General features: G+C 44.2%; 61 protein-coding genes and 2 tRNA genes (1 of these 63 running past the window's edge). 7 read left to right on the top strand and 56 right to left on the bottom strand.

The genetic code is table 11. The features are described from left to right. The 11 genes from dmeF to CYQ88_RS04055 form a co-directional block, all read right to left on the bottom strand. A protein-coding gene (dmeF, locus tag CYQ88_RS04105) for a CDF family Co(II)/Ni(II) efflux transporter DmeF (protein WP_101840078.1) crosses the window boundary here: on the bottom strand, positions 1 to 320 show its 5' portion. The gene continues 592 nt to the left of window position 1, outside the view; only the first 320 of its 912 coding nucleotides appear in the window; the start codon lies at positions 318 to 320; the stop codon falls past the left edge of the window. Next, a complete protein-coding gene (locus tag CYQ88_RS04100; RefSeq protein WP_101840077.1) occupies positions 317 to 664 on the bottom strand; it encodes a hypothetical protein in 348 nt (115 codons plus the stop codon). Before CYQ88_RS04100 ends, dmeF begins: the two co-directional genes overlap by 4 nt. Before the next feature lie 9 nt (positions 665 to 673). Then, positions 674 to 3,751, bottom strand: a complete 3,078-nt coding sequence (locus CYQ88_RS04095; protein WP_101840076.1) for an efflux RND transporter permease subunit — start codon at positions 3,749 to 3,751, stop codon at positions 674 to 676. Beyond that, positions 3,752 to 4,756 carry an efflux RND transporter periplasmic adaptor subunit gene (locus CYQ88_RS04090; RefSeq protein ID WP_158236005.1) on the bottom strand — a complete coding sequence of 335 codons (1,005 nt, stop codon included), beginning with the start codon at positions 4,754 to 4,756 and terminating at the stop codon, positions 3,752 to 3,754. Between the two features lie 204 nt (positions 4,757 to 4,960). Further along, positions 4,961 to 6,223 (bottom strand): dicarboxylate/amino acid:cation symporter, encoded by a 1,263-nt coding sequence (locus tag CYQ88_RS04085; protein WP_101840074.1) that lies wholly within the window; start codon positions 6,221 to 6,223, stop codon positions 4,961 to 4,963. Positions 6,224 to 6,620: 397 nt separating this feature from the next. Next, positions 6,621 to 6,905 (bottom strand): hypothetical protein, encoded by a 285-nt coding sequence (locus CYQ88_RS04080; protein ID WP_143483757.1) that lies wholly within the window; start codon positions 6,903 to 6,905, stop codon positions 6,621 to 6,623. A gap of 186 nt (positions 6,906 to 7,091) precedes the next feature. Next, positions 7,092 to 7,511 carry a carboxypeptidase regulatory-like domain-containing protein gene (locus CYQ88_RS04075; protein ID WP_143483756.1) on the bottom strand — a complete coding sequence of 140 codons (420 nt, stop codon included), beginning with the start codon at positions 7,509 to 7,511 and terminating at the stop codon, positions 7,092 to 7,094. Between the two features lie 126 nt (positions 7,512 to 7,637). After that, positions 7,638 to 7,820, bottom strand: a complete 183-nt coding sequence (locus tag CYQ88_RS04070) for a hypothetical protein (protein WP_101840071.1) — start codon at positions 7,818 to 7,820, stop codon at positions 7,638 to 7,640. Between the two features lie 231 nt (positions 7,821 to 8,051). Continuing rightward, complete coding sequence (locus CYQ88_RS04065; protein ID WP_101840070.1) at positions 8,052 to 8,351, bottom strand: rhodanese-like domain-containing protein; 300 nt, start codon at positions 8,349 to 8,351, stop codon at positions 8,052 to 8,054. Positions 8,352 to 8,399: 48 nt separating this feature from the next. Beyond that, entirely contained in the window at positions 8,400 to 8,885 is a 486-nt protein-coding gene (locus CYQ88_RS04060) for a phosphatidylglycerophosphatase A (RefSeq protein WP_101840069.1), read from the bottom strand. After that, on the bottom strand, positions 8,882 to 10,093 hold the full coding sequence (locus CYQ88_RS04055; protein WP_101840068.1) for an argininosuccinate synthase: 1,212 nt from the start codon (positions 10,091 to 10,093) through the stop codon (positions 8,882 to 8,884). Before CYQ88_RS04055 ends, CYQ88_RS04060 begins: the two co-directional genes overlap by 4 nt. A gap of 221 nt (positions 10,094 to 10,314) precedes the next feature. Between CYQ88_RS04055 and asd the strand changes: the two genes are divergently transcribed. Together asd and CYQ88_RS04045 are read left to right on the top strand one after the other, a co-directional pair. Beyond that, positions 10,315 to 11,196: an archaetidylserine decarboxylase gene (gene asd / locus CYQ88_RS04050; RefSeq protein ID WP_101840067.1), complete on the top strand. Its 882-nt coding sequence runs from the start codon at positions 10,315 to 10,317 to the stop codon at positions 11,194 to 11,196. 13 nt (positions 11,197 to 11,209) lie between these two features. Then, positions 11,210 to 11,548, top strand: coding sequence for a P-II family nitrogen regulator (locus CYQ88_RS04045; protein WP_101840066.1), 339 nt, complete (start codon positions 11,210 to 11,212; stop codon positions 11,546 to 11,548). A gap of 75 nt (positions 11,549 to 11,623) precedes the next feature. Here CYQ88_RS04045 and CYQ88_RS04040 read toward each other — a convergent pair whose 3' ends face one another. The 5 genes from CYQ88_RS04040 to CYQ88_RS04020 are packed head-to-tail and all read right to left on the bottom strand — an operon-like array spanning position 11,624 to position 15,916. Further along, complete coding sequence (locus CYQ88_RS04040) at positions 11,624 to 12,400, bottom strand: hypothetical protein (RefSeq protein WP_101840065.1); 777 nt, start codon at positions 12,398 to 12,400, stop codon at positions 11,624 to 11,626. Positions 12,401 to 12,420: 20 nt separating this feature from the next. Beyond that, positions 12,421 to 13,869, bottom strand: a complete 1,449-nt coding sequence (gene ntrC, locus CYQ88_RS04035) for a nitrogen regulation protein NR(I) (RefSeq protein WP_101840064.1) — start codon at positions 13,867 to 13,869, stop codon at positions 12,421 to 12,423. A 14-nt stretch (positions 13,870 to 13,883) separates the two neighbouring features. Then, positions 13,884 to 14,969 (bottom strand): nitrogen regulation protein NR(II), encoded by a 1,086-nt coding sequence (gene glnL, locus CYQ88_RS04030; RefSeq protein WP_101840063.1) that lies wholly within the window; start codon positions 14,967 to 14,969, stop codon positions 13,884 to 13,886. Positions 14,970 to 14,978: 9 nt separating this feature from the next. Continuing rightward, positions 14,979 to 15,644, bottom strand: coding sequence for a metal-dependent transcriptional regulator (locus CYQ88_RS04025; protein ID WP_101840062.1), 666 nt, complete (start codon positions 15,642 to 15,644; stop codon positions 14,979 to 14,981). Between the two features lie 11 nt (positions 15,645 to 15,655). After that, complete coding sequence (locus CYQ88_RS04020) at positions 15,656 to 15,916, bottom strand: hypothetical protein (protein ID WP_101840061.1); 261 nt, start codon at positions 15,914 to 15,916, stop codon at positions 15,656 to 15,658. A 154-nt stretch (positions 15,917 to 16,070) separates the two neighbouring features. Here CYQ88_RS04020 and CYQ88_RS04015 point away from each other — a divergent pair, with 154 nt between their 5' ends. After that, positions 16,071 to 16,841 carry a hypothetical protein gene (locus CYQ88_RS04015; RefSeq protein WP_101840060.1) on the top strand — a complete coding sequence of 257 codons (771 nt, stop codon included), beginning with the start codon at positions 16,071 to 16,073 and terminating at the stop codon, positions 16,839 to 16,841. 25 nt (positions 16,842 to 16,866) lie between these two features. On the opposite strand, the gene CYQ88_RS04010 is transcribed toward CYQ88_RS04015, so the two are convergent. The 16 genes from CYQ88_RS04010 to CYQ88_RS03935 form a co-directional block, all read right to left on the bottom strand. After that, positions 16,867 to 16,941, bottom strand: a tRNA-Arg gene (locus CYQ88_RS04010). A 114-nt stretch (positions 16,942 to 17,055) separates the two neighbouring features. Further along, entirely contained in the window at positions 17,056 to 17,898 is an 843-nt protein-coding gene (locus CYQ88_RS04005; protein ID WP_101840059.1) for an MYG1 family protein, read from the bottom strand. Between the two features lie 228 nt (positions 17,899 to 18,126). Next, positions 18,127 to 18,202 (bottom strand) — tRNA-Lys (locus tag CYQ88_RS04000). 77 nt (positions 18,203 to 18,279) lie between these two features. Continuing rightward, positions 18,280 to 18,975, bottom strand: coding sequence for a 7-cyano-7-deazaguanine synthase QueC (gene queC / locus CYQ88_RS03995; RefSeq protein ID WP_101840058.1), 696 nt, complete (start codon positions 18,973 to 18,975; stop codon positions 18,280 to 18,282). Then, positions 18,972 to 19,817 carry a tol-pal system protein YbgF gene (ybgF, locus tag CYQ88_RS03990; RefSeq protein ID WP_101840057.1) on the bottom strand — a complete coding sequence of 282 codons (846 nt, stop codon included), beginning with the start codon at positions 19,815 to 19,817 and terminating at the stop codon, positions 18,972 to 18,974. The genes queC and ybgF overlap by 4 nt, the downstream gene beginning before the upstream one ends. A gap of 15 nt (positions 19,818 to 19,832) precedes the next feature. Next, on the bottom strand, positions 19,833 to 20,447 hold the full coding sequence (locus CYQ88_RS03985; RefSeq protein ID WP_158236004.1) for an OmpA family protein: 615 nt from the start codon (positions 20,445 to 20,447) through the stop codon (positions 19,833 to 19,835). Positions 20,448 to 20,487: 40 nt separating this feature from the next. Then, positions 20,488 to 21,792, bottom strand: a complete 1,305-nt coding sequence (gene tolB, locus CYQ88_RS03980; RefSeq protein WP_101840055.1) for a Tol-Pal system beta propeller repeat protein TolB — start codon at positions 21,790 to 21,792, stop codon at positions 20,488 to 20,490. Positions 21,793 to 21,815: 23 nt separating this feature from the next. Beyond that, on the bottom strand, positions 21,816 to 22,838 hold the full coding sequence (gene tolA / locus CYQ88_RS03975; protein ID WP_101840054.1) for a cell envelope integrity protein TolA: 1,023 nt from the start codon (positions 22,836 to 22,838) through the stop codon (positions 21,816 to 21,818). A gap of 1 nt (position 22,839) precedes the next feature. Beyond that, positions 22,840 to 23,292 (bottom strand): ExbD/TolR family protein, encoded by a 453-nt coding sequence (locus tag CYQ88_RS03970; protein WP_101840053.1) that lies wholly within the window; start codon positions 23,290 to 23,292, stop codon positions 22,840 to 22,842. A 12-nt stretch (positions 23,293 to 23,304) separates the two neighbouring features. Then, the gene (gene tolQ, locus CYQ88_RS03965) at positions 23,305 to 23,994 is read right to left on the bottom strand and encodes a protein TolQ (protein WP_101840052.1); all 690 of its coding nucleotides are present in this window, start codon (positions 23,992 to 23,994) and stop codon (positions 23,305 to 23,307) included. Positions 23,995 to 24,007: 13 nt separating this feature from the next. Next, the gene (ruvB, locus tag CYQ88_RS03960) at positions 24,008 to 25,015 is read right to left on the bottom strand and encodes a Holliday junction branch migration DNA helicase RuvB (protein ID WP_101840051.1); all 1,008 of its coding nucleotides are present in this window, start codon (positions 25,013 to 25,015) and stop codon (positions 24,008 to 24,010) included. 136 nt (positions 25,016 to 25,151) lie between these two features. Beyond that, positions 25,152 to 25,763, bottom strand: coding sequence for a Holliday junction branch migration protein RuvA (gene ruvA, locus CYQ88_RS03955; protein WP_101840050.1), 612 nt, complete (start codon positions 25,761 to 25,763; stop codon positions 25,152 to 25,154). A gap of 9 nt (positions 25,764 to 25,772) precedes the next feature. After that, complete coding sequence (ruvC, locus tag CYQ88_RS03950; RefSeq protein ID WP_101840049.1) at positions 25,773 to 26,291, bottom strand: crossover junction endodeoxyribonuclease RuvC; 519 nt, start codon at positions 26,289 to 26,291, stop codon at positions 25,773 to 25,775. 77 nt (positions 26,292 to 26,368) lie between these two features. After that, positions 26,369 to 27,442, bottom strand: a complete 1,074-nt coding sequence (gene nadA / locus CYQ88_RS03945) for a quinolinate synthase NadA (RefSeq protein ID WP_101840048.1) — start codon at positions 27,440 to 27,442, stop codon at positions 26,369 to 26,371. A gap of 31 nt (positions 27,443 to 27,473) precedes the next feature. Next, positions 27,474 to 29,249 (bottom strand): aspartate--tRNA ligase, encoded by a 1,776-nt coding sequence (gene aspS / locus CYQ88_RS03940; protein WP_199170158.1) that lies wholly within the window; start codon positions 29,247 to 29,249, stop codon positions 27,474 to 27,476. Positions 29,250 to 29,294: 45 nt separating this feature from the next. Further along, positions 29,295 to 29,984, bottom strand: a complete 690-nt coding sequence (locus tag CYQ88_RS03935) for a DUF502 domain-containing protein (RefSeq protein WP_101840046.1) — start codon at positions 29,982 to 29,984, stop codon at positions 29,295 to 29,297. Positions 29,985 to 30,152: 168 nt separating this feature from the next. On the opposite strand from CYQ88_RS03935, the gene CYQ88_RS03930 reads away from it, so the two are divergent. Continuing rightward, entirely contained in the window at positions 30,153 to 31,013 is an 861-nt protein-coding gene (locus CYQ88_RS03930) for an SDR family NAD(P)-dependent oxidoreductase (protein ID WP_233188806.1), read from the top strand. A gap of 13 nt (positions 31,014 to 31,026) precedes the next feature. On the opposite strand, the gene CYQ88_RS03925 is transcribed toward CYQ88_RS03930, so the two are convergent. From CYQ88_RS03925 to carA, 9 genes are all read right to left on the bottom strand, one after another. Continuing rightward, entirely contained in the window at positions 31,027 to 31,356 is a 330-nt protein-coding gene (locus CYQ88_RS03925; RefSeq protein WP_101840045.1) for a co-chaperone YbbN, read from the bottom strand. Positions 31,357 to 31,373: 17 nt separating this feature from the next. After that, the gene (locus tag CYQ88_RS03920) at positions 31,374 to 32,273 is read right to left on the bottom strand and encodes an ROK family protein (protein WP_101840044.1); all 900 of its coding nucleotides are present in this window, start codon (positions 32,271 to 32,273) and stop codon (positions 31,374 to 31,376) included. Further along, positions 32,270 to 32,926 (bottom strand): bifunctional 2-polyprenyl-6-hydroxyphenol methylase/3-demethylubiquinol 3-O-methyltransferase UbiG, encoded by a 657-nt coding sequence (locus CYQ88_RS03915; RefSeq protein ID WP_101840043.1) that lies wholly within the window; start codon positions 32,924 to 32,926, stop codon positions 32,270 to 32,272. Before CYQ88_RS03915 ends, CYQ88_RS03920 begins: the two co-directional genes overlap by 4 nt. Continuing rightward, complete coding sequence (locus tag CYQ88_RS03910) at positions 32,923 to 33,738, bottom strand: ferritin-like domain-containing protein (RefSeq protein ID WP_233188805.1); 816 nt, start codon at positions 33,736 to 33,738, stop codon at positions 32,923 to 32,925. The genes CYQ88_RS03915 and CYQ88_RS03910 overlap by 4 nt, the downstream gene beginning before the upstream one ends. Positions 33,739 to 33,824: 86 nt before the next feature. Beyond that, positions 33,825 to 34,187, bottom strand: a complete 363-nt coding sequence (locus CYQ88_RS03905) for a hypothetical protein (protein ID WP_101840042.1) — start codon at positions 34,185 to 34,187, stop codon at positions 33,825 to 33,827. Between the two features lie 125 nt (positions 34,188 to 34,312). Continuing rightward, complete coding sequence (locus tag CYQ88_RS03900) at positions 34,313 to 34,762, bottom strand: DUF4149 domain-containing protein (RefSeq protein ID WP_101840041.1); 450 nt, start codon at positions 34,760 to 34,762, stop codon at positions 34,313 to 34,315. Beyond that, entirely contained in the window at positions 34,762 to 35,238 is a 477-nt protein-coding gene (gene greA / locus CYQ88_RS03895) for a transcription elongation factor GreA (RefSeq protein WP_101840040.1), read from the bottom strand. Before greA ends, CYQ88_RS03900 begins: the two co-directional genes overlap by 1 nt. 99 nt (positions 35,239 to 35,337) lie before the next feature. Beyond that, positions 35,338 to 38,550, bottom strand: a complete 3,213-nt coding sequence (carB, locus tag CYQ88_RS03890; protein WP_101840039.1) for a carbamoyl-phosphate synthase large subunit — start codon at positions 38,548 to 38,550, stop codon at positions 35,338 to 35,340. Between the two features lie 17 nt (positions 38,551 to 38,567). Then, positions 38,568 to 39,704 (bottom strand): glutamine-hydrolyzing carbamoyl-phosphate synthase small subunit, encoded by a 1,137-nt coding sequence (gene carA / locus CYQ88_RS03885; RefSeq protein ID WP_101840038.1) that lies wholly within the window; start codon positions 39,702 to 39,704, stop codon positions 38,568 to 38,570. A gap of 300 nt (positions 39,705 to 40,004) precedes the next feature. On the opposite strand from carA, the gene CYQ88_RS03880 reads away from it, so the two are divergent. After that, entirely contained in the window at positions 40,005 to 40,229 is a 225-nt protein-coding gene (locus CYQ88_RS03880; protein ID WP_101840037.1) for a DUF2798 domain-containing protein, read from the top strand. Positions 40,230 to 40,276: 47 nt separating this feature from the next. On the opposite strand, the gene arfB is transcribed toward CYQ88_RS03880, so the two are convergent. The 7 genes from arfB to hrcA all read right to left on the bottom strand — a co-directional run bounded on the left by arfB (position 40,277) and on the right by hrcA (position 46,964). Then, the gene (gene arfB, locus CYQ88_RS03875) at positions 40,277 to 40,696 is read right to left on the bottom strand and encodes an alternative ribosome rescue aminoacyl-tRNA hydrolase ArfB (RefSeq protein WP_101840036.1); all 420 of its coding nucleotides are present in this window, start codon (positions 40,694 to 40,696) and stop codon (positions 40,277 to 40,279) included. A gap of 9 nt (positions 40,697 to 40,705) precedes the next feature. Then, positions 40,706 to 40,855 carry a DUF2986 domain-containing protein gene (locus tag CYQ88_RS03870; protein WP_101840175.1) on the bottom strand — a complete coding sequence of 50 codons (150 nt, stop codon included), beginning with the start codon at positions 40,853 to 40,855 and terminating at the stop codon, positions 40,706 to 40,708. Between the two features lie 87 nt (positions 40,856 to 40,942). Next, entirely contained in the window at positions 40,943 to 41,743 is an 801-nt protein-coding gene (dapB, locus tag CYQ88_RS03865) for a 4-hydroxy-tetrahydrodipicolinate reductase (protein ID WP_101840035.1), read from the bottom strand. Positions 41,744 to 41,771: 28 nt separating this feature from the next. Then, positions 41,772 to 42,923 carry a molecular chaperone DnaJ gene (gene dnaJ / locus CYQ88_RS03860; RefSeq protein WP_101840034.1) on the bottom strand — a complete coding sequence of 384 codons (1,152 nt, stop codon included), beginning with the start codon at positions 42,921 to 42,923 and terminating at the stop codon, positions 41,772 to 41,774. Between the two features lie 225 nt (positions 42,924 to 43,148). Beyond that, the gene (gene dnaK, locus CYQ88_RS03855) at positions 43,149 to 45,074 is read right to left on the bottom strand and encodes a molecular chaperone DnaK (protein ID WP_101840174.1); all 1,926 of its coding nucleotides are present in this window, start codon (positions 45,072 to 45,074) and stop codon (positions 43,149 to 43,151) included. 129 nt (positions 45,075 to 45,203) lie between these two features. Then, positions 45,204 to 45,785 carry a nucleotide exchange factor GrpE gene (gene grpE / locus CYQ88_RS03850; protein ID WP_101840033.1) on the bottom strand — a complete coding sequence of 194 codons (582 nt, stop codon included), beginning with the start codon at positions 45,783 to 45,785 and terminating at the stop codon, positions 45,204 to 45,206. A 150-nt stretch (positions 45,786 to 45,935) separates the two neighbouring features. After that, on the bottom strand, positions 45,936 to 46,964 hold the full coding sequence (gene hrcA / locus CYQ88_RS03845) for a heat-inducible transcriptional repressor HrcA (protein ID WP_101840032.1): 1,029 nt from the start codon (positions 46,962 to 46,964) through the stop codon (positions 45,936 to 45,938). A gap of 174 nt (positions 46,965 to 47,138) precedes the next feature. On the opposite strand from hrcA, the gene CYQ88_RS03840 reads away from it, so the two are divergent. After that, positions 47,139 to 48,014, top strand: coding sequence for an NAD(+) kinase (locus CYQ88_RS03840; protein ID WP_101840031.1), 876 nt, complete (start codon positions 47,139 to 47,141; stop codon positions 48,012 to 48,014). A 78-nt stretch (positions 48,015 to 48,092) separates the two neighbouring features. Beyond that, positions 48,093 to 49,754: a DNA repair protein RecN gene (gene recN / locus CYQ88_RS03835; RefSeq protein ID WP_101840030.1), complete on the top strand. Its 1,662-nt coding sequence runs from the start codon at positions 48,093 to 48,095 to the stop codon at positions 49,752 to 49,754. 44 nt (positions 49,755 to 49,798) lie between these two features. Here the strand turns inward: recN and CYQ88_RS03830 are convergent, their stop codons facing one another. The 8 genes from CYQ88_RS03830 to CYQ88_RS03795 form a co-directional block, all read right to left on the bottom strand. Next, positions 49,799 to 50,806 (bottom strand): phospholipase A, encoded by a 1,008-nt coding sequence (locus CYQ88_RS03830; protein ID WP_158236003.1) that lies wholly within the window; start codon positions 50,804 to 50,806, stop codon positions 49,799 to 49,801. A 217-nt stretch (positions 50,807 to 51,023) separates the two neighbouring features. Next, positions 51,024 to 52,832 (bottom strand): ABC transporter ATP-binding protein, encoded by a 1,809-nt coding sequence (locus tag CYQ88_RS03825; protein WP_101840028.1) that lies wholly within the window; start codon positions 52,830 to 52,832, stop codon positions 51,024 to 51,026. Continuing rightward, positions 52,829 to 53,602, bottom strand: a complete 774-nt coding sequence (locus CYQ88_RS03820; protein WP_101840027.1) for a TatD family hydrolase — start codon at positions 53,600 to 53,602, stop codon at positions 52,829 to 52,831. The genes CYQ88_RS03825 and CYQ88_RS03820 overlap by 4 nt, the downstream gene beginning before the upstream one ends. Positions 53,603 to 53,612: 10 nt before the next feature. Next, positions 53,613 to 54,602, bottom strand: coding sequence for a DNA polymerase III subunit delta' (holB, locus tag CYQ88_RS03815; protein WP_233188803.1), 990 nt, complete (start codon positions 54,600 to 54,602; stop codon positions 53,613 to 53,615). Then, entirely contained in the window at positions 54,599 to 55,270 is a 672-nt protein-coding gene (tmk, locus tag CYQ88_RS03810) for a dTMP kinase (RefSeq protein ID WP_101840026.1), read from the bottom strand. Before tmk ends, holB begins: the two co-directional genes overlap by 4 nt. Before the next feature lie 30 nt (positions 55,271 to 55,300). Then, positions 55,301 to 56,308 carry an endolytic transglycosylase MltG gene (mltG, locus tag CYQ88_RS03805; protein WP_101840025.1) on the bottom strand — a complete coding sequence of 336 codons (1,008 nt, stop codon included), beginning with the start codon at positions 56,306 to 56,308 and terminating at the stop codon, positions 55,301 to 55,303. 8 nt (positions 56,309 to 56,316) lie between these two features. Continuing rightward, a complete protein-coding gene (pabC, locus tag CYQ88_RS03800) occupies positions 56,317 to 57,129 on the bottom strand; it encodes an aminodeoxychorismate lyase (protein ID WP_101840024.1) in 813 nt (270 codons plus the stop codon). Next, positions 57,126 to 57,671: chorismate-binding protein (locus CYQ88_RS03795; protein WP_199170157.1), on the bottom strand; the 546-nt coding region annotated here is incomplete at its 5' end. The genes CYQ88_RS03795 and pabC, both read right to left, overlap by 4 nt.

Genomic DNA, 57,671 nt, shown 5'->3' with positions numbered 1-57,671 from the left:
ACGACCCCCAAAAAAATGGCGCTGCTATAAGCTGCCAACACCGAGACTTTGCCGGTACTAAAACTGAACCGTGGGTCCGATTGACGAGCATAAGCATAGCGCCACGCAAACAACGTCACGCCAAACGCAACCAAATGGGTGCTCATATGCCAACCATCGGCCAGTAACGCCATTGACCCATAAACGGTGCCCGCAATAATTTCGGCTAACATCGTGACGACCGTCAACGCCAATACAATCCATACCTGTCGTTCATTTTGCTTAGAGTGGCGCACAAAATGATGGTTATGCTGGAAGTTTTTTAACCGTTCTTCATTCATGAATCGACCCTTAGGAATAAAAAGGTTAATTGCCCAACTTCGGAAACCGTGAAATGGATTTTCTCATTCGCGATGCCAGATTCTGTCTGGCCTGCACAGCTCCAATTCATTTGCCAAGGCACCTGATAACTCAGCCGGAAACGATTATCACGAATATGTTCAACCGCCTCTAAGGACATGTCGCCCGCATAACTCGCAAAATGGCTAATATGAGACAAATCCGGTACCAAAGCCTGTTCCATCCGTGACAGATTTTTAACCAATAGTTGATATAAGCAGGCTTCCGCTTCATTAGAGGATAACTGACTAAACGCGCTCATATCCTCAAGCTTAATCATTTCCATTTTTAAACCTCATCTGCGTCGAACCATTAATCGGTACAATAACGGAATGGTAAATAGGGTCAGCACGGTAGACACACTGATCCCCCAAACAATGGCAGTTGCCACAGGGCCAAACATCAGTGAATCGCCACCAATACCAAGCGCTAACCCCATTAATCCGGCCATCGTTGTAAAAGCAGTAATTAAAATGGGCAACAGTCGACGACGCGCTGCATACACCACTGCATGTAATAATCCCATTCCTCGCCGCAAACGATCATTCGCTGCAGCAATTAATACAATCGCGGAATTCACTGCAATCCCTGATAAAGCAACCACCCCATAAAGAGTATAAAGGCTCAACGGATTGCCCGATATCCATAATCCATAGGCCACTCCCGTAAACGCCATTGGAATGGTAAATAAGATGATAAACGGCTGTAAATAACTGTTGAACTGGGTCGCTAAAATCAAGTACATCAAGCCAATCCCCAACACAAACAACATCCCCATAGCACCCAGAGATTCTTGTATTTCATCCAATTCTCCAGAAAAATCCAAAGAAATGGTTGGATATTCTGCTGAAACCTTTTCCCATTCGGAAATTAGTCGATCATTTGCTTGTACCGTATCAATAACGGTTTTATCCAAGTCGGCCTCTAGCGTAATGGATCGGCTGAAATTATAATGCTTCAAACTCACATAGCCCGGTTGAGTCCGAACCTTCACCAATTCACCCAATGCAATGGGTTGACCAGACGGCGTTGCAATCGGCGTATTTAACCAGGCCTGGATGTTTTGCGTTTGCTGAGAAACGGCTCTAACGCGTAATACTATCAGTTCACCCTGTTTATTGAGTTGAGCCACGATTTCGCCATCCGCTAATAATCTCAAACTTCTGACGACCGTGGATGGCCGCAAGCCAACACGATGAATAGCAGGCAAATTCAATTCGGTAATCAATTGTTGAGAACCCAGTGATGCATCTGAGGTAATGTCTTTAACCCCTTCAATAGAGGCTAGAATCGACTGTAACCGCTCAATCGCCTCACGAATCCGTGCATAGTCTTCTCCTCGAACCTTGACACTAATCGGCTTTGAGCTTGGCGGCCCCCCCGATAACTTTAACAAACTGATCTTGGCCTCATCCGGTGCCTTCGCCGTCAGTTCTGATCTCAGCCCATCAATAATGGTATTCACATCGCGTTGAGAGGCTTCGGGATCATCTAAACTGACAAAAATCTGACCATAGACTTCGCCAATCAACGGCTCCGTTTCAGTGAACATTTGTCCTGAATAAGCGACAGTTGCACGGACTTCCTCCGGTTTCAGCCAAGCCAGTGCCTGTTGCTCCACTTTTTGAGTTGTTTCTAATGTTTCTTCTAACGGCGTTCCAGCGGGCATTTCCACATTGACATAAAAGACCCGTAATGTATCAGAGGCAAAAAAGTTGGTGGTAATTCGCCCCGACTGAATCAAGACCAATACCGAGATAAAGCTACTCACTAATAAAACCACCGTCCAAATAGGATGACGGAAGCTTTTCACCAAAATACGTCCGTATAAGTTTTGAATTCGCTTAATCCACCTTTCTCGACGGCCCTCTAAACGAGTATGAGCCGTCATTTTAATATGCATTAAGTGGGTCTGAGAAGGTAACATCCAAAAGGCCTGAATCAAGGCAATTGTCAGCGCAATTGTCACCACCATCGGCACCACTCGCATAAAGTCGCCCAAAATCCCCGGTAACAACATCAAAGGTAAAAAGGCGGCTAAGGTGGTCAAAATGGCAGCAAAGATTGGCCAACCGACTTCTTTCATGGCTTCAATCGCCGCATCTAATGACGTAGCGCCCTGATGCATCCGAAACACCATTGCTTCTACCATCACCACCGCGACATCAACCAACATCCCTAAAGCGATGACCACGCCCAACAAAACCGTTAGATTCAATGTTTCACCTAAGGTATAAAGCACGACGAAAACGCCCGCCAACGAAATCGGAATCGCAGTTGAAACCAGCACACCAATACGCCACCCTAAAAAGAGCCAACTAACTAATAACACCAAAATTAGCCCTTGAATGGCATTATTCTCCATCAACCCAATGGCATTTCGAGTTGGCAAAGTCTGGTCATCCGCTAACACCACCTGAACTCCATTCGATTGATAGCGGCCATTAGCATCTTCAATAAAGGTTTTTAAGCGTTCAACCAGAGCCAAGGTATTAGCCGAATCTTTTTTCATCACCGCAAACATCACCGCCGGCTGACGGTTATAACTGACTTCTTGGGTTGCATCCGCCTTATTAAAACGGACTTGAGCTAATTGCGATAGCGGAACTTCACCCAGCGCCTGATTTCCCCCGCCAACAGGGACTTTTAATTGCGCTAACACTTCAGGATTAATGCTTTGTCCTAAATGTCTTACCAGCCACTGCTGACCGCCCACTTGTAACTTACCAGCAGCCACATTTTGCCACTGAGCCGAAACCGCATCGGCTAACTGATCCGGGGTAATTTGATGCGCAGCTAACGCATTCATATCCATTTGCACTTGCAGCTCAGGGTCTTCCAAACCAACCGCATCAACTCGGTCAACCCCTTTTATACGTTCAATTTCTCGCTTCAACACATAACTATGACTTCGCAATACTTCATCATCAGAATAGCCTTGAACTACGATGGTTGCCGAAGGAAAGGCATTGGCACTGGTAATTTCAATAATGGTTGAATCTTCTGCGTCCGTCGGTAATTCATCTTTCTTATTTTGAATTTCGCGCCTTAAATCACTGACTCGCTTATCAAACAGTTGTGAATCAATATCTCGAAAACGCACCAAAATATTCGACAAACCGACTCGAGAAGTGCTGGAAATAAAATTCACATCGCGTAATTTTCGCAAGGCATCTTCGAGTGGCTGAGTGACGCGAGTTTCCACATCTTCGGCACTCGCTCCTGGTAGGGCGGTAATCACCACAATCCAGTTAAAATTTATACTCGGGTCTTGTTGCCTTGGCATCATCTGATAGGCCGAAATACCCAAGACCAGTACCAGTATCATCACCAAATTGGATAAGACCGTATTTTTTAACAGTGCCCGCATCATTTAACGCAGTGCCTCCCCTGTTTGAATACGATGCTGCCCCTCAGTCACCACAGCCAACGTCTTAGACCAATCTTCTGGAATTTTAGCCGGCCGCCCAGCTTGAGCTTCGGGTAAGATTTTGAACACTGCATTGCCAGCTTCGGCTACAAATACACCCAGTTTTCCAGAGCGCATCACCACAAACTCTGCCGGTAAATGACCTTTTTGCATCGTTACGACTAAAGTCCCTGCTAGCCCAATCGGAGCAGATTTAGGGGCTTGAAACCATACCGTCGCCATCCGTTGATTAGGTGACAGCACCTGACTCTGTCGTAACCATGCCACCTGCTGCTCGGCCTTACCTTTGACTTGCCAAGAGCCCATTTGCTGAGCCATCTCATTCGCTAGAGTTAACGGCAACTGTACCTCAATTTCCGCTAAATCACTTCTAACCAATTTCATAACCGGAATGCCAACCGATAACCACTGACCTCGACCCGCCATTAAGTCTGTCACGACACCGACAAACGGTGCTCGAACTTCGCAGCGTCTTACTGCTCTCTCAGCTTGTCGCTGTTGAACCCGTAATCCATTCAAATGGGCTTGAATGCTTTGTACTTGGGTGAGTGATTCATCGATCTGACTGGTCGCGGTATATTGCTGCTTTTCCAAGTTTTGAAAACGCTGTAATTGCAATTGAGCTAATTTCAATTGTGCTTTCGATTCAGCTTGCAAGGAAGCATTTAGCGCCAAGGCATCTTCGGTATCACCACAGTCTAACTTTGCCAAAAGTTGCCCCTGCTCAACCGATTCTCCGGGACGCACCTTAACCGACTGCAAACGTGCATTCAGCTCGCTACTTAGGGTTGTTTCGGTATGTGCGACCACCTCGGCGGGAAAAGAATAGGTTGGGTAAATTAATAAATCAGAAAGCGGTTTTGTCGAAACCGCCTGCGCGGAGCTACAAAAAATAGCGCCAAAAACCAGCGCCATTCTCTGCAAAAAAATTGAGTGCATTTGTTTCATATTCATTCCCTCAGAAATGACTTTATAATTTAATTGATTTTAACTCGTATATTTCATAAATATGTGCTGAAATTGCTCAATAACCTTTTTACACAAGGGAATTTTCGAAGACGCCCCGTATCCACGATTACGTGCGACTGAGAAAATAGCATTTGTGGCATCAAGGGGCAAGCCAGGCCTGTGCAAATTTATAAAATATTCGAATTAAAAGTGTTTCGATACCAAGACCTGATCTTCGCCTTCCGAACGAGCAATGATCACGGCGCCGACCGAATCACTAAAGATATTGACCATCGTGCGCATCATATCCAATAAACGATCCACCACCAATAGCAACCCAATGGCTTCTGCGGGTAAGCCTACTGCCACCAAAATAATACTAATCGCCACCAAACTCGCAGATGGGATCCCTGCCACACCAATCGAGGTCGTTAATGCGATCACCACAATAAGTAGCTGTGTTGAAAAATCTAGAGGCACCCCAAACAGTTGCGCGATAAAAACCGCTGCAACACACTCATAAAGTGCCGTGCCATCCATATTGACTGTCGCACCCAGCGGCAAGACAAAACTGGACACCCGATTCGAAACCCCAGCGCGCTTTTCCAGTGCATTAAGGGTAATGGGCAAAGTCGAAGAAGAGGAACTGGTTGAAAAGGCCGTTAGTAATGCCGGTGCCATTGCCTGAAAATGCAACCAAGGATTGCGGACTTTTCCAACAAACCTTAGAAGTAAAGGCATCACCACCAACATATGAGTGGCCAATGCCAGCACCACCGTCATAAAAAACCATGCCAGATTGCCAAATTGATCCAAGCCTGTCTTCGCCACTGAAGCAGCAACCAGCCCAAACACTCCTAGCGGCGCAAACTTCATCACCCAAGCGGTAATTAGCATCATCACATCGAATATACCTTGCCAAAAGTGGTTTAGGGTCTCTTTTGCAGGCCCTTCAATGCGTGTCATAAAAAAACCAAACAACAAGCTAAAGAAAATCAACCCCAGCATTTGACCCTGAGCTGCCGCATCCACAACATTAACGGGGATCATTCTTAAAAAGATATCAACCACATCGCCAGCCGATTTTCCTGCCACGGCAGACATCACCGCTTCATTCGACTCTAAGACAGGGGCAGCTTCGCCAGACACACCAGGTTCGATCACATTCACCAACACCAAACCAATCATAATGGCTATAAAACTGGTGAACACATAATATCCAACCGTTTTTGCCCCTAAACGGCCAAAGCCTCCCTGACTACCGACATTGGCGACCCCCGTAATAATGGCAGATACCACCAAAGGCACCACAATCATTTTCAGTGCGTTTAAGAAAAGGGTCCCCACAAAAGTATAAATGGCTAACCAACTGACACCCAACAATTGCGTCTCTGCTCCTGTCCATACACCCATGACAACGGCAAACAACAGCGCAATCAATATCTGCCAATGTAATGCTAGTTTCATCTTACTTTTACTCCTAAACGCTCGGCACGTTTGATTCGTTGGATATAAATTTCAGGCAAAAACGCCCAGGCCTGGCGACTTTTTTAACAGACTGGCCAAACAAAAATATAAAGGAATGATTATACAAAATATGAACAGAAAGGCACGGCCGAGCCGCCGAAAAAACCAAAAACAACCAGGCCTGGGAAAATCTAGCCTATCCACTTCAAAGTATCTGAATCCACAATAGGACATTACAATGTTAGCTTGACTCTAGCCCCAGTTCTTTAGCAGTTGGGTTCGGAATAGGTATTGCGACTGCTATTGTTGAAAGAAATACCGTTAATGATGTACCAATCATTAAGACATAGAGAAAGTATTTGAATTTAGCTACACTCTAACCCCAGTTACTTGCCAATTATTCACAGTCAAAGAAGCCTAAAGTGATGATGGATAATGCTACGTCAAATAAACCGCATGAACCATATCTTTCCTTTTGTGCTTCTTGACTATAGTACTCCACCATGCGGTCATTACCATTTTCTCTAGAGAGCTTTGCAAATTCTTCATACATTTCAGCTTTACGTAAGTGGTGCATATCACTGCTACCACTTTTAATTTGTTTATGATTTGTACAGGACGCAGTGGTAAATATTGCCATGAATAACAATGCAGTTATATACTTTATTCGCTTATTTCTCATAATCACTAACCATTTTATTAACGAGACTTCGCGTTGGGATTGCACCCAACCAGATCGATAGCAAGAACTATAATTGCCCATTTTACCAATATCACTACACACTCCTAGATTTACATTCGACACATAACAGGCGGAGCGTAAGCTGTCTAGCCCACATCGTGGACGAGGCTGACAGGATTTGTTTATTCATTTAGAAAGATACACCTCTACATCAGTCGTAATCACTCCGCAATAACCCTCTACAACCTCTACATCTGTAGCTACATAATCTTGATAACCGACCTTACTAACGATTACCGTGTAGCTTCCTTTCCCAACCATTCCCTCTAAAGCCCCAAAATTTATGCAATTTCCTTCAAAGCCATCATATAAGTTAACTTCAGTAACAGTTTCCGTAAAGCTTCCATTACCTATTACGACTGTTGCACCGCACGAAATGGGAGAATCTGTTTCTTGATCGAAGACATAAACAGCAATACCTGGATACACAGAAGTCGTGCAATCAAGACCGCCCGGTTCAGTATCATTTTTACCGCCACACCCTAATATATTTAGGGCAACAAAAAAAACTAAAAAATAATTTAATTTCATATATTTCTCTTTCATTATGAGGCCCCACGCAATGAATATAACGAGGTGCGGATAAACGGCATGTGAAAATTTATTTTCATAAAGCCTGCCCGCTTCATTCGCTTGTTAGTCCAGCGCTTGCGCAGGACTCAAGTGGAAAACTTAATAGCGCCCCATACCACCAAAGATACCGCCTAAGATTAAATTAACGACTGTAAATATAATGGCCAGAATAATGAAGGCGGGAATGGATGCGATAGCGGCTTTGACCATAAAAATCACCATTGACCAAAATGGCATTTTTATATCAACAATGTTGACTTCGTTTATGTTGTTATTTTCCACTGGGTTCTCCAAAAATAAATTGCACGTAGTGATAATAGATGCGAAAAAGCCTTTAGAAATCATACAACAACCAAACTGGAATTACTAGATTAAATACGTAATAACTGAGTTCGAAGTAAAAGATACTTATTCTTTTATTTGCTGTTTTTTTGCTGATTGGACATAGGAAAATGCCTAGGCATGGTATAAAAAAAGCACCCTAAGGTGCTTTTACAAACTATGAGAATAGCTTTATGCGACATCCGGACATTGATACCAAGCTTGGTAGGGTCCCATATTGTAAACAGAACCAAACCCAAATGACTGCAAAAGCTGCATCGCCATTTGCGATCTCTGGCCTGAACGGCAGAAAACGATAACCGGTAAATTTTTGTCCAATTTAGTTTCAGCGGTAATATGAATTTCATGCAAGGGTAAATTGACCGCACCGGGCAATTGACTCATTGCAAACTCTTCTGGCGTCCGCACATCGACCAATTGTGCATTCTGTTCTTTAATTAATTGCTTTACTTCTTCACACTGTGTAAACATCAATACCACACTCTTCATTTCTAAATTGAGAAAATATATCGAAAGAGACTACAAAAAGCCAGTTTGCAAACCCCAAATAATTATTATGGCATAACAAGCTGCCATTATGTCATCGAGCATAATGCCAAAACCATTGGCAACTCGTTGGTCTGCCCAACGAATCGGCCAAGGTTTTAAAATATCAAAAACTCGAAAAAAAACAAATGCCAATACCCAATAAAGCCAAGACTGTTCCGGCAGACAAATTAATACCAGCCAAATGCCAACAAATTCATCCCAAACAATCCCGCCATGATCATGAACGCCAATGGCATCGGCTGAGCGGCCACAAATCATTGATCCCATTAAGGTACCTGCGATCAACAAAGCCAACGCCGCCATTGGCAACCAAATTAACAATGGCACAAATAACACCAATCCTAAAAGCGTTCCAGCCGTACCAGGTGCTTTAGGCGACAGTCCCGAGCCAAAACCGAACCCCAGCATCAGGACTGGCGAATTCAAGAGGTCTCGAAAACTTGGCGTTGGTGTCATTTCAAACGTTTCTTAGCCGCGGTTCTCAGACGTAAGGCATTCAATTTAATAAAGCCTTCGGCATCTTTATGATCGTAAGCACCGCCATCTTCTTCAAACGTGGCAATGGCTTCGTCAAATAGGCTGTTTTCTGAAGTACGACCGACAACCACCACATTACCCTTATAGAGTTTCAAACGAACATTTCCAGAAACATAAGCTTGAGACTGATCAATCAAAGCTTGCAACATCTCACGCTCAGGGCTAAACCAAAAACCGTTATAAATCATTTCAGCATACTTCGGCATCAATTCATCTTTTAAGTGCGCGGCATTGCGATCCAATGTCAGGGATTCTATTGCTCGATGGGCTTTTAGCATAATGGTACCCGCTGGGGTTTCATAACAACCGCGTGCTTTCATACCCACAAAACGGTTTTCAACTAAATCATCACGGCCAATACCATTTTCGCCCCCCACCTTGTTTAGATATTCCATCACAGTTGCCGGAGACATGGCTTCACCATTAATTGAGACAATATCACCTTTGTCGTAACCAATATCCAAGTAGGTCGGTTGATCAGGCGCATTTTCAGGTGAAACGGTCCAAAGCCACATATCTTCTTCAGGTTCATTAGCCGGATCTTCAATAATGCCCCCTTCATAAGAAATATGTAACAGGTTTGCATCCATTGAATAAGGTGATTTTTTACCCTTTTTCTTTTCAATCGCAATATTGTGTTTTTCAGCATACGCCATCAGCTTTTCACGTGACAACAAATCCCACTCACGCCAAGGTGCAATGACTTTGACATCAGGCATTAATGCATACGCATTCAATTCAAAGCGAACCTGGTCATTTCCTTTACCGGTCGCGCCATGTGAAATCGCATCTGCACCCACTTCTTGGGCAATTTCAACTAAGCGCTTTGAAATCAATGGTCGCGCAATAGAAGTCCCCAAACGATACTCCCCTTCATAAATCGCATTAGCACGCATCATCGGGAATACAAAATCGCGAGCGAATTCTTCACGCAAATCTTCAATGAAAATTTCTTTAATACCCATGGCTTGCGCTTTAGCACGCGCGGGTTCAACTTCTTCACCCTGACCAATATCGGCAGTAAAGGTCACCACTTCACACTGGTACTCATCCTGCAACCATTTCGCAATAATCGAGGTATCTAACCCACCAGAATATGCCAACACGACTTTATTAATATCCGACATTCTTTTCTCCTAATCGACTGATCTGTCATGTTTTTTCGACAAATCCTAATTTCAAATTGGGTTGTAAGGGCGAATTTTAATCCACTCTCAATAATTGCGTGGCATTATACCTTAAACCTAAGCGTTTTTTTGAAATGAACATCGCCTCAATAACAGAATCCTTTTATAATACGCCCAATCAAAATGCTTGAGCGAATCAAGCTTATACTTAAGGAAACCCCATGCGTTTTTTTGACAGCTTAAAAGTAATTCCACAATACCTCATTCCAAAGCATTTGCTTTCTCAAGGCATGCATTGGTTAATGCAAGTAGAAGTTCCATGGATCAAAAACACGATTATCAAAGTCTTAACCAAACTCTATAAAATTGATATCAGTGAAGCCGAAAATGAAGATATTGAGACCTATCCACACTTTAATGCTTTTTTTACGCGAGCACTTAAAGCCGACGTCAGACCGATTGATGATAATCCGCAAAATTGGTGTAGTCCGGTGGATGGCGTCGTAAGCCAGTCCCACCCGATCCAAGGTAATCAACTTATTCAGGCCAAGTGCCACGACTATACACTTGAAGCGCTTTTGGGTGGCGACATTGGATATGCACAAAACTTTATCAATGGTGATGCGGCCGTCATCTATTTATCGCCAAAGGATTATCATCGCATCCACATGCCAACCGATGCCCAACTTCTCTCTATGACTTATGTGCCAGGTGACCTTTTTGCCGTTAACCCAGCGACGGTGCGTTCAATTCCCGGGCTTTTTGCTCGCAATGAACGGCTAATCATTCGCTTTACAAACGACCACGGTGATTTTTGTTTAATCATGGTGGGAGCCATTTTTGTCGGTAGTATGGAAACCGTATGGGAAGGCAAAATCACCCCGGAATACGGCCCAACGATTCGCCACTGGGATTATCAAACAGACCAACTACATTTCCAAAAAGGCCAAGAAATCGGCCGATTTAATATGGGTTCAACGGTGGTACTGGTTACTCCCGCAGAAAAAATATCCAGCTTAGGACAAATCACTCAAAATACCTCTATCAAAATGGGCGAAATGCTGGCACAATATAGCGACAATTTAACTGAAAATGAACTCTAAAGGACACTTTCCTATGAAGATGGTCACTTCCATTATTAAACCTTTTAAACTAGACGATGTTCGTGAAGCACTCCACGACATTGGCGTACACGGGATGACAGTGATTGATGTTAAAGGCTATGGTCGTCAAAAAGGTCATACAGAAATGTACCGTGGTGCGGAGTATGTAGTGGATTTTTTGCCAAAGTTAAAAATTGAAATTGCAGTGAGCGAAGACAAGGTTGATCAAGTCATTGAAGCCATTGTTCAAACAGCTCAAACTGGCAAAATCGGTGATGGTAAGATCTTTGTTACCCCAATTGAACAGACGGTGCGTATTCGTACGGGTGAAACTGGGCCGGAAGCACTTTAAAACACACCTCACGCCTAAAAATGACCAGGCCTGGTTATTTTTAGGTAAATTTTACAAGCAAATCAAAGGTGCTATTCAAGACCAAATAGACGCACCAACACGATTGATTTGTCGCGTTTTATGAACTGATTCGCCTAACGGAATCACCTCCCAATCCCAAGCCAAACCCGCCTCTGGCAAAGCAACATCCCAAGCTGGATCAAATTGATCAATCAAACGACCTTCTGCGTCATACTCTGTTATCTGACGATCTGCGATTAAGCACTTCACTCCCGAATAGTCGTTCAACTGCTTCAAGTGCGCTTTAATAATCGCTTTGCCCATCTGGTCAGCCGCTTGATCATCCAAGTTAAAACGATCCATTAACCAACGCACGGGAATTAACGGCAATTGGGTGGCCAAATTCAACGACACCACCATATCCACATCTGCTAACGAATCCGGTTGCCAGACATTTTCATAAGCTAATTGCGTGTCACCAGCAAACACCTGGGGCAAGATGCCTGACACATCTGCCACAATCAGCGTCACATTAGCATAGTGCTCAGCCAACTGCTTAGCAGGCTTTAAAAAGACCAAATCCACTAAATAAATGGTTTGAAATTGTTGACTGAGTTGCGCTAACGGAATATCTTCTAGCGACCCAGCCCCCATGACCACCAAATGACGGTGTTGCTGACACTGAGATGCCGCGTCTAAAATGGCGTTTTGACATGCTTGAAAATGATTTTGCCAACTATGATGACAACGTTTATGCCGTGCCCGCATCGCAATGGCTTCACTTAAATACCCCATTTTTCGGACATAGGGCAAACAAGGCGTTGAAAGATATGTCAGCCATTCAGCAATCATGCGAGAGGCCGCTCATAAAATCAATCATCCATCCCCAAGGCTTGAGTTTTACGCGTTAAGGTATTCCGCCCCCATCCCAACAGCTGAGCCGCTTTTTGGCGATGATTCATACTGGCATGCATCGCCACTTCAATTAACACCTTCTCAAAACGCTTTTCAGCTTCCGTGTGTAATTCCGTTTTGCCATTGGCTAAAAACTGAGTTGCCCAAATTCTGAGCGGCGTTTCCCAATCTTCAACCGAAGAGCCAGCCTCAACTTGTTCACTGGCAGAAGTTTCAAAGCCCTGCTGAAGCTCCAAAGGCAAATCTTCAGTATGAACAATCTTATCGGGTGCCATAATCGTTAACCAGGTGCACAAGCTGCGAATTTGTCGAACATTCCCCGGCCAACTCAATCCTACCAAGAATTTTTCCAATGGCTTACTGAGTCGTTTTTCTTCCAACCCGTAAGCCTTGGCCTCTTCAGCTAGGTAATAACGGACAATCGGTAAAATATCTTCTTTACGCTCACGTAATGGCGGCACCTTAATACGAATCACATTGAGACGATACAATAAATCTTCCCGGAAACGCCCTTCTTTTACCAGTTTCTGCATATTTTGGTGGGTTGCCGCCACAATACGCACATCGGTTTTAATTGGCGTTTTGCCCCCAACACGATAAAAGGTGCCATCATTTAATACACGTAGCAAGCGGGTTTGTAAATCAACCGGCATATCCCCAATTTCATCTAAAAATAGGGTTCCACCATTTGCCTCTTCAAATCGCCCCACTCTTTGGGTATGCGCGCCAGTAAAGGACCCTTTTTCATGACCAAACAATTCCGATTCCAGTAAGTCCCTTGGAATAGCTGCGGTATTAATCGCGACAAAGGGTTGATTAGAACGATCACTTAATTCGTAAAGTGCGCGAGCTACCAATTCCTTACCGGTTCCCGTTTCCCCAGTAATCAACACCGTCACATCCAATTGGGATACCCGCCCTAAAATACGGAAGACTTCCTGCATGGCAGGTGCCGAACCGATAATATTCAAAGGCTGCTTGGTTTGTTTCGATTTTTTAACCCGTCGACCACCCGACATCTGACGCTTAACGGCGCGGTCGATAATCATCAATGCATCATCAATTTCAAACGGCTTAGGCAAGTATTCAAACGCACTGTTTTGGAAAGACTTAACAGCGGTATTCAAATCGGCATGCGCCGTCATAATAATGACCGGAATCTGTTTATCGAAGTCATGCAAGGTATCCATAAACTCCAACCCATCCATACCCGGCATACGCACATCAGATATCACTACAGTTGGCGGTTCAGAGTGTAAATGGCGCATGGCTTCAATGGCCGAGTCAAAAGCGCGAACTTTATATGGGCGATCATCTAACGATTCGGTTAATACCCACCGTATAGACGCATCATCATCAACAATCCAAATGACAGGAACCGAAGAGGAGGTAGTTTCATTTTCCATAAATAATCCAATTTCTATTGATTATGTCGAGCGATTTCCACTCGATTGTGATCAAAAGGTAAATAAATATTAAAAACCGTGTGGCCGGGCTCACTTTCGGCAACAATCAAACCGCCATGTTGGCGCACAATATTTTGGGAGACCGACAGGCCCAACCCAGAACCGTTTTTCTTGCTGGTCACCATCGGATAAAAAATCGAATCAAACACCGATTTATCAATCCCTTCGCCTTCATCAATCACACTAATTACCGCAACCAATGGATAGGTTTTTGTACCCAGCGTAAACTTTGACTCCACGCGTGTTCGAATCGTCAACATACCGCCATGTTGTTCCATTGCCTGTATCGCATTGATGACCAAGTTCAATAAGGCTTGAACCATCGCTTCAAAATCCATCGAAATTTCTGGGATACTGGGATCGTAGTCGAGTTTGATAAAAACATAATCGGGTTTATCGCCACGCACCACTTCCAGTACATAGCTGATCAATTCGTGAATATTAACCGGCTCCTTATCCGCATCTCCACGCGGCCCTAACATGCGATCGACCAAATTTTGTAAACGCTTAACTTCTTTTTGAATAACGTCCAAAAAAGGTTCGGCTTTGGCATTATCAGGAAAACGCTTTGTCAATAATTGGGTTGAGCCATAAATGCCCGCTAATGGATTTTTAATTTCATGCGCCAAGGTTCGAACCAGAAGATTTCCCGCTTCATACTGGTGCCAACGTTCATCTTCTTCGGCAATACGGTGATGACGTTCGGTATTATAAAGTTCAATCAACCACCCATCTTCATCGGCCATTTCATAATAAGAAATGGTACAAGTCACATGCAGCTTCTGTGCATCCGGTAACCGAATCGTATATTCATGAATCGTTAAACGCCCCGTACCACACGAATGAATATCATCTAATAACTTCGGCAAAATATACCGCCAGTTCATACCAATCACTCTTTGGGAGCTTAGCTGTAACAGTTCAGCTCCAGCCAGATTGATATAGCCAATGTTCTCATTCTTATCAATCCAGACCACGGCAGTGGTCAAACCTGCCAAAATTTCATGCTCACTGATTGACTGGGTAATCCGGTTCGTCATAACGATTCCTTATGCAACAAAAATGGATTGCGCCAATCTAAAATCCAACGCAAATTGCGTCCCATCGACTTCAACCGACAAGGGACCTTCAAAGGGCGCTTTTTCAAACACTTTCACCTGCGCCCCTTTCACTAAACCCATCGAAAATAAATAGCGCAACTCTTCAGGCGTGCGATTTTGAATACGGATAACCTGACAACTTTCATCGGGCGTCGCTTCACACAAACTCACCATCTTTTGCACTTCCATATTGCCATGCTGATCGGGAATAGGCGAGCCATGTGGATCTTGGGTGGGTCGACCCAACTCTTCCCACATTCGGTTCACCAACCGATCTGACACCGCATGTTCCATCACCTCTGCCTCAGCATCCACCTCATCCCATTGATAGCCCAATCGTTCTACCAGATACAATTCCAGAACTCGGTGACGCCGTAACATTTTCAAGGCGATTTTTCGACCTTGATCGGTTAAGGTCACGCCGTAATAAGGCGCATACTCAATGAATTTTTTTTCAGACAATTTTTTCAACATATTCGACACAGATGCCTGAGAGATCGATAATCGCTCTGCAATCGCCGATGTTGAAATCCCTTTGTCTAAGCCAGATTCTGCATTGACTTCTTCCAATTTAAAAATAATTTTTAAATAATCTTCTAACGCTTGACTCGCCATCAATCACTCTCTTATTTGGTTGGCGAGGCCGACATCATATTTTGCACCACATTAGCATCCGGAAAGGCAAACACATACAAAATAAAAAACATCACCAAAAAAACGGTACGCGTCAGCGACTTAAATGGCAACACAGGATGACTTAACAAGGCAAACCCAATGGCACAAAAGAGTGCACTCCATGCCGATAAAGTAGCCGCCAGCATAGCGCCCAAAGCCCCCATCGCCATAGAGTAATAATGCCAGGTAAATTTCGGTTTTTTGCTCGCCATACAGACCCTTTTTAAATGCATAAAATTAGTTGGCTTTATTCTACCCTAATCCTGAACCTAAAATCACCCATTGCACCGAAATCGTGCCTCGAATTCGGTACACACTTCCGCTAAAATAGTCCCAATAGGAATACAATTGAGAAAAGGAAAAACAATGAAAGACACGATTATCGTGGTTGGAATGGGCGAACTGGGTAGCGTTTTTGCCAGAGGCTTTTTAAAACTCGGTCACCCGGTTCAAGCGGTGCGTCGCCAAGATAACATGGCAGAAGTCGCTAAAGAAATATCCAAGCCAGCTGCCGTGCTAATTGCGGTTGGCGAAGCCGACCTGCAAGACACATTAAAAACTATTCCCAATCAATGGGCTGACAAAACCATTCTTATCCAAAACGAGTTGTTACCCAAAGATTGGGAAAATACTCATCTAATTGACCCGACGGTGATTTCCGTTTGGTTTGAAAAGAAAAAAGGAATGGACTCAAAAGTGGTGTTACCCTCTCCTGTTTATGGCCCGCGAAGCCAACTGGTCTTTAATGCACTGGCACAAGTTGACCTACCCTGCCAACAGCTCGATTCAATGGAAGATCTAAGCTATGAACTGGTTAGAAAAAACGTCTACATCCTAACCACCAATATTGCAGGTCTGGAATCAGGGGGCAATGTTCAACAATTAAAAGAACAACATCCAGAGTTATTAACCGAGGTGGCAAATGAAGTCATTACACTGCAAGATGCCTTAACCGGACACAAAAGCGATGCTCAACCATTAATGGACGGCCTCAACGAAGCCTTTGACGGTGATCCAAACCACCAATGCATGGGACGTTCTGCTCCCGCTCGACTGAAGCGTGCACTGAACCTAGCCGAACAGCACAACTTAACTCTGCCCAAGCTACAAAGCATTGCCGAAAAACTCAAAGATTAGATTAGGAATGAAATAACGGAGGAAATGGCGCAGCCACCAGGACTCGAACCTGGAACTACCCCTTAGGAGGGGGTGGTTATATCCCTTTAACTATGGCCGCTGAATAAAGCGGCGCTATTTTAACAGCTTTGCTTTCAAAAAACACCAGGCCTGGTTGTTTAGGACTCTGAAACGGCAGGTTCTCAATCATGTCTTTTTAGGTATTTCTAAAACATTATTGGCTTTTCGCCATTGCCAAAGCACTCTCAAAACTTCTGCAAACTGACATAAACCCAGATTTATGACAAAAGACAGCATCGTCCAACCCTAACACCGCTTTTAATTCTTCATCTCTCAAACCCCGAAAACGTTCAGGTAAATGATTTTTCTTGCCGTTACAGAATACGCCATACCCTTCACTACCTTTCGGATAAACCACTCGGGCAATTTCGGGATGAGAACGAATAAAATCTTTAAACGGTAAATTTTCTTCCAGAACCAAAATGCCTTCTTCCACGTTTTCAGCGCAGGCCTCCAGCGCCACAACCACTTCTGCTTCCTTAATCGCCGCCTGAATAAAATTATTTAAAATATTACGGGTAAACGCAATCGCGTCTTGGAAGGCCGCCTCTTGCCGCTCAACCTCGTCCGTTGAAGACGCATTCATCATCCCAACCAACATCGATACAGACGGTCGCGGGTCGTCGGTAAACAAGCCATTATCCACTGCATCAATATCACGGATAATTTTTTTATCCACCCACTCTAATGCAAACTGAATTTCATAATCCCCTTCTAGCCCTTTCGCTGCCAGGATTTTTGCACCATAATGCTCCCAAACTAAACCGGCAGTGGCATAAGGCGTACCGTCTTCACGCGTTCGGGTAAAGCTGTTTTGATGATGATCAAAACGCAGCCTTTCTGGATCATACTCACCGCCAACATCCAACACGATTTCTGCTCGGTCTATCACTTCTTGATCTCTTGACCGCACGATTTCCCTGTCTTCAATCATCAAAATCATAGCAATGGCAAATACTTCATCCGCATGAAAACGGCCAGAATGGCTAACGAGCATAGAGGTTCCTTATTAGGGGTTATGAGTTAATTGTAAAAATTCAGAAGACAGTATGGTATCGCATTTCGCAAAAGCCTGGGCATTAAAGCACCGAATAGAAGTTCATTTTTTACCTTGCTTGTCAGTAAGTAAACTTTATAGCATTTTAATGTGTTTCTTCAGAAATAAGGTAAAAACAAGTCTTTATCGATGAGGAGAATATAACGGAAAACAACGAGAATTTGAAAATGGTGGGTCGTGCGCGATTCGAACGCGCGACCAATTGGTTAAAAGCCAACTGCTCTACCAGCTGAGCTAACGACCCTCTCTGGAATGGGGCGTATTATACAAGCTAGGTGACTTTTAGCAAGTTGTTTTTTTGGGTTTTTAGCTTTTTTGCGCTTAGGCTAATGTAACATAGCGGGTGGGATCGGCTATGCCCGCTTCTTTGAATCCTTGCTTTCTCAGCCGACAGGAATCACAAACCCCACAGGCCTGGCCATTTTCATTAGCTTGGTAGCAGGAAACCGTTTGACTGTAGTCCACACCTAACTGCACACCCGTCTGGATAATCTGGGCTTTGGTGAGCGATATTAACGGTGTTTGAATGTGCATACGATGCCCTTCTACACCTGCTTTGGTCGCTAGGTTGGCTAGGGTCTCAAATGCGGCGATATACTCTGGACGGCAATCAGGATAGCCGGAATAGTCCACGGCATTGACACCGATAAAAATATCATCAGCTTCAAGTACTTCGGCTAAGCCAAGTGCATAAGACAAAAACACCGTATTGCGCGCTGGCACATAGGTGACCGGAATCTGATTGTCTTCCACGCCTTCAATCGGAACATCAATGAGATTGTCGGTTAAGGCCGAGCCACCAATCGCATGCATATTCATTTGCATCACGCGATGAGAAGCCACCTTAAAATGATTGGCGAGCGCTTGCGCAGCATGCAACTCAACCTTGTGTCTTTGTCCATAATCAAAGCTGAGCGTATGACATTCATACCCTTGTGATTGTGCGACCGCTAGCACGGTTGCCGAGTCTAACCCGCCAGAAAGTAAGACAACGGCTTTTTTTTGATCCGTACTCAATTGGATGCTCCAGATAGGTCTTTTAAACGACTTTGTGCTTTTTTCGCAGCAGGCAGATGATCATAGGCCTTTATGCATTTTTCATATAAGGCTTTGGCCTGATCTATCTCCCCTAGCGAAGCGAGAATATCAGCGGCTCGAAGCATGGCATCGGCTGCTTTATGGGTACTTGGGTAGGTTTCATAAACATTTTTAAAGGCGGCTAGGGCTTTTTTCTCATTGCCTAAAACCGCTTCAGCCTCTCCTTGCCAATAACCTGAATTGCTGGCCAATTGACTATTAGGATAGGTTTTTAAAAATTTCGCAAAATCGTCAATTGCCGCTTGATACTTCGATTGTTTCATTAATGTAAAGGCCGCATCATAAGCCTTTTTTTCAGTAGCTGTGGCCGGTTCAACTTCAATAGCCTTGTCATCAGATTTTGTTGAGGGCTTGGATTCGTCAACTGACTCAGTGACGGGCTGTTCCGGTTGCGGTGTCACAACTGGAACGACAGGTGTAACGGCTACCAAAGGCGCCTCAGCACTTTGTTTTTGAGCGGCTTCCAGCTCGCTGAGCCGCTTATCTTCTTCTTGATATTGTTCGGCCTGCGTTTCTTCAACTTGTTTTAATTGGTACTTTAAACGGTCAACCTCACCATAGAGTGTTTGAATTTCGCGGTGCTGCTCAGCTAGACGTCGACTCAATTGAATCATAGCTGGATTATTTGCCATTCTCTCCAAACGCTCTAACCGCTCTTCAATCGTTTGCTGAGCTGCCATAGCGGGCATAACCATGCCGACACTAACTAAGCCTGTCAACGTTAAAATCGCTACTCGTTTAGATAGATATGTCGCTTTCATCAGTTCAAAACCTTATTATTGTGCTTTAATTTCAACACGTCTGTTTTTAGCCCAAGCTGCTTCGGTATGCGCTAAATCTGCTGGGACTTCTTCACCCATGGTGATCACAGCAATACGACTAGTATTAACACCATACAACATAAAAGCTTCGGCAACAGCTTTAGCCCTTCTTTCCCCCAATGCCAAGTTATATTCTGGGGTACCTCTTTCATCGGTATGACCAATCAGTTGAATTTTTTCGTCAGGGTTATCGACCAAGATGGCGGCATAATGCTTCACGGTTTCGAGCGATGTATCATCGACAATAAACTGGTCATAACCAAAGTAGATAACAGGTTCGAAAGTATGTGCCATCGCATCAGCGCCCGTGACCTCAGGTAAATCTTCAGCGCCCATATCTTCTGAGCTTAAAGCCTGCCCATTAACGCCTTCTGCTTGTAACACTTCCACTTCGGCTTTATCGGCATTGGCTTTTTCTAATGCCAAACGGGCTTTTTCGGCATAATCTTCCGTCTGTTGTTCTGAATTAGCCATATCCATATCGGCTTCCGAAGCATTTTTTGGCGTACTACTACAAGCAACCACCGAAAGCGCTAAAGCGCCTAATAAAGATCCTTTTAACCAATGCATCTGATTCTCCTTTTTTCGACTCAGTGTCGCAATCGATAATTTATTCATTTAATAATGGCCCCCAAGAAGGTGCTCTGACCTCCCCATCTTGAACACTCAGCACCTGCGTCACACTACTATCGATTGAAACAACCGCTAATTTACCCAGGCCTGCTTGGTTCATGGCATATAAAATCATTTCACCGTTGGGTGAAAATGAAGGGGATTCATCCAAATAGGTTTTGGTAATGACATTAAACGTTTCATTGTATAGGTCTAATAAGCCAATATGAAAGCCTTTATGGCCATGCACCATCGCCACATAACGACCATCGGGCGATACGGCCGGATTAGCATTGTAGCCCCCAATAAAAGAAACGCGACGGATTTCACCCGTATCTAAAAACACCTGGAATACCTGTGGCTGACCCCGTCGATCCGAGTTAAAAAACAAGGAATGACCATTGGGCGCCCAAACCGCTTCGGTTTCAATTGCCCAATTGCGCGTTAACCGTCGTAGATGACGCGTTTTCATATCCATTAGATACACATCAGCCGAACCATCCTTAGATAAGGTTAAGGCCATTTTTTTACCATCCGGCGACCAGGCAGGCGCGCCATTGATGCCTTTATAGCTGGCAATAATCTCTCGTTTCAGACCGTCTAAACTCTGAACCACAATTTCCGAACGGCCATTTTCAAAGGTCACATAGGCTAACTGTTTTCCATCCGGCGACCAACTCGGTGACATAATCGGGTTAGTGGAGCGAAGGATAGGATGGGAATTATGCCCATCGGCATCAGCGACCTCTAAACTAAAATGACGATTGTTATTCTTGGTTTTAACCGTGACATAGGCAATTTTGGTATTGAATGCACCTTGAATCCCAGTCAACTCTTTATAAATTAAATCGGTGATTTTATGGGCGACTTGTCTTAAGTTCGACTTAGTAATCCCTGTCCAACGCTTGCCCATAATTTGCTCTTTACGCAAAATATCAACAAAACGCATCTCTATTTGATAAAGCCCATTCTTGGTTTCAATCAAGCGCCCCATAAGCAAATTATCAACACCCAAGGCTTTCCAGCGATCAAATTGAATGGCTTTTAAATGATTGGGCTTAGCTGGAAGCTGCGACTCGTCAAGTGCTTTAAACTTACCGGTTCGGAATAAGTTTTGACCAATAATTTGCGACATGGCTTCAGGCCGCAGTCCCTTTCCTTCAAATTCAAATGGAATCAGAGCAATGGGTAAAGCGCTAGCGGAACTTTGGTCAATCTGAATTGTCAGCTCAGCACGGCTGGACAAACTGACCATCCATAAAACACAGACTAAAAAAAACTTCCTTTTAGTTAATAACAGCATGGCAATCCTTAATAACGACTCATCTAGGGTTTAAAAACAAATTTAATATTTCGTTCAAACAGCTCTTCAACAGGCGGTGCAGGCATAGGCTCCGCTCTGTAAACTGCATTTTTAGCATCTTTAATGAATTGTTTATCTGCAAATTTATTACAGTTTTCGACAGTCACCCCACTGATCTTGCCTGCGGGAGTCTGCGTAATTGACAACACACATTGTGCTTTCTCAGACACATTTGACGCTGTCCGCCAATTATCCTTAACTTTTGCCGCGATCGACGATACATAAGTTTCCCTCAGGTTTTTGAGTTCTCTTTGCTTGGCTAATTGACGTTTTTTCGCTTCTTCAGCGGCGATTTGCTGCTGTAATTGACGTTCAGCTTCTTCCTGTTCTTTACGCAATCGAGCTTGTAACGCTTCTGCTTCTAAGCGTTTCTTCTCTGCTGCCTGTTGTTCAATTTTCTTTTGCAACGCCAGTTTTTTAGCTTCTTCTGCTTTACGCTGAGCTTCCGCCTCGGCAACCCGCTTCTGCGCTTCTGCGCGTTTTTTCTCAGCCAGCTCTGCTTCTTTTTTGGCCTGCTTCGATGCCCGTTTTGCGGCTTCAGCCCGCTTCTGTTCTGCTAGACTTTTTTGCCTTTCAATTTCAGCAAGTCGTTTTGCTTCATCTGCTTTACGCGCTTCGGCTTCGGCAATGCGTTTTTGTTGTTCGGCTTTTTGCTGTTCGAGTCGTTGTTGACGCTTCATTTGCTCCAAACGACGTTTTTCAGCAATCGATTGTGCTTTAAGACGTTTCTGTTCAGCGAGTTTTTCCGCTTCATCCTGCTTAATTTTGGCCAACTGCTCTTTCACGAGCGCACTGTCAACCGTGAAAGTCTTTAAGGGCTCTATCTCGGTGATTTGTGTTATTTCAGTTTGCTCACCTTCATCCATAGAAACCTTTATTGCCCCATCGACGACAAATCTTTCCCAGACGAGACCGGCTGCAACCATCGCATGCAAGACCAGTGCAAAAAATAACGCGATCGGATGTCTGAATATAAATGCGAACATATTAGTTTTTCTCTTCCGGTTCAGTCATCAATGACACCTTAGCAACCCCATTTGCTTTCAATAATACAAAGAGGTTCACTACCTTCCCATAAGGGGCTTGACGATCACCTTGAATATAAAAGGGTTGCTGCGGCTTTAACTGTGATCGAGCGACGACTTCAGCCACTAAATTGCCCAAATCTTTTTGTCCCAATACGACATCTGGTGCTTGAGAGGTTTTATAAAAGCCTTCTGCCGTCACTGAAATCACAAACGGTTCAATCGGTTTCACCTTAGTGGCTTTTTCGGTTTTAATTCTAGGGGTTTGCGGCAGATCGACCGTGACCGCTTGCTGAACAATGGGGGCTGTGATCATAAAAATAATCAATAAAATTAAGGTGACATCAATGTAGGGCACCACATTGATTTCTGCCATTAATTTTTTCTTGGGCTGGGTTCGAAATCCTTGTCGCATCAGTTAACCTATTTAGTCCTGTCGACTTTCTTGGGTGTGAGCTTGACGCTGAATAATCGTTAACAAGCCTTCTGCAAAATTTTCATACTGGGTAATGACCTTGTCGGCTTTGACCGTTAAGCGGTTATAAGCAATAACGGCTGGAATCGCCGCGAACAACCCCATTGCAGTCGCAATCAATGCTTCTGAAATCCCTGGCGCGACTGCGGCGAGTGTTGCATTTTGAATATCGCCCAAAGAAGAAAAGGCATGCATCACCCCCCAAACCGTTCCAAACAAACCGATATAAGGCGCGGAAGAACCGACAGTGGCTAAAAAGGGTGTCCGGTTTTCCAGCCGCTCAATTTGTTTAGAAAAAGCGACTTTCATCGCCCTTTCAGTACCATTAATCAAATCATTGGAATGGGTCACACCCTGCTGTTTAAGGCGTACAAATTCTTTAAAGCCCGCTTCAAAAATGACGGCATTGCCATATTGTTGTTTGGTCTCGCCCTCAACGATGTGAAATAGCTGGGTTAATTCAGGCGTCCCCCAAAATAGATCGTCAAACTCTTGTGCTTCAAGGCGCGCTTTTCTGAGTTGATAAGCTTTGGCAAAGATCACCGCCCAAGCAAAAATTGACATCAACAATAAAATCAACATCACACCCTGAACTACATGACTGGCGTTGAGTACCAATTCTAATAACGAATCTTCATTCATTTGCTATTTCCTTTTAACCTACTGGTTCAATCAAGCCCAAATGCCGATAAGCATTTTGGGTGACTTGCCGCCCACGCGGTGTTCTAACTAAAAATCCTTGCTGAACCAAAAAGGGTTCAATCACATCCTCAATGGTTCCCCGTTCTTCACCCAAAGCGGCGGAGATGCTATCAATACCGACTGGGCGACTATCAAACTTGTGAATCAACATTTCTAATAAACGCCGATCCATTTTATCTAAACCAAGCGGGTCCACTTCCAATAAATCCAAAGCTAAAGCGGCAATTTCGGCGGTGACCACCCCTTGCCCTTTGACTTGTGCATAATCTCGAACCCGTCTGAGTAACCGATTGGCAATTCGAGGTGTCCCTCGTGAACGCCTTGCTACTTCTAAAGCACCGGCTTCATCGGCTTCAATGCCTAAAATATGTGCCGACCGCACTACGATCTGTGACAACTCATCAACCGAATAAAATTCCAATCGCTGCACAATGCCAAACCGGTCTCTTAGCGGTGACGTTAATAATCCGGCTCGCGTGGTGGCTCCGATTAGGGTAAAAGGCGGAATTTCAATTTTAACCGTTTGTGCCGCTGGACCGTCGCCGATAATAATATCCAACTGAAAATCTTCCATTGCCGGATAAAGCACTTCTTCCACCACCGGACTGAGTCGATGAATTTCGTCAACGAATAAGACATCATAAGGTTCTAATCGAGTTAGGATCGCCGCTAAATCGCCCGGTTTTTCAATAACCGGCCCAGAGGTTTGGCGCAGGGTCACGCCCATTTCTTGAGCAACAATATTGGCAAGGGTGGTTTTTCCAAGGCCGGGCGGCCCATAGAGCAAGACATGATCCAGGTGTTCTTGACGAATCTTTGCCGCATGAATTGACAACTGCAGCTGTTCTCTTACAGCAGTTTGGCCAATATATTCCGAAATGATTTTAGGACGAACAGAAGGCAAAACCAAACGATCTTCTTCTATCGGTTGTCCGCCGACAATGCGATCTGTTTCAATCATTTGTGAGGTTTCTCTTCCTTATGCATTTTAAGTAGGCTATTCGCAATCATATTCAGCTAGCAATTATAAACTGATTATCATGGGTTGTGGCATTGATTTCATGCAGATTAAAGAGTGATTTTTTTGCAATTTAAGGCTAGAGTTTGACGCCCTGCAACGCTTTACGAATGGTCTCTTCTAAAGTTAAATCGGTTGCCACTGATTTCACCATTTTTTCGGCTTGAGCGGGTTTATAACCCAATGAAATGAGTGCCTCTATTGCAGATGCATGGGTCGTGACCTGTTGCACCTGAGACTTTAGCTGATTTTCTGATGAACTGGTTAATGTCGTTCCGGTTAATTGCCATCCCTTTAAACGATCACGCATTTCAATCACTAAACGCTCTGCAGTTTTTTTACCCACTCCAGGAATTTTGGTTAAGGCAACCACATCCGCAACCTCGACCAAGCCGACAAACTCATGCACCGAAAGTGTTGATAAAATGCCAATTGCCATTTTGGCACCAATACCACTCACTTTGATTAACTCTTTAAACAAGTTACGCTCAAGTTCAGTGGCAAATCCATAGAGCAACATCGCATCTTCGCGGACGTGTAAATGGGTTAACAAGGTAATGTCCGACCCCACTTCTCCTGTCGCATAAAAAGTCGACATGGGCGCTTCTAACTCATACCCCACACCATTCACATTGATTAAGATCTGTGGTGGTTGTTTTGCGTGCAGTTTTCCCGATAAAAAACCAATCATTCGTTATCCTTAAAATCGTGTGCCTTTTGATATTTTTTCTGGATCAATTCCCAGTGTCCAATAGCGGTCGTGACAAAGCGCTGCCGCCAGGGCATCAGCCGCATCTTCCTGCGGACTTTCAGTGAGTTTTAGTAAATTTTTGACCATAAATTGTACCTGATCTTTGGAGGCATGACCTTGACCAACAATGGTACTTTTTATTTGAGTGGGGGTATATTCCATAATCGGAATGTCTTTCAGTGCGGCAGCACAAAGGATCACCCCTCTAGCTTGACCCAATTTAATGGCCGAACTGGGGTTTTTATATACAAACACTTTTTCAATCGCCATCACATCAGGTTGATATTGATCAATAATCTGCATCACCGATTCAAAAATATTCTTTAGGCGCTCGGCGCCTGAAAACTTTTCAACCTTGATCACGCCACTTAACACATAAGTCGGATGATATTGTCCTGACTCAATAATGCCAAACCCAGCCTTGCGTGATCCAGGGTCAATTCCCAATATTCTTTTTGATTGTGCCAATTAAGATCACTCCGAAATATGCCATTTCTTGAGGGGTTTCAGGCAAGAACAACCAGGCCTGGGCATTTTAATGATGTTTAGGGCGTTTTAACCAGACCCTGTTCGCGTGAAAATGTCAGCATTCGTTCCACTGACTGTAAGGCTTTTTGACGAATGGACTCTTCAATGACAATTTCACCCACTCCAGTTTCTAGAACTTTGGCTAAATTTTGCAAGCCATTCATCGCCATCCAAGGACAATGCGCGCAACTGACACAACTTCCAGAGCTGCCACCCGTTGGGGCAACAATTAAGGTTTTATGCGGAGCCAATTGTTTCATTTTGTAAAAAATACCGTAATCGGTGGCGACGATAAACTTTTGATCTGGCAAGGTTTGTACCGCATCAATCATCACCCGGGTCGAGCCAACTACATCAGCGAGATCAACGACTTCCGACGGCGATTCGGGATGAACCAAAACCTTGGCATCAGGATGTTGCTCTGCTAAGGCTTGCAACTCATAGGTTTGAAATTCATCATGAACAATACAATGTCCCTGCCAACGCAACATTTCAATACCGGTTTCTTTTTCAATCCAACGCCCCAAATGACGATCCGGGGCCCAAATAATCTTTTTACCTTGGTCTTTTAGGTAACGCACAATTTCGAGTGCATTACCCGAAGTCACCACCCAGTCCGCCAACGCCTTCACTTCAACACTGGTATTAGCATACACCACCACTGTATGATCGGGATGCTGCGCACAAAAGTCGGCAAACGACTGGGGAGGACAACTCAAGTCCAATGAACAATTGGCGTCTAGATCCGGCATCAGTACGGTTTTTTCGGGGCTGAGCATCTTAGCGGTTTCCCCCATAAAGCGAACCCCACACACAACCAATACATCTGCATCAGATTGCGCACCGAAATTGGCCATTTCCAAAGAATCAGCCACCTTTCCACCGGTCTCTTCAGCCAATGCCTGCAAATCGTCATCCACATAATAGTGGGCAACCATTTGCGCATTCTTGTCACTTAACAGCTGTTTAATATGATTCTTTAGACGCGTTTTTTCCTGCTCATCAACATGGACGGCAGGCTCAGAAGCCTCCGCCAACTGATCAATTCGCTTGAGCAACGCTAACGGCACACTCTCCGCAATTAAAGACATACGTGCATCCTATCTTTTGGCTAACTATTGCTTATTCCGATAATGCTTTTCGGAACCGCAATGCTAAGTCGGTTAATTGCGCGTTGTCTACACTGCCTGGTGCATCGGTTAACAAACAGGCGGCCGATTGCGTTTTCGGGAAGGCAATCACGTCACGAATTGAATCGCGTTTCGCCATAATCATCACTAAACGATCTAAACCAAAGGCCATCCCTGCATGCGGTGGGCAACCATATTTCAATGCTTTTAATAAGAAACCAAATTTGTCTTCTGCTTCTTCATCGGAGATCCCTAATAGTTTTAATACGGCCGCTTGCATATGAGTGTCGTGAATACGAACAGACCCCCCACCCACTTCAATACCGTTAATCACTAAATCATAAGCACGTGACAGCATTTGATGCGGTTCATCATGGTTTAGAATTTCTTCAGTGGTGGCTTTAGGCTGGGTAAACGGATGGTGAATGGCTGTCATCTTGGCCGTTTTCTCGTCCATCTCAAACATTGGAAAGTCAACCACCCAAACCGGTGCCCATTCTTTTTCAATCATGCCTAAGTCTTCACCCAGCTTACAGCGTAAAGCACCTAAAGCTTCATTAACAACTTTGGCTTTATCTGCACCAAAGAAGACAATATCGCCATCTTCAGCACCGACCCGCTGCATAATTTCTAGCGCCTGATCCGGGAAGAATTTCACGATTGGTGATTGCAAACCATCCAAACCTGCGGATAAATCATTCACCTTGATATAGGCCAACCCTTTGGCACCATAGATACTGACAAACTTCGTGTAATCATCAATTTCTTTACGTGACAATTTACCGCCTTGTGGCACCCGTAACGCAGCAACACGACCCATTGGGTCTTTAGCTGGCGCAGCAAATACCTTAAATTCAATATCTTGCAATAGATCAGCGACATCAACCAGTTGCAAAGGAATACGTAAATCAGGACGATCAATACCGTACTTCTCAATGGCTTCGGCATAAGTCATTCTAGGGAATTCATCCCCTAAATCGACATCGCCGCCTTCAAGGAAGATGGTTTTAGCCAGCCCTTCCATCATCGTCATGACTTCTTCTTCGGTCATAAACGACGTTTCGATATCTAGCTGAGTGAATTCAGGTTGACGATCCGCTCTTAAATCTTCATCACGGAAACAACGAGTAATTTGATAATAACGATCAAACCCAGACATCATTAATAACTGCTTAAATAGCTGAGGCGATTGCGGCAACGCAAAAAATTTATTTTGATGGGTACGACTCGGCACCAAATAATCACGCGCGCCTTCTGGCGTCGACTTGGTTAAAATCGGTGTTTCAATATCCATAAAACCATTGTCATCCAAATAACGACGCATGGAACGAGTCACCTTATAACGGGTTTGCAGAGTCTTCTGCATTTCATCACGACGCAAATCTAAATAACGATAAGTCAACCGAACTTCTTCAGAAATGTGTTTATCATCTAACTGAAAAGGAATGGGGTCGGAAGAACTCAGTACTTCCAATCCTGTAGCAACAATCTCGACCTTACCAGTGGCCATCTTAGGGTTAATGGTTTCTGCTGTACGCAGGCAAACCGAACCACTTACTTTAAGTACATATTCAGAGCGCACTTTTTCGGCTATTTCGAACATTTCGGCATTATCAGGATTGACGACGATTTGAACCAGCCCTTCACGATCTCTTAAATCAATAAAGATCACGCCGCCATGATCTCGACGACGGTGCACCCAACCGGAAACGGTGACAGATTGATTTTCAAATTTTTCGGTTACTTGTCCACAATAGTGTGTACGCATCATTGGCAATACCTTTTCTCTCTAAGTGACTGACTGGGTCAGGGGTTATTCAGTTTTGGTTGGGATAACAGGAACGTCTTCTGTTCCAGGGTAAATGGCACTTCCTGCACCATTGGCATAAGCAGGATCACGATGCCAAGGCGGCACTACAACGCCACCAGAAATCACCATTTTCAAAGCTTCGTCCACGGTCATGTCCAGCTCCACAATTTCATGACGGGCGGCCATAATAAAAAAACCGGATGTAGGGTTAGGCGTGGTTGGCACAAACAAATTGACGACATCCGGCAATTTGGTTTTTAATTGTGCCTCTCCTTGGGTTTTACTGGTTTGAAAGGCCAGTGTCCAGAGACCTTCACGTGGATACTGTAACAAATAGGCTTTTTGAAAGGTTTGTGAACCATCGCCAAACAAGGCTTCGGCGATTTGTTTTACCGCCGTATAGATGGATCTAACCAACGGAATACGTGATAAGATTTTTTCCCAAATCCCGTATAAATAGCGCCCAAAGAAATTGGCCACTAGCATGCCCGTAAAAAATATGAGTAAAAATGAAAGGATAACGCCAAAGCCAGGGATGTGTATGCCGAGCAAGACATCCGGGCGAAAGGCTTCTGGCAGCAGTAATAAGCTTTGATCAAATAAATTGACTAAAAAAATCAGCGCAGCAATCGTCACCCCCAAAGGTAACCAAACTAATAATCCTGCAATCAAATACCGCTTTATAAAAGACATCTCTTTCGCTTTGCGCTGTTACGCTTAAAATTAAAATTTAGCCCAGTATTATATAAGAATTTGCTATGACTTTGCACAAAACATTGCTTGCACTGCGATGTGGGTTTGCTATGAAACAGAAGCATTTTCCACTATGATAATCGCAAACCAATCAATCAAGAAATCGATATGCCAAACAATGATATGAAAAATGCTCAAACAATATTGATTACTGGGTGCTCAAGCGGCATGGGTTATGATGCGGCTAAAACGCTCTCTCAGCTTGGCCACCAAGTGATTGCTTGCTGTCGCCGACCAGATGATGTCGCTCGTTTACAAGCCGAAGGCTTCTATAGCGTGGTCATGGATTTGGCCGACAGCCAATCTATAGAACAAGCCGTGGCCACCATTTTAAATGAGTTCAAACAGATTGATGTTTTATTTAATAATGCCGCTTTTGGATTGCCAGGTGCGGTTGAAGATTTGTCTCGTGACGCCTTAACACATCAATTTGAAACCAATGTGTTTGGCACCCAACAAGTCACCAATCTCATTTTGCCTAGAATGCGCCGCCAAGGGTTTGGCAAGATCATTTATAACAGCTCGATTTTAGGCTTTGCAGCCATGCCTTATCGAGGTGCCTATAATGCCAGTAAATTTGCGATTGAGGGGCTAGCCGACACCCTTCGGTTAGAACTAAAATCAACCAATATTCAGGTCAGCTTGATTGAACCCGGGCCGATCCGTTCAAAATTTAGAGCCAATGCTTATCACCAATTTCAACAGTGGATCGTGACAGAAAACAGCGCCCACCAACAACAATATCAAGCCATGATTCAACGACTTGAAACCGAAGGTGATACCGCACCCTTTACATTAGGGCCTGAAGCGGTCACTGACATCGTGCAAAAAATTCTTAGCGCTAAAAGCCCGCGCGCACGCTATCCCGTCACGGTTCCAACCAAGGTTTTTGCCTTACTGAAACGGATATTGCCCACCTTTTGGCTAGACCAACTGCTCATTAAAGCGGGCGGCAATGGCAAACGCTAAACGACTATTTCATTCAATCAAATAACAGTTTGTAGGGACGTTCTATCGCCGAAAGCACGGACGTCACACTAAAGGTTCTGACGGCTTCAAAACTTTTTTGACCATTGAAAAACACCTGTACCGTTGGCAAACTCATCACGCCGCTTTGTGCACATAATGCACCCGGTTGATGACAATCCAAATAGCGCATTTCCATCAACGGAAACTGCTCGGCAATCGCAGCTTCTAGCTTTGGCTTCAACGCATGACAAACGTGGCAGTCCTTTCCGCCGTATAAAACAACCAGGCCTGGTTGTTTTTGTACCTCAATTTCACAGGCATCAACTGAATCAATTGTCTGCATTTTTCTCTCCTGTTCCATTATCTCTGGTTTGACGTCAACCAAGCCGCCCCTCTGACGCCACTGGAATCGCCCCATTTTGCAGGCACAAGCCTTGTTTCGACCTGATCACTAAATACCCACTGCTGCCAAATTTGCGGTACTCTCTGATATAACCATTCCATATTTGAAAGTCCCCCGCCTAAAACAATCACATCTGGATCAACCACATTGATCACGCTGGCCAGAGCCTTGGCCATCCAATTAGCATAGGTTTCTAACATAGCTTGAGCGGCTTCATCGCCCTGCTTAGCCTGCTCAGCCAATTGTTTAGCCGTCACGCAACGATCTGTTTTCTCCAAAAAATGAGACGATAACGCCGGCCCTGACAAAAAGGTTTCGATACAACCTTTTAAGCCACAATAGCAGTCAGGATGCCTTTCGGCAGAATCCAACCAAGGCATGGGATTATGCCCCCATTCTCCGGCAATCGCGTTAATGCCATTAATGACTTGACCATTGACGACCAAACCGCCACCACACCCAGTTCCCACAATCACCGCAAAAACCACATCCTCGCCAGCGGCGGCACCATCACTGGCTTCGGATAAAGCCAAACAATTAGCATCATTCGCCAAAGCCACTTTCATATTTAAAGCTGCCTGCAAATCTGCCTGTAAATCGCGTCCAATTAAACAGGTGGAATTGGCATTCTTTATGAGTCCTGTTTTCTTGGAGATGGCACCCGGAATCGCAACCCCCAAGCCACTAAAGTGACCAAACTGTTGTTGAACTTGCCTTACCAAGCCAACAATGGCACCACAGGTCGCTTCATAATCTCCTTGTGGGGTTGCCACTCGTTGTCGAAACACCAGTTGATTCTCGTCATCCAAGACAGCCACTTCAATTTTAGTGCCACCCAAATCAATGCCAACTTTCATGCATTCACCTCTAAATAGAGGCTGAAATCATTCGCTAAATAGTCATCGCGCATCTCTACATTAGAGACTAAGGTTTGACAGTAGTGGCGCATTTGTTCTGGATCAAAGCTTTGTAAATCGGGTCGACTGGCTGTCCAATCATGATTTTGATTTAATAGATTTAAACTCACCCCATACTTTGCCAGTTCAACCAACTTTTGTATCACGGCTTTCGCATATTGCCCTTGCGTTTCCATTGGCTCAACCACTTCGTTGAGCGCACCTGAACAAATCACAAAATCAAATTGATTCTCTTCCCAATCAAAATCAAATATTTCGCCCTGTTGAAAATGACGCTTTGGATACTGGCACTGGGCAGCAAAAATCATATCGGGCGATAAATCGATACCGAGATAATCAAAGGCTTGAAAGTGTGAAGAAAGCCAATCGGCGAAATCGCCAAAACCACAGCCGACATCCAAAATATTAATCGGTTCAGTCAAGGGCGACTGAAAGCGGGGATGTTGAAACAACAACTGCCATAGTACATTGAACCGTAACTGTTGAACCTGACGGTTCTCCCAAAACAAGGCAGTCGGTTCATACCCCCGATCCTGAATTGCTTGAAAATGACGCGTAATAATGCGTTGCCGTTGATTATCAGGCAGTTTCATGACTTCATGCTCGTTTGTTCAATGGTTTTTAACCAAGCAATCTCATCCTCAGAAAAACCGGCTTTCTGCCGAGCGTCAAAATTAAATGGCCCACGCAAATTACCATAGAAAAATGTTTTGATAACCTCGGTAAAGGTATTAAATGGATTCAGTTGGCGTTGCTCACATAAATAACGAAACCAGCGCGTACCCACGGCAACATGACCGATTTCATCCTGCAATAAAATTTTTAAAATCTCAACGCCACGCTTATCACCGATCGCACGTAATTTATGAATCATTGCCGGCGTCACATCTAACCCTCTGGCTTCCAGTGTTCTTGGAACCAAAGCCATGCGCACTAAGGGGTCATGATCGGTTTCAACGGTACTGACCCACAAACCATTATGAGCAGGAAAATCACCATACTCATAGCCCAAATGAAACAAGTGCTCGCGCACCATTTGAAAATGATAAGCCTCTTCCGCAGCCACATTAAGCCAATCATGATAATAGGCTTCTGGCATGTCTTGAAAACGATAAAGTGCGTCTAAAGCTAAATTAATGGCATTAAACTCAATATGTATAATTGAGTGCATTAACGCTGCATGCCCTTCTTTAGAGCCTAGACGGCGTCTTGGTAACGATTTAAGCGACACCCATTCGGGTTTTGCAGGCCGCCCGGCATCTAGTACTTTTTCAATGGTCTCGGTTGGAGATAAATCTAAAGCCCGATCGGCCCAGTCTTGTTGTAGTTGATCCAGTTTTTGTAACTTAGTATCACAACAAGGTTCCATCAAACAATCATAAGCTTTAGAAAATAAACTGGGCATTTCTTATCCATTCATTATTAAAATACACACGCCTAAAAACAAAAAAACCGGCGCTTTGGCCGGTTTCCTCGTTTAGCTAACTAAGCTTACTTTGTAAAGTAATAGCTTGCTTGCATGTAAGGCGTACCACGATATTGTTTTGCATCAATTGAATCAAATAATTTTGCCCATTTTGCACGATCTTCGGGCGTCATCACTGAAGAAGGGTTACGAGCAATAACTTTATCACCATACTTGGCTTCTATTTTATCGAGTTCACCATAACATTCAAGAACAGTGGTTTTTTGCTCATAGGCTTTTGCAGCAGTACTGCCCTTTTCATTTGCCAATTTTACAATGGCATCACCATCTGCCACACACAAGTCATACTTTGAAGTTTCAGCTTGTGCATTGAACGCAAAGGCAGCAAGCGAGGCGACAAAAAGTGCTTTTAAAGTTGGTTGTTTCATTTAATGGCTCCATCATATTAGGATTTAATTATTTAACGGAACCATTTTGTGCTTTTTCAAAATAAAATGCAACCAAAAAGTCGGCTGTTTAGATTAGAAAATAATGAAGTGGCTATAAGGTTTATTTATGAATTGTGCAAAACCGCTTTAGAGCCTGTTCGAACGGTTAGCAGACCCCATAATAAAACCGACAACCAAGCACATAAAAAAATCAATTGCGAAACGCCATGCCAGGCCGCAAAGCCTAAACCAAATACCGCCGCATCCGTTTCTGGTATTTGTTTTAACTCCGACATGAGCGGCGAAACCCAAGTCAAGTTGGTTACCACAGCAACCATGGCCACCAGCAACCACCGCTCTCGTTTTGACCATTTAACCGTTTGACGAATAACAACCAACATCAACACTAAAACAATCAAATCCGCCCAATAAGTGGCTGATAGCAATATTGCCATGATCGAACCCGCGACCTGAGCATTCAACTGTGAAAACAGCACGGGCGCAACCCCATAACCCACAACCCAATTCAGGGTTAACCAACCGGCAGCTAAGTAATGACTGAGTAGGTTTGGCATTAAATATATTGAATTTCGACAATTTCGTAATCAATATCACCACTGGGCGCTTTCACGACCACTTCGTCCCCTTCTTCTTTCGCAATCAAAGCTCTGGCAATCGGTGAGTTCACAGAAATTTTACCGTGCTTAATGTCAGCCTCTTCCTCACCGACAATTTTATAAGTGACTTCTTCATCATTATCCAAATTCAACACGGTCACCGTTGCCCCAAACACCACTTTGCCATTGGGTGATAATTTTGTGACATCAATAATTTGCACGCTCCCTAACAGACCTTCGATTTGTTTAATACGGGCTTCCATCAGCCCTTGCTGTTCACGCGCGGCATGATATTCTGCATTTTCCTTTAGATCACCATGCTCTCGTGCTTCGGCAATTGCCTTTGAAACCGCTGGACGCTCAACCGTTTTCAAGTTCTGTAACTCTTGTTTCAGGCGATCAGCACCTTCTTTTGTCATTGGATGTCTTTGCATACTCTCGCTCCATTCTTTCTTCGACCGCCTTTTAGACAGCTAAACAAAAAAGCGCCAAGACGTCATCGCCTTAGCGCTCCTGCTTTACATCATAAACGATTAACTAATTTGTAGCTTGGTGACTTTTTGGTTATCCAAATAGTCCATTGAAGCAACCATTGCCAAAGCGCCTGCCATCGTTGTGGTATAACAGATTTTATGCATTAATGCTTCACGACGAATACTGGATGAATCCTTAATACTTACAGAGCCATCAGAAGTATTCACAATCAAGTCCACCTCTTCATTAACAATTGAATCCACAATATTAGGACGCCCCTCAGTGACTTTATTGACAATCTCACAGGTAATGCTTGCTTCCTGTAACGATTTTGCCGTTCCACGGGTTGCTAAGATGGTAAATCCTTTTTCAATCAGTTTTTCAGCCAAGCCGATCACTTTGACACGATCCGCTTGTCGAACACTTAGAAAGGCTTTTCCAGAGGTTGGCAATACGGTCCCGCTAGCTAATTGGGCTTTCTGATAGGCTTCCGCAAAGGTTTCACCCACACCCATCACTTCACCAGTCGATTTCATTTCTGGCCCTAAAATGGGGTCTACGCCTAAGAACTTAATAAAGGGGAATACCGCTTCTTTAACCGAGAAGTAGGTTGGTTTAACTTCCTTGGTAAAACCTTGGTCTACCAGCTTTTGCCCAACCATGCACCTGGCAGCAATTTTGGCTAAAGGATTAACGATTGCCTTAGAAACAAACGGAACCGTTCTTGATGCACGTGGATTGACTTCCAGTACATAAATTTCTTCGCCTTTCACCGCAAACTGCGTATTCATCAAACCAACCACACCCAAAGCCATCGCCATTTTTTCTACCTGACTACGAATTTCATCCTGAATATGCATTGGAATACTATAAGGCGGTAAAGAACAAGCAGAATCTCCAGAGTGAATCCCCGCTTGTTCAATATGTTCCATGACCCCACCGATCACAACTTGGTCACCATCACAGACCGCATCTACATCTAATTCGATGGCATCATCTAAGAATCGATCCAATAGAACAGGCGAATCGTTTGAAACCTTGACAGCTTCGGTCATATAACGTGTCAAATCATTATCGTTATAAACAATTTCCATTGCGCGGCCACCCAGGACATAAGATGGACGAACCACTAATGGGTAACCAATCTCATTTGCTAGCGCCAAGGCCTGATCTTCGCTTCGCGCTGTTCGATTTGGTGGTTGCTTCAATTCTAATGTGTGAAGTAACTGCTGAAAGCGCTCACGATCCTCTGCTAAGTCAATCGACTCTGGAGAAGTTCCAATAATAGGAACACCCGCGGCCTCAAGGTCTTCAGCCAGTTTTAAAGGAGTTTGTCCACCATATTGAACAATCACACCAGCAGGCTTCTCAACTTCAACAATTTCTAACACATCTTCTAACGTTAGCGGCTCGAAATATAGGCGATCAGATGTATCATAATCGGTTGATACGGTTTCAGGATTACAGTTCACCATAATGGTTTCATAACCATCTTCTCGCATGGCCATGGCTGCATGAACACAGCAATAGTCGAACTCTATCCCTTGACCAATTCGGTTTGGTCCGCCACCCAATACCATGATCTTTTCACGGTCTGTTGGGTTTGCTTCACATTCCTCTTCATAAGTTGAGTACATATACGCCGTCGAGGTTTCAAACTCAGCCGCACAAGTATCCACACGCTTATAAACAGGACGGATATTTAGTGTATGGCGGAACTTACGAATAAAGGCCGCATCAGTAACCAATAAGGTGGCGATACGATTATCCGAAAAGCCTTTGCGTTTTAACGATCTCAATAATACTTCATCCAACGCATCTAAACCACGTTGTTTGACATCATCTTCCATATCAATCAACTGTTTAATTTGCGACAAGAACCAAGGATCAATTTTGGAAATATCATGTACGGTTTCTAATGACCAACCGGCTCGAAAAGCATCTCCCACATACCACAACCGGTCTGGGCCAGGAGCACGCAACTCTTGGCGTAAAACCCCTTTGATCTCTTTTTCATCCATCGATGCCAATGACATGACTTCATCAAACCCGGTTTTACCGGTTTCTAAACCACGCATGGCCTTTTGAAGTGACTCTTGGAAATTACGTCCCATTGCCATCACTTCACCGACCGACTTCATTTGAGTCGATAAGCGTTTATCCGCTTGTGCAAATTTTTCAAAGGTGAAACGAGGTATTTTAGTGACAACATAATCAATTGATGGTTCAAATGAAGCTGGCGTAGCACCATCCGTAATGTCATTACTCAATTCATCCAGGGTATAACCGACCGCTAACTTAGCAGCGACTTTTGCTATCGGGAAGCCAGTAGCCTTAGACGCTAAAGCCGATGAGCGAGAAACCCGAGGGTTCATTTCAATAATAATCATCCGCCCCGTTTCAGGGTTAATAGAAAACTGAACATTCGAACCACCTGTTTCCACACCAATTTCACGCAAAACCGCTAAAGAGGCATTTCGCATGATTTGATATTCTTTATCCGTTAGAGTTTGAGCGGGTGCAACGGTAATTGAGTCGCCAGTATGAACACCCATTGGATCCAAGTTTTCAATCGAACAGATAATGATGGCGTTATCATTTTTGTCGCGCACCACTTCCATTTCATATTCTTTCCAGCCCAAGATAGATTCTTCAATCAGCAACTCTTTAGTTGGAGAAAGATCAAGACCAAACTTACAAATCTGTTCAAATTCTGATCGGTTATAAGCGATACCCCCACCAGAACCTCCTAATGTAAAGGAAGGTCGAATAATGGTTGGGAAACCCACTTTTTCTTGAATCGCCCAAGCTTCTTCCATATTGTGCGCAACATCAGAAGTCGGCATATCCAAACCGATCTTGGTCATCGCTTGACGGAATCGCTCTCTGTTTTCAGCTTTATCAATCGCATCGGCATTGGCACCAATCAATTCCACACCAAATTCTGCCAAGACACCGTTGTTATCTAAATCTAAAGCGCAATTTAAGGCCGTTTGCCCACCCATTGTCGGCAAGATCGCATCTGGGCGTTCCTTAGCGATGATATTCCGAACCGTTTTCCATTCAATCGGCTCGATATAGGTTGCATCAGCCATTTCAGGATCGGTCATAATGGTCGCCGGATTCGAGTTAACCAAAATCACTCGATAACCTTCTTCTCTTAATGCTTTACAGGCTTGAACACCAGAATAATCAAACTCACAAGCCTGACCAATGATGATAGGACCCGCACCAATAATCAGAATACTTTCTAAATCACTTCTTTTTGGCATTTTTCGTTTCCTATTCCTTAAACTTGTTTTGATTTTTTGATATTGTCGATAAATTGGTCAAACAGCGGCGCGACATCATGAGGTCCAGGACTCGCTTCTGGATGCCCTTGAAAACTGAAGGCAGATTTGTCTGTCCGTTCAATCCCTTGCAATGACCCATCAAATAATGAATGATGCGTCGCTTTTAAACAGGTTGGCAAACTGTCACCATCCACTGCAAAACCGTGATTTTGCGCAGTAATCATAACTCGTTGAGACTGCTGATCTTTTACAGGGTGGTTTCCACCATGATGACCAAACTTCATTTTGATGGTTTTTGCACCCGAAGCTAACGCCAATAATTGGTGGCCTAAACAGATTCCGAAAACCGGCATATCAGCTTCCAAAAGTGTTTGAATCGCTTCAATCGCATAATCACAAGGTTCTGGGTCGCCAGGGCCATTCGATAAAAACACGCCATCCGGGTTCATTGCCAATACTTCAGCTGCAGACGTTTGGGCCGGAACGACGGTCAACTTGCAACCGCGATCTGCTAGCATCCGTAGAATATTACGTTTCACGCCATAATCGTAAGCAACCACGTGATAAACCGCTGAATTCGACTTATCGGTATGGCCGTTTTCTAACGACCAGGAACCCTCTGTCCAAACATAGGTTTGAGCAGTCGTCACTTCTTTGGCTAAATCCATACCTTTCAAACCGGCAAAGGCTTTTGCTTTTGCTACGGCGGCTTCAGCATCAATATTGTCTCCCGCGATGATCACGCCGGACTGGGCACCTTTATCGCGCAAAATACGTGTCAATTTACGCGTATCTATATCAGAAATTGCCACCATATTTTGTTCAATCAGGTATTCCGGCAATGATTTTTGTGCTCGAAAGTTACTCATGACCGTTGGACAATCTTTAACAATCAATCCTTGCGCCATAATTGATGCAGACTCAGCATCCTCTTCATTAACACCGACATTACCGATATGCGGATAGGTCAAGGTGACCAATTGTTTATAGTAAGAAGGATCGGTTAATATTTCCTGATACCCAGTTAACGAAGTATTAAAAACCACTTCGCCAACTGCCTCACCCTCAATACCTAGTGAGAGCCCCCAAAAAAGAGTCCCATCTTCTAAAGCCAATAACGCTGTTTGTGTCATGTATTTGATCCGCCCACCCAATGTGCTAAAACTTTTAAAAGCCGTATATAAAAAAACGGAGCCAACCCCCTGATAGGAATTCACTCCGTTTGATAGAAATTAGCGATTTTTCACCGTCATTTCTGTACCCGACCCCAATAAAAAAGTCATAAATTAATATTAGGTGAATTCTACTTGATACAGTCACACTTGTCCAGTTTTCTCGGTTGGTTTAGCCAGTACAATTATTTCCAATAATCACCGATTATTTTTGATTAGAATAAGCCCATTCGAATATATAATTAAAACGAAGAGGCTCTCATGTTGCCACAAAAATATTTACGCTTTGTTACGGCGTTGATTATGTCAGTTGTGATGGTTTTCATTATGACCGGCGTCATAACGGCGGTGAATACGGGTGTTAATAATGGCTTTATCGGACGATGGTGGCATGCGATGATTGTTGCTTGGCCAATCGCCTTTATCATCATTTTCATGATTAGCAAACAGATTCAGCAAATGGCTCATAAAATCTGTTGCAAATAACTTAATTACATCAAAAGCGCCCAGGCCTGAGCGTTTTTAACCAAGATTCAATCATCCCGAATAGATTTTCTACGCAAGGCTTTAATTTGACCTCGTTGCTTTTTCTCGGCCAATCGACGACGCTTTGCACCTTTTGTCGGCTTTGTCGCAATCCGTTTCTTGGACACCTTCGCCACAGATTTAATTAAATACTGCAATCGCTTCAGTGCATCTTCGCGGTTGGCTTCTTGTGTTCGAAACCGTTGCGCCTTAATGACGACTTCACCCTGTTTGGTGATCCGCGTATCTTTCAAGCTCAATAATCGTTCTTTATAGAATTGCGGCAAGCTTGATCCTGAAATATCAAACCGCAAATGAATCGCCGTTGCCAATTTATTCACATTCTGCCCCCCTGCACCCTGGGAGCGAATGGCGGTTAATTCAATTTCGCTATCGGCCAATGCAACCTGATTTGAGATCACTAACATACCGGTTTATCAATCCATATCTGTCGTGTCAGACGGCTCGGATATCGCCTCTCTATCGGCTTTCGCAATATAAGGTGGTTTTTTTCGAGGATTCTTTTTCGCCTTTGCATTCTTTAAACGCTTGGCAATTTTTTGTGATATTTTCTTTTTTCGATTCACGGCTATTCTCTCCACCAAGACTCTTTATTCATAAAAAAAGCGGCCATAACCAGCCGCTTTGATTCACACTCTAAACTGACTGCGACTTTAACCTAAATTAAGGACGTCCTGCATATCAAATAAGCCACTGTCTTTTTGTTGCAACCACTGGCAAGCGCGAGCTGCGCCTTTTGCAAAAGTCATACGACTGGAGGCTTTATGAGTGATTTCAACCCGTTCGCCTTCCGTTGCAAACAACACCGTATGATCCCCCACAACATCACCTGCACGAACCGTTGCAAAACCAATGGTATTAGGGTCTCTTGCACCCGTGATGCCTTCTCGGCCATAAACTGCACATGATTTCAAGTCTCGACCTAAAGTCTCAGCAACCACCTCACCCATTCGCAAAGCCGTGCCCGATGGCGCATCAACTTTGTGACGATGATGCGCCTCGATCACTTCGATATCGTACCCTTCATTCAATACTTCTGCTGTTTGCTTTAACAGTTTAAGTGTTAAATTCACCCCGACACTGAAATTGGCAGCAAAGACAATGGCAATACGCTCACCCGCTTCACGAATCAGCTGCAGTCCTGCATCATCAAAACCGGTTGTGCCAATCACCATTTTTTTATTATGCGCCAAGCAATATTTCAAATTGTGCAAAGTGGTTTGCGGCGTCGTGAAATCAATAAGGACATCAAAATCTTCACCGGCGGCTTCAATTTGACCAACCAACTCAACCTCTAATCGGCCAATACCGGCAATTTCACCAGCATCTGCGCCAATTAAAGAGGATTCAGGTCGCTCAATGGCTGCGGTTAGTGTCAGCCCTTCGGTTTGATTAACTGCATCAACTAAATTTTTTCCCATACGCCCTGAAGCGCCGATTACTGCTACTCTCATACGAATTCCTCACAAACCGTTTAAAAGGTTAGTTCCATGGCTCATCTTTTTTATCGGACTCTTCACCAGTAAAGAACGCTTTAACTGAATCAAAAAAACTATGGGTTTTCGGACTGTGCTGTTTATGATGCTTGCCCTGCAAACTCTCATCAAACGCTTTCAGCAGGTCTTTTTGTTCAGCGGTTAATTTAACCGGCGTTTCCAAATAGACTTGCACGATCATATCGCCTACCTGAGAAGAGCGAACCGACTTCACGCCTTTTCCTGACAGCTTAAATCGCTGGCCGGATTGCGTTCCTGCTGGGATTTTTAAATTTGCGCGTCCTGTCAAGGTCGGTACATCCATGGTCCCACCCAGCGCTGCTGTTGCGAAGGATAACGGCATTTCGCAGAACAAGGTATTTCCATCGCGCTTAAAAATCGCATGATCTTTTACGCGAATACGAACATAAAGATCACCATGTGGTGCACCCGGTTCGCCCGCCTCACCTTCTCCTTGAAGCCGTATACGATCGCCCGTGTCCACCCCTGCAGGAATTTTAACGGTAAGTGTTTTACGACTATGTTGATAGCCTTCACCACGACAAACTTTACAGGGGTTCTTAATGATTTTTCCGGTTCCATGGCAGTTTGGACAGGTTCTTGAGACTGCGAAGAACCCTTGCTGTACTCTCACTTGCCCAGCACCTTGACAGGTCGGACACGTATGAACATCTGACCCAGGCTCTGCACCGTGCCCATCACAGTGTTCACAAACTTCTTTGGTCGGAATGCGAATATCAACACTGGTACCTGCCACAGCATCTTCTAATGAAATATCCAGCTCATATTGCAAATCATCACCCGGTTGTGGGCCACGACGTCCACCCCCGAAACCGCCGCCAAAGATATCGCCGAAAATATCACCAAAGTCAGCAAAACCGCCGCCCCCGAAACCGCCTTGCCCTGCACTGCCATCAACACCAGCGTGACCAAACTGGTCATAAGCTTGACGCTTTTGCGAATCAGACAAGATTTCATAAGCTTCAGAGGCTTCTTTAAACTTGTCTTCCGCATCTTTATTATCGGGGTTACGGTCAGGATGATAACGCATCGCCAATTTGCGATAGGCTTTCTTAATTTCCCCCTCGGAAGCGGTTTTCGACACACCTAAAATTTCGTAATAATCTCTTTTACTCATAGTCACTTAAATCTTTTTTTAAATTAGTATTCAAAAAAGCCGTATTTGTAGGCAGGCCTGGTTGCTTTAGACACCATTGTCTTTTTTGAATGCTAACTCTTTGATTACATTTTGAATTGGGTATAACCTAGAACAGAAACGGGCAACCCCAAAGAATTGCCCGAATTATACCGATTTTAACAATCTATCTTCGCTTATTTGTCGACAGAAACTGTCGACTCAGCGTTATTTTTTGTCATCATCTTTAACTTCTTCAAACTCAGCATCAACGATATCGTCGTCTTCTGCTTTGCTTGAACCTTGCTGTTCAGCCGCACCGGCATCGGCACCTGGCTGTTGTGCATAGGCTTTTTCAGCTAATTTCTGACTGGCAGCTGCAAGCGCTTGCGACTTCTCATCAATCGCTTCTTTGCTATCACCCTTAATGGCTTCTTCCAAATCCGCAACCGCTTTTTCAATGGCTTCTTTTTCTGACGCTTCAACCGCATCGCCCTGCTCAGATAATAGCTTTTGAGTACCATGAATCATCGCATCCGCTTGGTTACGCGCTTCAACCAACTCTTTCAACTTGGCATCTTCAGCCGCATGCGCTTCAGCATCTTTCACCATCGCGTCAATTTCTTCTTCCGATAAACCAGAAGAGGCTTGAATCGTAATATGTTGCTCTTTGTTAGTCGCCTTATCTTTCGCCGAGACATTCAAAATCCCGTTGGCATCAATATCGAAGGTCACTTCGATTTGTGGCGTACCACGTGGTGCAGGTGGGATTTCATCCAAGTTAAACTGTCCCAAAGACTTATTGCCTGACGACATTTCACGCTCACCTTGAAGCACGTGAATGGTCACCGCCGACTGATTATCTTCCGCCGTAGAGAACGTCTGAGACTTACGCGTTGGGATAGTGGTATTTTTCTCAATCAACTTCGTCATCACACCGCCCATGGTTTCAATCCCAAGCGATAAAGGCGTAACATCTAACAACAACACATCATTCACATCACCAGATAACACCCCACCTTGAATTGCAGCACCCATTGCCACAGCTTCATCTGGGTTCACATCTTTACGAGGTTCTTTACCGAAGAATTCTTTAACAGCCGCTTGAACCATTGGAACACGCGTTGATCCACCGACCAAAATGACGTCATCAATTTCTGAAGCAGACAATCCTGCGTCTTTCAAAGCAGTTTTACAAGGATCAATTGAACGCTTCACCAACCCTTCGATCAACGATTCGAACTTGGCGCGAGTAATTTTCATATTCAAGTGCTTCGGCCCAGTAGCATCCGCTGTCACATATGGCAAGTTAATATCAGTCTGCTCACGAGAGGACAATTCAACTTTTGCTTTTTCAGCAGCTTCACGAACACGCTGTAGCGCCAATTTATCCAACTTCAGATCAACGTTCTGGTCTTTCTTAAATTCTGTCGCAATATAATCAACGATGACATTATCAAAGTCTTCCCCACCAAGGAAGGTATCACCATTAGTTGATAGCACTTCAACTTGCTTTTCACCATCCATGTCGGCCACTTCGATAATGGAAATATCAAAAGTCCCACCACCCAAGTCATAAACAGCGATTTTGCTATCGGCTTTAACCTTATCCATACCATAAGCTAAGGCTGCGGCCGTTGGCTCGTTGATAATACGTTTAACTTCTAGACCTGCAATTTTACCGGCATCTTTGGTCGCTTGACGCTGTGAATCATTAAAATAAGCAGGTACAGTAATAACCGCTTCGGTCACTTCATGACCTAAATAATCTTCAGCGGTTTTCTTCATTTTCATGAGCGTGCGTGCTGAAACTTCTTGTGGAGATAATTTTTTATCCCCCACTTGCACCCATGCATCCCCATTATCGGCCGCAATGATTTTGTATGAAACCATGTCTTTATCTTTAGCCACAACAGAATCATCTGCCCGACGACCAATTAAACGTTTGATTGCAAATAGCGTGTTTTCAGGGTTAGTGACCGCTTGACGCTTAGCTGAATCCCCAACTAACACTTCACCATCTTCTGCATAAGCCACGATTGAAGGAGTTGTTCTAACCCCTTCGGCATTAGGAATTACTTTGGTTTCTTTACCTTCCATTACCGCCACACAAGAGTTGGTGGTTCCTAGGTCAATCCCGATAATTTTTGCCATTTTTTTACTCTCCAAAATATCTGTGCCGGTTATCATCATAACCCGCGATTTTAAACTAAATTGATTCGTTGCCTTCTATATAAGGCGGTCTTGGTCAGATTCAAGTCCTAACCAAAACTTTTTTAATAATTATTGCGCAACAATCACTCGAGCGGGGCGCACAAGGCGTTCATTAAGCAAGTAGCCTTTTTGGAAGACTTCCATAACCATCTGTGAATCATGATCAGGAGAAGGCACCATTGTCATAGCTTCATGCAACTGAGGATCAAATTTTTCACCCTCAGGATTCACTCTTTCGACATTGAATTTCTGCAAGACATCCAAGAATTGCTTAAAGGTGATATCGAGGCCTTCTCGAATACTTTCCGCAGAGGCATCTTCTTTCGCAGCTGCATCCAAGCCCATTTCCATTGAATCTAAAACGGGTAACAGCTCATTAACAAATTTTTCCAAAGCAAATTTATGCGCACTTTCAACATCAATACGGGTACGGCGTTTCAAGTTTTCCATATCCGCCATGGTTCGCAATGCCAACTCTTTTTGCGACTCAGCTTCTTGTTTGGCTTCTGCCAACATGGCTGCTAAATCATGTTCAACGGCATCTTCCGCTTGCTGTGTCTCAGCAGAAATCCCCTCTTCTTGAACGGGGTCTACCACGTCTTGTTCTGGTTTCGCGTTTGATGAGTCTTGTTCTGTCTTGCTTTTAGCCATATTCAGCTTCTCCGGATAATCATTTAAAGTCAGGGGGTATATAGGGACACATTGCTGGCTTTCAAGCAATTCACGTTTTTTTTTAAAAAAAACTGACCAGGCCTGGTCAATTTTGACGTTTTTTCGCTAAAGGCACGCCAAAGTCAGAGGTTATTTATTCAACAAGGAACTGAGAATACGAGCCGTCATATCCACTCTTGGCACAATTTTGTCATAAGCCATTCGACTTGGCCCCACGACGCCGAGCACCCCTAGCACTTGACCTTCTCGTTCATAAGGCGTGGTAATCACACTGCAATTTTGATAACTCTCGTGACCACACTCCTGGCCGATAAAAATTTGCACGCCCTTGGCCTGCATACTCTTATTTAACAGAGCCAATAAATCAGAGTGCTCTTCAAACGAATGAAATAACGCCTTTAACTTTTGTGCATCGGCTAATTCGGCATAATCCAATAAATTACTTTTGCCCGACACAAAATAGGGTTTGGTATTTTGCAGACTTTTATCAATCACGTCATCGGCCGCTTCCACTACGGACAACATCAGTTGATCCATTGATTGACGCAATTGATCCATTCGTTCAACCAACATTTGCTTCACATCTGACAAATGATTTCCGGCAAAATGTTGGTTTAGGTAGTTTGCCGCTTGCAGTAAATGTGATTCTGAAACCGGCTCATCAAACTCGATCACACGATTCTGCACATCTTTATCATTTAAAACCAACACCACCAAAACACGACGCTCGCCAAGCTTCACAAAATCAATGTGGCGTAGTACCTCTTGCTGTTGATTGGGCAGCATGACTAAACTCGCCATCCCCGTTAAGCCAGACAAAATATTCGACGCTGACCCCAATAGTTCTTGCTGAGAATGGGCTTTAGTAAAGCCGCTTTCAATTTGCTGTTGGAGCGACTGCTGTAACGGTTGTACAGTCAAAATGGAATCCACAAATAAGCGAAACCCTGACTCTGTGGGTATCCGGCCTGCAGACGTGTGCGGTGAATGAATCAACCCCAGTCGTTCCAAATCAGCCATCACATTGCGAACCGTTGCTGAACTCACCCCAACATCAGGCAATTTTGCCAATACGGATGACCCGACAGGTTTACCATCATTTAGGTATAATGCCATCAAATGTTTAAACAATAATTGGGATCTTTCGTTTAGATTCATAAAATTGGTTTCAAGTTCTTAGGTTAGTGTGAATGGATATTCGTAGACATCCATCAAAGTTAAATGGTTCGGCAGCTGCAATGTTATATAGCCGAAAGCCCTTTTTTTCAAGACCTAAGCTAAAAATCGTTCGACCCGATTATGACACCCTTTTCTGGCGTAAGGATAAGACACATGTTCGAGAAAATCGGCATTTTTGGAAAATACAATGGCATTCAGTCTTGGGAACTCATTGACAAACTCATTGTCTATTTTCAGAAAAAGCACAAAACCATTATTTTAGATCAGCGCTCTTGTCGTGACTTTCCCATTGAACGTTACGGCATTGAACGCTTAGAGCGTGAGCAACTGCTACCGAAAATTGATCTTGCCATCGTCGTTGGCGGTGACGGCACTTTTTTAGATGTTGCGAGAACGGTGGTCGATTTCAAAATTCCGTTACTCGGCATAAACTTAGGACGTCTCGGTTTTTTAACCGACGTGTCGCCCGATACTATGTTTATTACCTTGGATGAAGTCTTAGATGGCGATTACCAATGTGAACAAAGAATGTTATTGAACGTGAAAGTTCAACTAGAAGGCAAAACCCTATTTAATGAAGTTGCCTTTAATGATGTGGTGCTGCACAAAAACGACTCGCCACGGATGATTGAATTTGAAACCTTCATCGATAAACGATTTTTAAACAGCCAACGCTCAGATGGATTGATTATTGCCACCCCTACTGGATCAACCGCCTATTCTCTTTCCGCAGGTGGACCGATAGTGGATCCAGAACTGAATGCCATGACATTGGTGTCGATCAACCCCCACACCATGAGCACTCGTCCTGTCGTTGTGTCTGGTGACAGTGAAATTTTAATTCGCCCCCACGACAATTGTAGTGGCACTGCCTCAATCATTTGTGATGGTCAATTATCATTTCAAATTGAAGCCAATCATGAAACCACCATTACCCGCCATGCCAACTTTATTAAAATGATTCACCCAAAAAATCACGATCACTTTAAGCTATTGCGTGCCAAATTAAAATGGGGTAAAAAGCTTTAAGCCAATCCAGATTGGCATACAATAATGCACTAAAACCACCAGGCCTGGCCATATTTATTGGGATTTATTGAGAAAACCATGTTACAAGAACTCTCTATTCAAAACCTCGCGTTAATTCAATCGCTACAATTGCAATTTAATAAAGGCTTTACCACCCTCACCGGCGAAACCGGTGCAGGAAAATCCATTTTATTAGATGCGCTGGGCTTGGCATTGGGCGAAAGAGCCGATAGTAGCTTAGTTCGACATGGCACCGATAAAGCGGACGTCACGGCTGATTTTGATATCGCGGAATTGCCAAAAGTACAAGCATGGTTAATCGATAATGAACTAGAAGAAGAGCAAAGCTGTCTATTGCGCCGCACGCTTAGCGCTGAAGGGCGTTCTAAAGCCTATATCAATGGCCGACCTGCCTCGGTAAGCCAGCTTAAACAACTTAGTAGCCTGCTCATCGACATTCACGGACAGCACGAACATCAATCGCTGATGCACGCGACCAAACAACTTGAACTGCTGGATGCCTATGCACAACACCCAACGTTATTAGAAACTACCGCTCAAAATTACCAAGCCTGGCAACAATTAAATCAAACCTTACAAGCACGCTTGGCAGATCAATCGGATCGCCAGAGCCGAATTGAACTGCTCGCATTTCAACAACAAGAGTTTGACCGTATTCAGCCACAAGATGGGGAATTTGAAGCTTTGTCGGAAGAACAAAACACCCTGTCTCATGCCAATGAAATCAAACAAGCGGTTTATAGCGCTTATGAACACCTTGAAGGGGACAATGGTATTGTTGAACAACTGAGTCAAACCATGTCTGAGCTGAGTAAAGCCAGTGAATACAGCCCACAATTAGCAGAGGCATTACAACAGCTAGAATCTATCCAAATCGATGCCCAAGCGGTTGCCGATGATATTCAACGCCAAAATAATCAAGTGACTTTAGACCCTGACAGGCTGCAACAGGTCGATGACCGCCTCGCTGAACTATTCGGACTGGCCAAAAAGTACCTATTAGATCCAGAAGAATTAACCCAAAAACATCAAGAAATCCGTACTGAGTTAGCCTCGTTAAATAATGAAGACGCTTCGCTAGAACAACTCCAACTGGAAATTGACCAGGCTTGGCAAGCATTTATTGACAGTGCGCAAACACTCAGTCAATCCCGTCAAGCTGCCGCACAAAAACTCAGCGACACCGTTACCCAAGCCATGCAAACCCTGGGCATGCCGCATGGCCAATTTGACATTAGCCTGAGCGAAGCGACCAAAGCATCGCGACTAGGGCAAGACCAAGTGCAATTTAATGTCACCGCCAATAAAGGCCAACCACTGCAACCCTTATCTAAAGTCGCATCGGGCGGCGAATTGTCTCGCATCAGCCTGGCTATTCAAGTGGCCAGTGCCGAGGTGGCCAGTTTGCCATCAATGATTTTTGATGAAGTCGATGTCGGTATCGGTGGCGGCATTGCCGAAGTGGTGGGTCAAAAAATGCAACAACTGGGGCAACATCGTCAAATCTTTTCCATTACCCATCTGGCACAAGTGGCCGCTTATGGCGACCAACATCTCAGTATTCGCAAGCAAACGCTTAAAGATCAAACGCTCACCGAAGTCACCGAACTGTCAGCCAATGAAAGAGTTCAAGAATTAGCGCGCATGCTTGGCGGCGTCACCATTACCGACTCAACCTTACAACATGCTCAAGAAATGCTCGACACCGCACAAAAGTAGCTCCCCCCTATTAAAAGGGATGCCAAAAACACCAGGCCTGGCGTTTAAAGAAGATTGCCTAATTGAACGCCAATGCTCAAGGTGTTATTCAGGTAGTTATAGTCGATCAGACTTTCACCATAACCATAAAACCATTGCGCATAAAAATTAAGATTACGATGAACCGGGAAGCTATATCCGAGCTCTATCGCCCCTTTGTTACGTTTCTCATTAAAATTATTGCGTAACATGACTCTGTAATGATGATCTGAATATTTTGTCGCATATAAAAACTCTGAGCGCCCAAGATAGTAACTAATGTCGGCATTATCATCGCTGGAGGCCGACTCGGGAATTCTTATCCACGGTTTAATGACAAATGCCGAATTCCCTTGCTCAAACACAAATCGTAAAAACCCTCGATTCCATGAACGTGACAAACTTCCCGGTTTTCCGTTTGACTGATGTATTAACCCAACGTCTATCAAACGATTTTTCCATCCCAAGAAATTCCATTGATTATCAAAACTGATCCAACCTTCTGGTTGATGATTGGTTTCTCTAAAAGGTGAGGAAATATGGTGGTTATAAGCTTGCCAAAAAGAACGATTGGTATAGCCCACAAACCAATGGTCGCCTACGCCAATAAAGTTATCTGAAATTGGCACTTTGACACTGAATTGAAATTTGATCTCGAGTGGGTCAAACCGTTCATCTTTTAAAAACTGATCCGAAAAAGGCTGATCATTGACCCCAGAAAAATGAAAGGAATCCAATAACACATAATTAGGTAGATAGGTTTGTAAAGAAAATTGATCGTTTTTATTAAATCGCTGAGATTGCAAACGTTGTTCGACGGCTGAAGGTTCAGTAGGTTTGTTATCCTTAACCAAGCATTGCTTTCGAATGTCTGCCAAAGGCGTCTCTGGCGGCAGTGATAATATCCCGTTTCGCAAACAGTTTGAATCATAGGCAGGCATGAATGATTCTGTTTCTGTATCCGTCTCGGCCAAAGCCAATGGCATGATTAAAACCAACCCAATCAAATAGCTGATTTTCAGTCGGTTATTCATCGGTCCCATCCGCATAAAAACGAGATAAGTTTAAAGCATTTTGAAATTCGGTATTAGCTTGGTAAGCCAACCCATTTAGATACGTCAAACTTTCCATCATTACATCCATTTCATTTCTCAACCCCTTGCGGGGCTTTATTGGTTCATACCTAAATTTAGAATGAATAATAACCTGTACAGCGAACTGCCTTTCAAAAGGCTAAGCCAATGACAAGTATTAACGATAGAGGCGTTGGTAGGTTCCGCCTGAAGTGACAAGGTCTTCGTGACTACCGGATTCGATAATATGACCATCTTCAAAAACCAAAATACGATCCGCTTGTTTAATCGAACTGAGTCGGTGAGCAACAATTAGTGTTGTTCTACCTTTTAAAAACGGTGCCAGATCCACATAGAGTTTGCGTTCGGTTTCCATATCCAAAGCCGAGGTGGCTTCGTCCATAATCACCACTTTTGGATCTTGTAAAATCATTCGTGCAATGGCTAGTCGTTGACGCTGCCCGCCAGACAGTTTGACGCCATTACGTCCAACCATGGTTTCTAGCTGCTGATCCATATCGGCCACCACATCATCCAATTGCGCCATTTTCAGAGCATCCCACAAGGCTTGTTCCGGTAAGTCTTGTCCCAGGGTTAAATTGAATCGCACCGTTTGTTGAAACAGCATCGGTTGTTGTAAAACGGTTGCGACATTTTGCCGTACTTGCTGTTGACCAATTTCCTCAATGGGGATGCCGTTATAGTAAACCTGACCCGAATCCGCTTCATAGAAGCCCAGTAAGATTTGCACGAGCGTGGTTTTCCCGCCTCCACTGGCACCGACAAATGCCAATTTTTCTCCAGGTTGGATTTCAAAACTGAGATTGTGCAATACGGGTTTTTCGTGACTGGGGTAATGAAAGAAGATATCCTTGACCGAAACGGCAACCGGAGCCTGTTCAAATGGTTTTTTGAGCGCAGGGTAACGAGGTTCTTGATGTAAGTCCAACACTTGATTAATACGTTGCAAAGCGCCTGAACCAGCACTATAGGCATATTGAATGGCCAAAATTTCTTGAACCGGCCCCATCATAAACCAAAGATACCCAAATACCGCCATCATCTCCCCAATCGACAAATTGGAAAAGACCACCATAAAGAAACTGACACCGCGAAATAAATCAAACCCAACCAAAAATATTAAAAACGACACGCGACTGGCGGCTTCCGATTTCCAGGTAAAGGCTTCTGAACGGGTTTTAATTTCTTCAGCACTGCCCCGAATACGCTCGAAAAAAGCTTTGTCTTGATTGGCGGCGCGGACTTGTTGCAATGCATCTAGAGTTTCTGCAAGGGCCTGTTGAAAAGCCGCAACGGCGGTGTTTTCATCTTTTTTTAAGGTTTTGACTTTTCGACCCATGCGCATCGTGAAATAAACGACTAGCGGATTCAACAACAAAATAAACAAGGCCAACTGCCAATGTAACCAAAGTAAAACGACCGTAACGCCAATAAGTGAAAACACCGCAAGAATGACTTTACCAACCGTGGTGCCTAAAAAGGTATCTAAGGTATTAACATCACTCACCATCGTTGATGTCACACTGCCACTGCCCAAGGTTTCATATTGGCTCATTGAGACACCTTGGATTCTAGCCAATAAATCAGTGCGGATACGGTAGGTAACCGCTTTAGAAATAATCGTGAACTGTTGTACTTGCCAAACCCCTAATGCAACGCCGATAACTCGCAAAAAGATGGTAATCACGGTTACCAAAACGATATAACCCACGGCGGTTTGCCAGCTTTCAGGTATCCACTGATTCAAAGTACCAACAATCCATGCGGGTTGATTCAGCAATACTTCATCGACTAAAAGCGGTAGTAATAATGGCAGTGGCACAGTCGCAATCATGGCAAACAGTGCGATGATATGCGCTTTTATCAGTTGCGGCTTATGCTGGATGACCAATTCAAAAATGCGCTGCCAGCTATACGGTGGTTGCGCCGTAGAATGCGTTTTCGCTTCTGAGGGACTGGAATTCATAAACGGAATAACCGCTCAAAATTTTCAGTGGTCGCTTGGGCAACTGTGTCAATACTCAGATCTCGTAATCGAGCAATTTCTTCAACCACATAACGGGTATAAGCAGGCTGATTAGGTTTGCCGCGATAAGGGACTGGAGCAAGATAGGGTGCATCGGTTTCCACTAGGATTCGATCGAGTGGTACCGCCGCTGCTACGGTTTTCAGTTCTTTAGCATTTTTAAAGGTCACAATCCCTGAAAAGGAAATATAAAATCCTAGTGCCATTGCCGCTTCAGCAGTGGCTAAGTCTTCAACAAAACAATGCATAATACCGCCCACTTGATCCGCACCTTCCTCTTTTAGAATACGTAGACAATCAGGCGTTGAATTTCGTGTGTGGATGACCATCGGTTTTTTGAGTTTGACTGCCAATCGAATCATTTGACGAAAACGCGCTTGCTGCCAATGCATATCCTCTTTTTCAATATCAAAGTGATAGTAATCCAAGCCAATTTCACCAATCGCTAACACTTTAGGATGACTGGCGGCAGCAATCAGCTCTTCATCGGTCACCACCACGTTCGATGGTTCACAGGGATGCACCCCTATTGCTGCGTAAACGCCCTCATACTGGTCAGCCAAGTCAAGAACCTCTTGCCATTGCTCAGGCCCGATGGCAATACACATCATTCGGCCTACGCCATTGTCTGTCGCCGTTTGAATGACGTCTTCAACATTCCCCAGTTGCTCTGGCAATATATTTAAGTGACAGTGCGAATCAACTATCATGCTCTCTCCTTTAAATTTGGTCGCCTCTAATCATGGGTGTTTGTAATGCCGGGTTCGGTTGATAGTCAGCCTGCTGACATTGTAACCACTCTAAGCAAACACTTTCTAACAACAAGTCTTTATTGACATTTTGTTGCCACAGTTGGCGTGCTTGCAGTACCGACTTTTGAAACACAAGCCAATTTGGATCATAAGGCAATTTTTCGCCATAAACAGCAGCACGGATATAATTCACCGTCCACAAATAAAAATAATCAAACACGATTTCTGGTGCTGACCACTTTTTCCATTTATCAACTAATTGAGAAATGGATGTCCGCTGCTGTTGTAAACTTTTGATATCCGTTTGCCAGGTTGCTTCCAAATCAAATGCTTTGGCTTCAATCCAGTCCTTTGCCGAGATGGGCAAGCCCCAGTTAAGCTTTAATGCTTTTTTAAGCAAGCGATCATCTGCCTGCGGCAATTGTTGATGCAGCCAAGTCATGACGGCATCCAATGGCGGAACGGCAAAACGCAGTTGTCGACATCGACTGATTAGGGTTGCTGGAAGTTGATGCCATTGATGCGTGGTCAAAATCATCACTGTTTTGGTTGGCGGTTCTTCCAACGTTTTCAGCAATGCATTAAAGGCAGAACGATTTAAATGTTCGACTTGCTCAATCAATACCACCTTATAACCGCCCTGATGCGAGGTGCGATACACCTGTTCATTTAACGCACGGACTTGATCAACACTGATTTCTTTTTTGTCTTCCAATAATGCCAATCGCAAAAAATCAGGGTGGGTTTGCTGGCCGAACTGATGACACTGGGCACAATTTTGACAGGCATCCACCCCATCGGATTGACACAAAACCCCTTGTGCCATTGCCATCGCAAAAGCAGAGATTCCAATACCATCGGGACCAGAGAGCAAGTAGGCCTGTCCCAAAAAGCGGCCTTGTGCTAACCAGTCTTGCCAAAGATTGGCTTGCCATGGATAAAGACTGTTCTGCATCATTGGTTTGAGATACCATCGAACAACTGAGTTAATCGAGACTGAATTTGGCTTTGCACATTCGTTAATGGCTGAGCTGCATCCAACACTTGATAGCGTTCCGGAGCTTGCTGAGCACGATGCAAATAGGCATGCCGAACCTTTTCAAAAAAATCTGACTTTTCTTTTTCAAAACGATCAATCGCTTGCCCAGTCAAATTAGAACGAGCGGCTACTCGACGCATCCCTTCTTCAATCGGTAGATCAAACACAAACGTCATCGCTGGCACAAACCCTTGCTGAACCCAATTCTCTAATTGTGCAATTCGCTGATAATCCATACCTCTCGCGCCCCCTTGATAAGCATAAGAGGCATCGGTGAAACGGTCTGAAACCACCCATTTTCCGTCGGCCAATGCCGGTAAAATGGTTTGTTGTATATGCTGATTACGGGCAGCGAACATCAACAGCAATTCCGTTTCTGCTGTCATTTCATCGTAGGTTGGATCCAACAGTATTTGCCTGACCGCTTCACTGATAGGGGTGCCGCCTGGCTCTCGGGTCACGACCACCTCTATCCCCTTGTCTTCTAGCCATTGCTGGATATAAACGAGATTGGTGGATTTTCCACCGCCTTCCGTTCCTTCAAGGGTAATAAATTGACCAGGCCTGGGCTGATGTGAGTATGTCATAACAATCCGTCTTGAATAATGAAGCCAAAATCAATGGCGTTTTAAAATATACTTTTGCACCGCTTTGTTATGCGCTTCCAAGGTTTTGGAAAAAACATGCTGTCCGCCTCCAGAAGCCACGAAGTACAGTGCATCGGTCGTTGCTGGATTGAGGACTGCCTGAATAGCATCTTCACTGGCAAGGGCAATTGGTGTTGGCGGCAATCCCGAAATACGATAGGTATTGTAAGCGGTTTTGGTTAATAAATCCTTCTTGCGAATATTACCATCATAAGCGTCGCCCATGCCATAGATAGTGGTTGGATCTGATTGAAGACGCATGCCTTTACGAAGACGATTAATAAATACTCCCGCAATCATCGGTCTCTCTGGCGCATAACCCGTTTCCTTCTCGACGATGGAGGCCAGAATTAACGCTTCATAAGGGGTTTTTAACGGTAAATTAGGCGCCCGCTTTTCCCAAGCTTGCTGTAACACCGCATTTAACGATTGATGAGAACGCCGAAGGATCGATAAGGCGGTTTCGTTGGCAGAGTAAAAGTAGGTTTCCGGTAATAATTGTCCTTCCAAAGGCTCTGACAAACCTAATGCTTGCTGAACAGATTCCGATGACGTTAAATCGACCTCAAAGCGCATTTTGCTGGAACCTGCCAAACGAGCTAAGGCCTGTTGAACCGTTTCGCCTGCAATAAAGGTCACAGGGTAAGTGACCGTTTTGCCTTGCACGAGCGCATCAATCAACTCGTCTAACTGCCATTGAGGCTGGATTTCAATTTCGCCCGCCTTAATGGATTCGGCTTGTCCTTGCCATTTCAACATCAAAACCAACCAATTTGGGTGGCGAACCAAGTTTTCTTCATAAAGGCGATAAGCGACTTTTTTTGCCGTACTGCCTGGTGCAATGGATACCACCTTAGGGGCTGACAAAGTTGAAATAGGTTGGGTTAAAAACTGTTTAAAACTCCAGCCCTCAACACTCAACCAAATCACAAACAAACTGACAGCAACGGTTAATATAAAGGTTTTGGTTTTTTGCATGCGACTTCCTATACTGATGTCAAATTTTGCGACTGCCACTCTTGCCAGGCCTGGGCAATTTGGTGGGTTTTGTTCGTACGATAGCTCTGTTGCTGAAATTGGGTGACCGGCATAACGCCTCTCACGGCATTACAACAAAAGAGTTCTTCTGCCTGATAAACATCATCCAACGTAACGGGACGAATTTGCCATTGCCACTGAGCCTTTTTCAATGCGCTTGGTAAGCGAGACAAACAGGTTCCCATAACGCCACTATGACCAAGCTCTGGGGTAATCAATTGATTAGCTTTAACCAAAACAAGATTGGCTTGGGTGGCTGAAATCACGTCATCTTGCTGACCCAACATCAAAGCGTCATCATAGGTCGAGCCAATCAATGCCTCTCTGGCCATCACATTCTCTAAACGATTACAATGCTTCAACCCTGCTAATAAAGGCTGCTGGGCGCACCGAATCTCTGAAAGAGTCATTTTAACGGGAAAAAGTGGCCAGGCCTGGGCATTTTTAATCCAATTTGGGAACGCCAGCTTTTGAACATAAATAACCGGCTTCGACTTAGGCAAAGGTTGATAGCCAATCCCCCCTTGCCCTCGGCTAACCAATATTTTCACCACCGCATAGTCTTCATCTACATCCGTCAGCTCAGCTGCCACCCGACTCAATATTTCCGTCTCTGAGAGTGCAGGAAATTTTAACCTTTGCGCGCTCAATTGCAGGCGCTGCCAATGCGCCGACCAATTCGCTAATTGGCCCGACAGCACCAATACCGTGGTAAAGAACCCATCACCATATAACAAACCCCGATCAAGTTGCTGACTCATAACCCAGATTGACCTAACAACAGCGCATTTAACATGCCTTTGGCTTTATGTGCAGATTCTTGAAGTTCCCTCTCAGGCTCTGAATCAGCCACAATACCCGCGCCAGCTCGAAAAGAAACCCTATTCTCCTGCTGAAGTAAGGTGCGAATCAGAATATTAAAATCCATCGAACCATCACGATTAATATACCCCATAGACCCAGTATAAGCACGGCGTGGCATCTGCTCTAATTCTGCAATAATTTCCATACAACGTACCTTCGGGCAACCGGTAATGGTTCCACCGGGAAAGGTCGCATGAATCACTTCTAGCGGGGTTAGTCCAGGATTGAGTCGCCCTCGAACATTGGACACGATATGATGCACATGTTGATAACTTTCTACCACCATCAGTTCATTGACGTTAACCGTACCCGGCTGACAAATACGCCCCAGGTCATTACGCTCTAAATCGATCAACATGATATGTTCGGCAATTTCCTTAGGATGGGAAATCAATTCTGCAATGAGGGCTTGATCTTGCGCCTGCTCGATACTCCGTTT

This window comes from Hydrogenovibrio sp. SC-1 (genome assembly GCF_002848135.1).
Taxonomy (GTDB): Bacteria; Pseudomonadota; Gammaproteobacteria; order Thiomicrospirales; family Thiomicrospiraceae; genus Hydrogenovibrio.
Note: the sequence above shows the minus strand (reverse complement) of the source record. Positions and strands in the feature narration are given on the sequence as shown.

Coding starts and splice junctions, on each gene's coding strand:
- asd (WP_101840067.1), top strand. CDS start 10,315: ATGCGTTTTTTTGACAGCTTAAAAGTAATTCCACAATACCTCATTCCA.
- CYQ88_RS03900 (WP_101840041.1), bottom strand. CDS start 34,762: ATGCCAAACCTACTCAGTCATTACTTAGCTGCCGGTTGGTTAACCCTG.
- CYQ88_RS04095 (WP_101840076.1), bottom strand. CDS start 3,751: ATGATGCGGGCACTGTTAAAAAATACGGTCTTATCCAATTTGGTGATG.
- CYQ88_RS04005 (WP_101840059.1), bottom strand. CDS start 17,898: ATGCTCGTTAGCCATTCTGGCCGTTTTCATGCGGATGAAGTATTTGCC.
- CYQ88_RS04045 (WP_101840066.1), top strand. CDS start 11,210: ATGAAGATGGTCACTTCCATTATTAAACCTTTTAAACTAGACGATGTT.
- dnaK (WP_101840174.1), bottom strand. CDS start 45,074: ATGGCAAAAATTATCGGGATTGACCTAGGAACCACCAACTCTTGTGTG.
- ybgF (WP_101840057.1), bottom strand. CDS start 19,817: ATGAAAGCGACATATCTATCTAAACGAGTAGCGATTTTAACGTTGACA.
- CYQ88_RS04075 (WP_143483756.1), bottom strand. CDS start 7,511: ATGAAAGAGAAATATATGAAATTAAATTATTTTTTAGTTTTTTTTGTT.
- arfB (WP_101840036.1), bottom strand. CDS start 40,696: ATGTTAGTGATCTCAAATCAGGTTGCATTGGCCGATAGCGAAATTGAA.
- hrcA (WP_101840032.1), bottom strand. CDS start 46,964: ATGAATCTAAACGAAAGATCCCAATTATTGTTTAAACATTTGATGGCA.
- tmk (WP_101840026.1), bottom strand. CDS start 55,270: ATGACATACTCACATCAGCCCAGGCCTGGTCAATTTATTACCCTTGAA.
- CYQ88_RS03910 (WP_233188805.1), bottom strand. CDS start 33,738: ATGCCCAGTTTATTTTCTAAAGCTTATGATTGTTTGATGGAACCTTGT.
- CYQ88_RS03925 (WP_101840045.1), bottom strand. CDS start 31,356: ATGCAGACAATTGATTCAGTTGATGCCTGTGAAATTGAGGTACAAAAA.
- carB (WP_101840039.1), bottom strand. CDS start 38,550: ATGCCAAAAAGAAGTGATTTAGAAAGTATTCTGATTATTGGTGCGGGT.
- nadA (WP_101840048.1), bottom strand. CDS start 27,442: ATGTCTTTAATTGCGGAGAGTGTGCCGTTAGCGTTGCTCAAGCGAATT.
- tolQ (WP_101840052.1), bottom strand. CDS start 23,994: ATGAATGAAGATTCGTTATTAGAATTGGTACTCAACGCCAGTCATGTA.
- greA (WP_101840040.1), bottom strand. CDS start 35,238: ATGCAAAGACATCCAATGACAAAAGAAGGTGCTGATCGCCTGAAACAA.
- CYQ88_RS03930 (WP_233188806.1), top strand. CDS start 30,153: ATGCCAAACAATGATATGAAAAATGCTCAAACAATATTGATTACTGGG.
- CYQ88_RS03830 (WP_158236003.1), bottom strand. CDS start 50,806: ATGAATAACCGACTGAAAATCAGCTATTTGATTGGGTTGGTTTTAATC.
- CYQ88_RS04055 (WP_101840068.1), bottom strand. CDS start 10,093: ATGTCGGATATTAATAAAGTCGTGTTGGCATATTCTGGTGGGTTAGAT.
- CYQ88_RS04085 (WP_101840074.1), bottom strand. CDS start 6,223: ATGAAACTAGCATTACATTGGCAGATATTGATTGCGCTGTTGTTTGCC.
- CYQ88_RS04080 (WP_143483757.1), bottom strand. CDS start 6,905: ATGAGAAATAAGCGAATAAAGTATATAACTGCATTGTTATTCATGGCA.
- ruvB (WP_101840051.1), bottom strand. CDS start 25,015: ATGATTGAAACAGATCGCATTGTCGGCGGACAACCGATAGAAGAAGAT.
- glnL (WP_101840063.1), bottom strand. CDS start 14,969: ATGACGAACCGGATTACCCAGTCAATCAGTGAGCATGAAATTTTGGCA.
- CYQ88_RS03905 (WP_101840042.1), bottom strand. CDS start 34,187: ATGAAACAACCAACTTTAAAAGCACTTTTTGTCGCCTCGCTTGCTGCC.
- CYQ88_RS04025 (WP_101840062.1), bottom strand. CDS start 15,644: ATGGCGAGTCAAGCGTTAGAAGATTATTTAAAAATTATTTTTAAATTG.
- pabC (WP_101840024.1), bottom strand. CDS start 57,129: ATGAGTCAGCAACTTGATCGGGGTTTGTTATATGGTGATGGGTTCTTT.
- CYQ88_RS03915 (WP_101840043.1), bottom strand. CDS start 32,926: ATGAAACTGCCTGATAATCAACGGCAACGCATTATTACGCGTCATTTT.
- dapB (WP_101840035.1), bottom strand. CDS start 41,743: ATGAGAGTAGCAGTAATCGGCGCTTCAGGGCGTATGGGAAAAAATTTA.
- holB (WP_233188803.1), bottom strand. CDS start 54,602: ATGATGCAGAACAGTCTTTATCCATGGCAAGCCAATCTTTGGCAAGAC.
- CYQ88_RS04100 (WP_101840077.1), bottom strand. CDS start 664: ATGGAAATGATTAAGCTTGAGGATATGAGCGCGTTTAGTCAGTTATCC.
- grpE (WP_101840033.1), bottom strand. CDS start 45,785: ATGGCTAAAAGCAAGACAGAACAAGACTCATCAAACGCGAAACCAGAA.
- aspS (WP_199170158.1), bottom strand. CDS start 29,249: ATGCGTACACACTATTGTGGACAAGTAACCGAAAAATTTGAAAATCAA.
- tolB (WP_101840055.1), bottom strand. CDS start 21,792: ATGCTGTTATTAACTAAAAGGAAGTTTTTTTTAGTCTGTGTTTTATGG.
- ntrC (WP_101840064.1), bottom strand. CDS start 13,869: ATGGAAAATGAAACTACCTCCTCTTCGGTTCCTGTCATTTGGATTGTT.
- CYQ88_RS03970 (WP_101840053.1), bottom strand. CDS start 23,292: ATGCGACAAGGATTTCGAACCCAGCCCAAGAAAAAATTAATGGCAGAA.
- CYQ88_RS04065 (WP_101840070.1), bottom strand. CDS start 8,351: ATGTTTACACAGTGTGAAGAAGTAAAGCAATTAATTAAAGAACAGAAT.
- CYQ88_RS03820 (WP_101840027.1), bottom strand. CDS start 53,602: ATGATAGTTGATTCGCACTGTCACTTAAATATATTGCCAGAGCAACTG.
- mltG (WP_101840025.1), bottom strand. CDS start 56,308: ATGCAAAAAACCAAAACCTTTATATTAACCGTTGCTGTCAGTTTGTTT.
- CYQ88_RS03880 (WP_101840037.1), top strand. CDS start 40,005: ATGTTGCCACAAAAATATTTACGCTTTGTTACGGCGTTGATTATGTCA.
- CYQ88_RS03935 (WP_101840046.1), bottom strand. CDS start 29,984: ATGTCTTTTATAAAGCGGTATTTGATTGCAGGATTATTAGTTTGGTTA.
- CYQ88_RS04015 (WP_101840060.1), top strand. CDS start 16,071: ATGAAAGACACGATTATCGTGGTTGGAATGGGCGAACTGGGTAGCGTT.
- CYQ88_RS04060 (WP_101840069.1), bottom strand. CDS start 8,885: ATGACACCAACGCCAAGTTTTCGAGACCTCTTGAATTCGCCAGTCCTG.
- CYQ88_RS03920 (WP_101840044.1), bottom strand. CDS start 32,273: ATGAAAGTTGGCATTGATTTGGGTGGCACTAAAATTGAAGTGGCTGTC.
- tolA (WP_101840054.1), bottom strand. CDS start 22,838: ATGTTCGCATTTATATTCAGACATCCGATCGCGTTATTTTTTGCACTG.
- CYQ88_RS04020 (WP_101840061.1), bottom strand. CDS start 15,916: ATGGCGAGCAAAAAACCGAAATTTACCTGGCATTATTACTCTATGGCG.
- CYQ88_RS03985 (WP_158236004.1), bottom strand. CDS start 20,447: ATGCATTGGTTAAAAGGATCTTTATTAGGCGCTTTAGCGCTTTCGGTG.
- recN (WP_101840030.1), top strand. CDS start 48,093: ATGTTACAAGAACTCTCTATTCAAAACCTCGCGTTAATTCAATCGCTA.
- dnaJ (WP_101840034.1), bottom strand. CDS start 42,923: ATGAGTAAAAGAGATTATTACGAAATTTTAGGTGTGTCGAAAACCGCT.
- CYQ88_RS03840 (WP_101840031.1), top strand. CDS start 47,139: ATGTTCGAGAAAATCGGCATTTTTGGAAAATACAATGGCATTCAGTCT.
- CYQ88_RS04040 (WP_101840065.1), bottom strand. CDS start 12,400: ATGATTGCTGAATGGCTGACATATCTTTCAACGCCTTGTTTGCCCTAT.
- CYQ88_RS04090 (WP_158236005.1), bottom strand. CDS start 4,756: ATGAAACAAATGCACTCAATTTTTTTGCAGAGAATGGCGCTGGTTTTT.
- ruvA (WP_101840050.1), bottom strand. CDS start 25,763: ATGATTGGTTTTTTATCGGGAAAACTGCACGCAAAACAACCACCACAG.
- CYQ88_RS03825 (WP_101840028.1), bottom strand. CDS start 52,832: ATGAATTCCAGTCCCTCAGAAGCGAAAACGCATTCTACGGCGCAACCA.
- carA (WP_101840038.1), bottom strand. CDS start 39,704: ATGACACAAACAGCGTTATTGGCTTTAGAAGATGGGACTCTTTTTTGG.